Source organism: Rhodococcus ruitaii, assembly GCF_055230935.1.
In genome coordinates this window covers 1-49,180 of sequence record NZ_JBUYWC010000025.1, presented here as the reverse complement: position 1 = coordinate 49,180, position 49,180 = coordinate 1, and the positions used below count along the sequence as shown (strand labels likewise).

The 49,180-nt window shown below is 67.0% G+C and carries 46 protein-coding genes; 20 read left to right on the top strand and 26 right to left on the bottom strand.

From position 1 onward, the window contains the following. Nucleotides 1-116: 116 nt before the first annotated feature. From ACZI8W_RS25110 to nadA, 4 genes are all read right to left on the bottom strand, one after another. Nucleotides 117-1,577, bottom strand: a complete 1,461-nt coding sequence (locus ACZI8W_RS25110; protein WP_463371251.1) for a WS/DGAT/MGAT family O-acyltransferase — start codon at nt 1,575-1,577, stop codon at nt 117-119. A 117-nt stretch (nt 1,578-1,694) separates the two neighbouring features. Beyond that, nucleotides 1,695-2,561 carry a carboxylating nicotinate-nucleotide diphosphorylase gene (gene nadC / locus ACZI8W_RS25105; RefSeq protein ID WP_463371250.1) on the bottom strand — a complete coding sequence of 289 codons (867 nt, stop codon included), beginning with the start codon at nt 2,559-2,561 and terminating at the stop codon, nt 1,695-1,697. 1 nt (nt 2,562) lies between these two features. Next, nucleotides 2,563-4,125, bottom strand: a complete 1,563-nt coding sequence (locus ACZI8W_RS25100; RefSeq protein WP_463371249.1) for an L-aspartate oxidase — start codon at nt 4,123-4,125, stop codon at nt 2,563-2,565. A gap of 8 nt (nt 4,126-4,133) precedes the next feature. Continuing rightward, complete coding sequence (nadA, locus tag ACZI8W_RS25095) at nt 4,134-5,165, bottom strand: quinolinate synthase NadA (RefSeq protein WP_463371248.1); 1,032 nt, start codon at nt 5,163-5,165, stop codon at nt 4,134-4,136. Between the two features lie 83 nt (nt 5,166-5,248). On the opposite strand from nadA, the gene ACZI8W_RS25090 reads away from it, so the two are divergent. The 3 genes from ACZI8W_RS25090 (at nt 5,249) to ACZI8W_RS25080 (ending at nt 7,531) form a co-directional block, all read left to right on the top strand. After that, nucleotides 5,249-5,959 (top strand): NUDIX hydrolase, encoded by a 711-nt coding sequence (locus ACZI8W_RS25090; RefSeq protein ID WP_463371247.1) that lies wholly within the window; start codon nt 5,249-5,251, stop codon nt 5,957-5,959. A gap of 68 nt (nt 5,960-6,027) precedes the next feature. Next, the gene (locus ACZI8W_RS25085) at nt 6,028-6,975 is read left to right on the top strand and encodes an aldo/keto reductase (RefSeq protein WP_463371246.1); all 948 of its coding nucleotides are present in this window, start codon (nt 6,028-6,030) and stop codon (nt 6,973-6,975) included. A 121-nt stretch (nt 6,976-7,096) separates the two neighbouring features. Next, nucleotides 7,097-7,531 (top strand): nuclear transport factor 2 family protein, encoded by a 435-nt coding sequence (locus ACZI8W_RS25080; RefSeq protein WP_463371245.1) that lies wholly within the window; start codon nt 7,097-7,099, stop codon nt 7,529-7,531. A 16-nt stretch (nt 7,532-7,547) separates the two neighbouring features. Here ACZI8W_RS25080 and bsaP read toward each other — a convergent pair whose 3' ends face one another. Together bsaP and bioB are read right to left on the bottom strand one after the other, a co-directional pair. Further along, the gene (bsaP, locus tag ACZI8W_RS25075) at nt 7,548-7,748 is read right to left on the bottom strand and encodes a biotin synthase auxiliary protein BsaP (protein ID WP_463371244.1); all 201 of its coding nucleotides are present in this window, start codon (nt 7,746-7,748) and stop codon (nt 7,548-7,550) included. Nucleotides 7,749-7,750: 2 nt separating this feature from the next. Next, the gene (gene bioB / locus ACZI8W_RS25070) at nt 7,751-8,764 is read right to left on the bottom strand and encodes a biotin synthase BioB (protein WP_463371243.1); all 1,014 of its coding nucleotides are present in this window, start codon (nt 8,762-8,764) and stop codon (nt 7,751-7,753) included. Between the two features lie 112 nt (nt 8,765-8,876). On the opposite strand from bioB, the gene ACZI8W_RS25065 reads away from it, so the two are divergent. The 7 genes from ACZI8W_RS25065 (at nt 8,877) to ACZI8W_RS25035 (ending at nt 17,859) form a co-directional block, all read left to right on the top strand. Beyond that, entirely contained in the window at nt 8,877-9,503 is a 627-nt protein-coding gene (locus ACZI8W_RS25065) for a TetR/AcrR family transcriptional regulator C-terminal domain-containing protein (protein WP_463371242.1), read from the top strand. 43 nt (nt 9,504-9,546) lie between these two features. After that, complete coding sequence (locus tag ACZI8W_RS25060) at nt 9,547-10,887, top strand: SWIM zinc finger family protein (protein ID WP_463371241.1); 1,341 nt, start codon at nt 9,547-9,549, stop codon at nt 10,885-10,887. Continuing rightward, nucleotides 10,884-12,317, top strand: coding sequence for a DUF5691 domain-containing protein (locus ACZI8W_RS25055; protein ID WP_463371240.1), 1,434 nt, complete (start codon nt 10,884-10,886; stop codon nt 12,315-12,317). Before ACZI8W_RS25060 ends, ACZI8W_RS25055 begins: the two co-directional genes overlap by 4 nt. Beyond that, nucleotides 12,314-13,417: an ATP-binding protein gene (locus ACZI8W_RS25050; RefSeq protein WP_463371239.1), complete on the top strand. Its 1,104-nt coding sequence runs from the start codon at nt 12,314-12,316 to the stop codon at nt 13,415-13,417. The genes ACZI8W_RS25055 and ACZI8W_RS25050 overlap by 4 nt, the downstream gene beginning before the upstream one ends. Beyond that, nucleotides 13,396-15,609, top strand: coding sequence for a DUF5682 family protein (locus ACZI8W_RS25045; RefSeq protein WP_463371253.1), 2,214 nt, complete (start codon nt 13,396-13,398; stop codon nt 15,607-15,609). The genes ACZI8W_RS25050 and ACZI8W_RS25045 overlap by 22 nt, the downstream gene beginning before the upstream one ends. Then, on the top strand, nt 15,606-16,796 hold the full coding sequence (locus ACZI8W_RS25040) for a VWA domain-containing protein (protein WP_463371238.1): 1,191 nt from the start codon (nt 15,606-15,608) through the stop codon (nt 16,794-16,796). The genes ACZI8W_RS25045 and ACZI8W_RS25040 overlap by 4 nt, the downstream gene beginning before the upstream one ends. A gap of 79 nt (nt 16,797-16,875) precedes the next feature. Then, nucleotides 16,876-17,859 carry an iron-siderophore ABC transporter substrate-binding protein gene (locus ACZI8W_RS25035; RefSeq protein WP_463371237.1) on the top strand — a complete coding sequence of 328 codons (984 nt, stop codon included), beginning with the start codon at nt 16,876-16,878 and terminating at the stop codon, nt 17,857-17,859. Nucleotides 17,860-17,892: 33 nt separating this feature from the next. On the opposite strand, the gene ACZI8W_RS25030 is transcribed toward ACZI8W_RS25035, so the two are convergent. The 6 genes from ACZI8W_RS25030 to ACZI8W_RS25005 form a co-directional block, all read right to left on the bottom strand. Next, complete coding sequence (locus ACZI8W_RS25030; protein WP_463371236.1) at nt 17,893-18,531, bottom strand: MSMEG_1061 family FMN-dependent PPOX-type flavoprotein; 639 nt, start codon at nt 18,529-18,531, stop codon at nt 17,893-17,895. Nucleotides 18,532-18,591: 60 nt separating this feature from the next. Further along, nucleotides 18,592-19,338 (bottom strand): succinate dehydrogenase/fumarate reductase iron-sulfur subunit, encoded by a 747-nt coding sequence (locus ACZI8W_RS25025; RefSeq protein ID WP_463371235.1) that lies wholly within the window; start codon nt 19,336-19,338, stop codon nt 18,592-18,594. Nucleotide 19,339: 1 nt separating this feature from the next. Continuing rightward, a complete protein-coding gene (locus ACZI8W_RS25020) occupies nt 19,340-21,271 on the bottom strand; it encodes a fumarate reductase/succinate dehydrogenase flavoprotein subunit (RefSeq protein WP_463371234.1) in 1,932 nt (643 codons plus the stop codon). Between the two features lie 50 nt (nt 21,272-21,321). After that, a complete protein-coding gene (locus ACZI8W_RS25015; RefSeq protein WP_463371233.1) occupies nt 21,322-22,131 on the bottom strand; it encodes a hypothetical protein in 810 nt (269 codons plus the stop codon). Further along, nucleotides 22,128-22,415 (bottom strand): hypothetical protein, encoded by a 288-nt coding sequence (locus ACZI8W_RS25010; RefSeq protein ID WP_463371232.1) that lies wholly within the window; start codon nt 22,413-22,415, stop codon nt 22,128-22,130. Before ACZI8W_RS25010 ends, ACZI8W_RS25015 begins: the two co-directional genes overlap by 4 nt. Before the next feature lie 121 nt (nt 22,416-22,536). Then, the gene (locus ACZI8W_RS25005; protein WP_463371231.1) at nt 22,537-23,364 is read right to left on the bottom strand and encodes an acyl-CoA thioesterase; all 828 of its coding nucleotides are present in this window, start codon (nt 23,362-23,364) and stop codon (nt 22,537-22,539) included. Nucleotides 23,365-23,481: 117 nt separating this feature from the next. Between ACZI8W_RS25005 and ACZI8W_RS25000 the strand changes: the two genes are divergently transcribed. Continuing rightward, nucleotides 23,482-24,126, top strand: coding sequence for a class I SAM-dependent methyltransferase (locus tag ACZI8W_RS25000; protein ID WP_463371230.1), 645 nt, complete (start codon nt 23,482-23,484; stop codon nt 24,124-24,126). 60 nt (nt 24,127-24,186) lie between these two features. Here the strand turns inward: ACZI8W_RS25000 and ACZI8W_RS24995 are convergent, their stop codons facing one another. The 4 genes from ACZI8W_RS24995 to ACZI8W_RS24980 all read right to left on the bottom strand — a co-directional run bounded on the left by ACZI8W_RS24995 (nt 24,187) and on the right by ACZI8W_RS24980 (nt 27,932). Beyond that, the gene (locus ACZI8W_RS24995) at nt 24,187-24,672 is read right to left on the bottom strand and encodes a hypothetical protein (RefSeq protein WP_463371229.1); all 486 of its coding nucleotides are present in this window, start codon (nt 24,670-24,672) and stop codon (nt 24,187-24,189) included. 104 nt (nt 24,673-24,776) lie between these two features. Next, nucleotides 24,777-25,463 carry a dethiobiotin synthase gene (bioD, locus tag ACZI8W_RS24990; RefSeq protein WP_463371228.1) on the bottom strand — a complete coding sequence of 229 codons (687 nt, stop codon included), beginning with the start codon at nt 25,461-25,463 and terminating at the stop codon, nt 24,777-24,779. Then, nucleotides 25,460-26,599 (bottom strand): 8-amino-7-oxononanoate synthase, encoded by a 1,140-nt coding sequence (locus ACZI8W_RS24985; RefSeq protein ID WP_463371227.1) that lies wholly within the window; start codon nt 26,597-26,599, stop codon nt 25,460-25,462. Before ACZI8W_RS24985 ends, bioD begins: the two co-directional genes overlap by 4 nt. 49 nt (nt 26,600-26,648) lie before the next feature. Next, nucleotides 26,649-27,932 (bottom strand): glycosyltransferase, encoded by a 1,284-nt coding sequence (locus tag ACZI8W_RS24980; protein WP_463371226.1) that lies wholly within the window; start codon nt 27,930-27,932, stop codon nt 26,649-26,651. A gap of 45 nt (nt 27,933-27,977) precedes the next feature. On the opposite strand from ACZI8W_RS24980, the gene ACZI8W_RS24975 reads away from it, so the two are divergent. After that, complete coding sequence (locus tag ACZI8W_RS24975) at nt 27,978-28,628, top strand: TetR/AcrR family transcriptional regulator (RefSeq protein WP_463371225.1); 651 nt, start codon at nt 27,978-27,980, stop codon at nt 28,626-28,628. Here the strand turns inward: ACZI8W_RS24975 and ACZI8W_RS24970 are convergent. Then, nucleotides 28,588-29,862 carry an adenosylmethionine--8-amino-7-oxononanoate transaminase gene (locus tag ACZI8W_RS24970; protein WP_463371252.1) on the bottom strand — a complete coding sequence of 425 codons (1,275 nt, stop codon included), beginning with the start codon at nt 29,860-29,862 and terminating at the stop codon, nt 28,588-28,590. The two genes, ACZI8W_RS24975 and ACZI8W_RS24970, sit on opposite strands and share 41 nt — an antisense overlap. Before the next feature lie 151 nt (nt 29,863-30,013). Between ACZI8W_RS24970 and ACZI8W_RS24965 the strand changes: the two genes are divergently transcribed. The 3 genes from ACZI8W_RS24965 to treY are packed head-to-tail and all read left to right on the top strand — an operon-like array spanning nt 30,014 to nt 36,839. Next, nucleotides 30,014-32,089 carry an acyltransferase family protein gene (locus ACZI8W_RS24965; RefSeq protein WP_463371224.1) on the top strand — a complete coding sequence of 692 codons (2,076 nt, stop codon included), beginning with the start codon at nt 30,014-30,016 and terminating at the stop codon, nt 32,087-32,089. Between the two features lie 53 nt (nt 32,090-32,142). Then, the gene (gene glgX, locus ACZI8W_RS24960; RefSeq protein WP_463371223.1) at nt 32,143-34,437 is read left to right on the top strand and encodes a glycogen debranching protein GlgX; all 2,295 of its coding nucleotides are present in this window, start codon (nt 32,143-32,145) and stop codon (nt 34,435-34,437) included. Then, nucleotides 34,434-36,839, top strand: coding sequence for a malto-oligosyltrehalose synthase (gene treY / locus ACZI8W_RS24955; protein WP_463371222.1), 2,406 nt, complete (start codon nt 34,434-34,436; stop codon nt 36,837-36,839). Before glgX ends, treY begins: the two co-directional genes overlap by 4 nt. Here treY and ACZI8W_RS24950 read toward each other — a convergent pair. The 3 genes from ACZI8W_RS24950 to ACZI8W_RS24940 all read right to left on the bottom strand — a co-directional run bounded on the left by ACZI8W_RS24950 (nt 36,836) and on the right by ACZI8W_RS24940 (nt 38,152). Beyond that, nucleotides 36,836-37,339, bottom strand: a complete 504-nt coding sequence (locus ACZI8W_RS24950; protein ID WP_463371221.1) for a DUF2029 domain-containing protein — start codon at nt 37,337-37,339, stop codon at nt 36,836-36,838. The two genes, treY and ACZI8W_RS24950, sit on opposite strands and share 4 nt — an antisense overlap. Further along, nucleotides 37,339-37,545 (bottom strand): helix-turn-helix transcriptional regulator, encoded by a 207-nt coding sequence (locus tag ACZI8W_RS24945; RefSeq protein WP_463371220.1) that lies wholly within the window; start codon nt 37,543-37,545, stop codon nt 37,339-37,341. Before ACZI8W_RS24945 ends, ACZI8W_RS24950 begins: the two co-directional genes overlap by 1 nt. 115 nt (nt 37,546-37,660) lie before the next feature. After that, nucleotides 37,661-38,152, bottom strand: coding sequence for a TIGR00725 family protein (locus tag ACZI8W_RS24940; RefSeq protein ID WP_463371219.1), 492 nt, complete (start codon nt 38,150-38,152; stop codon nt 37,661-37,663). 90 nt (nt 38,153-38,242) lie between these two features. On the opposite strand from ACZI8W_RS24940, the gene ACZI8W_RS24935 reads away from it, so the two are divergent. Next, nucleotides 38,243-39,166, top strand: a complete 924-nt coding sequence (locus tag ACZI8W_RS24935) for an alpha/beta fold hydrolase (RefSeq protein ID WP_463371218.1) — start codon at nt 38,243-38,245, stop codon at nt 39,164-39,166. A gap of 58 nt (nt 39,167-39,224) precedes the next feature. On the opposite strand, the gene ACZI8W_RS24930 is transcribed toward ACZI8W_RS24935, so the two are convergent. Continuing rightward, nucleotides 39,225-39,845, bottom strand: coding sequence for an FHA domain-containing protein (locus tag ACZI8W_RS24930; protein WP_463371217.1), 621 nt, complete (start codon nt 39,843-39,845; stop codon nt 39,225-39,227). Nucleotides 39,846-39,940: 95 nt separating this feature from the next. On the opposite strand from ACZI8W_RS24930, the gene ACZI8W_RS24925 reads away from it, so the two are divergent. Further along, nucleotides 39,941-40,351: a YchJ family protein gene (locus ACZI8W_RS24925; RefSeq protein WP_463371216.1), complete on the top strand. Its 411-nt coding sequence runs from the start codon at nt 39,941-39,943 to the stop codon at nt 40,349-40,351. A 58-nt stretch (nt 40,352-40,409) separates the two neighbouring features. Here ACZI8W_RS24925 and ACZI8W_RS24920 read toward each other — a convergent pair whose 3' ends face one another. Beyond that, nucleotides 40,410-41,045 (bottom strand): TetR/AcrR family transcriptional regulator, encoded by a 636-nt coding sequence (locus ACZI8W_RS24920; RefSeq protein ID WP_463371215.1) that lies wholly within the window; start codon nt 41,043-41,045, stop codon nt 40,410-40,412. 86 nt (nt 41,046-41,131) lie between these two features. Between ACZI8W_RS24920 and treZ the strand changes: the two genes are divergently transcribed. Next, entirely contained in the window at nt 41,132-42,871 is a 1,740-nt protein-coding gene (gene treZ, locus ACZI8W_RS24915) for a malto-oligosyltrehalose trehalohydrolase (protein WP_463371214.1), read from the top strand. Nucleotides 42,872-42,982: 111 nt separating this feature from the next. Then, nucleotides 42,983-43,273: a hypothetical protein gene (locus tag ACZI8W_RS24910; protein WP_463371213.1), complete on the top strand. Its 291-nt coding sequence runs from the start codon at nt 42,983-42,985 to the stop codon at nt 43,271-43,273. A 34-nt stretch (nt 43,274-43,307) separates the two neighbouring features. Here ACZI8W_RS24910 and ilvA read toward each other — a convergent pair whose 3' ends face one another. The 3 genes from ilvA to ACZI8W_RS24895 are packed head-to-tail and all read right to left on the bottom strand — an operon-like array spanning nt 43,308 to nt 46,929. Then, on the bottom strand, nt 43,308-44,663 hold the full coding sequence (gene ilvA, locus ACZI8W_RS24905; RefSeq protein ID WP_463371212.1) for a threonine ammonia-lyase IlvA: 1,356 nt from the start codon (nt 44,661-44,663) through the stop codon (nt 43,308-43,310). 56 nt (nt 44,664-44,719) lie between these two features. Further along, on the bottom strand, nt 44,720-46,486 hold the full coding sequence (locus ACZI8W_RS24900; RefSeq protein ID WP_463371211.1) for a pyruvate dehydrogenase: 1,767 nt from the start codon (nt 46,484-46,486) through the stop codon (nt 44,720-44,722). 8 nt (nt 46,487-46,494) lie between these two features. Further along, the gene (locus ACZI8W_RS24895; RefSeq protein ID WP_463371210.1) at nt 46,495-46,929 is read right to left on the bottom strand and encodes a nitroreductase family deazaflavin-dependent oxidoreductase; all 435 of its coding nucleotides are present in this window, start codon (nt 46,927-46,929) and stop codon (nt 46,495-46,497) included. A 116-nt stretch (nt 46,930-47,045) separates the two neighbouring features. Here ACZI8W_RS24895 and ACZI8W_RS24890 point away from each other — a divergent pair, with 116 nt between their 5' ends. Further along, nucleotides 47,046-47,303: a hypothetical protein gene (locus ACZI8W_RS24890; RefSeq protein WP_463371209.1), complete on the top strand. Its 258-nt coding sequence runs from the start codon at nt 47,046-47,048 to the stop codon at nt 47,301-47,303. 43 nt (nt 47,304-47,346) lie between these two features. On the opposite strand, the gene dnaE is transcribed toward ACZI8W_RS24890, so the two are convergent. After that, the coding region (gene dnaE / locus ACZI8W_RS24885; protein ID WP_463371208.1) for a DNA polymerase III subunit alpha at nt 47,347-49,180 on the bottom strand (1,834 nt) is incomplete at its 5' end.

Here is a 49,180-nt window from a genome sequence, read left to right as displayed (position 1 = left end):
AACAATCCAACTTCCGGAGGGGGTCTGCATAACCGGAACCGGCATTTTGCCGTCCTTTGCCCACTGCCAGGCTGTCTGGTAGTGGACTCCCGCCTGCTTCGCCCACTCCGACAGTTTCATACTTCTACTATATTCACAGATAAACGCTGATGTCTACCTATGCCTTGAGGAACAGTTAAGACCCCCTCGACCTCGACCCCGACGGCATGTTCGAGCGCGACGAGTTCGGCATCGAGGTGCTCGAGCAGCGTTCCCAGATCCGGAACGGTACGCCGGCATGCGGTGAGCCCGAACGCGATCCGATCGTCGGTGCTGGTGCACGTGATGTTCAGCGCCTGCCCGTCGAGCGGGACCGAGAGCGGATACACCGAGTCCACACGGGCACCGTTCCAGTAGAGCGAAGTGTCGGGGCCGGGCACATTCGAGATGATGACATTGAACCCCGGCCGTGACAGCACCCGATTCCCGGTCAGGACACCCAACGCCAAGGGAACAACGCCGACGGCGCTCGCGGCAAGTCGGGACACGGTCGACATCCCGCGCATCGACTTCTTTCCATCCGCCATCGAGGCGCGCACCCCGGCAAGCCGCTGCGCCGCCGCCGGCCGGTCGGTCGCGAGTGAGCACATGAGGACACCGAGGTCGTTCCCGGCGTTCTTCTCGTTCCGCAATGCGACCGGCACCATCGCGACCAACGACTCGGCGGGCAGCGAGTCCTGTTCGGCCAGGAACGTGCGCAGCGCTCCCGAGCACATGGCGAGTACCACGTCATTGAGGGTCGAATCGGATGCCTTGGCCACCAACCTGAGTCGTTCGAGTGGCCACGCCCGCGCCGCAAACCGGCGGGACCCCGCAATGGGGACGTTGAGAATGGTCTGCGGCGCCGCGAGCGACAACGACCCGCCCCGGTCATGCACGGCACGGTCGACGGTCCCGACGATTGCGGGCACGAGACCGAACGCCTCCGAGATCACTCCGCGGGCAGCGCGCACCGCGGTGGTCGGCATCTCGATCGCGGTACCGACGACCGAGCGCTGCGGGTCGGAGGCATCGGGGGCTGCCCACGGCGCCGGCATACCGGTCTCCTGGGAGTCCGGGCTCAACGCACGGCGCAGCAACCGCATCGCGCCCACGCCGTCGGCGAGGGCGTGATGGATCTTCATGTAGAGCCCGTACCGGCCGTCGGAGAGTCCTTCGATCAAGTACATCTCCCACAGCGGGCGACTGCGGTCGAGCAACGGGGCATGCAGGCGGGAAACCAGCTCCCGCAATTCGGTTGTGGACCCAGGGTGCGGCAACGCGGTGAATCGCACGTGGTAGTCGAGATCGATACCCGGCGAGTCTTCCCACGCCCACTGACCGAAGGTGGCAAGCGAACGCACGGCTCGCTTGCGCCACAGCGGTGCGGCGTCCTCACCCTCGCTGCGTGCGATCGCGTCGACGAACATCTGCCGCAGATCACTCGCCGTGCCGCCCTCGGGCGGCTCGAACATCACGAGACCACCCACATGCATCGGATGCTCGCGGGTCTCACCGAGCAAGAACATCGAATCCGTCGGCGACATCGGCAGCAGCATGAGCGTCGTCCCTACTTCCCCTACTCGGCAGGCCCCCTGACCCGCCGCCCCCGTGAGCGAAGTCAGTCGGGGTCTCTCGTAGTTCTACGTCATGGACTCCCGCTTCGCTACCGGAACTCACATGTCCAGGCCGAGATCGAGCACCGTGACCGAATGGGTCAACGCACCCACGGCGAGGTAGTCGACACCGGTGCGCGCGTAGTCGGCCGCTACGTCGAGCGTGAGACCGCCCGACGATTCCAGTCGTGTGTGGGGCGCGTGGGTATTGCGGCGTTGCACTGCGATCTGCGTCTGCCACAACGGGAAGTTGTCGAGCAGGATCAGGTCGACGTCTTCGGCCAGGACCTCGTCGAACTGCTCGAGGCTGTCGACCTCGACCTCGCACGCGATATCCGGAGCATGTGCGCGCACCGCGCGAAGCGCAGCGACCACCGATCCGGCGGCCGCCACATGGTTGTCCTTGATGAGGGCTTCGTCGCCGAGCCCCATCCGGTGATTGACGCCACCACCGACACGCACGGCGTACTTCTGCAACGCCCTTAGACCGGGGAGGGTCTTACGGCTGTCTCGAATTCTCGCCTCGGTACCGGCGACCGCGTCGACCCAGTCGGACGTGGTGGTGGCGATCCCCGACAGGTGGCACACGAGGTTGAGCAGGGTGCGTTCTGCGGTGAGCAGCCCGCGGGTAGACGCCTCGAGCGTGAGGACGGGCTCCCCCGCGACCACACGATGTCCGTCCTCGACCCGATTGCGCACCGTGTAGTGGCCCGCGCCCAGGACTTCGTCGAGCACTAGCAATGCCACGTCGAGACCCGCGACCGTTCCGGCCTGTCGCGGCACCAATGTCGCGACGGCGACGGCGTCGGCCGGAACCGTCGCGTCGGTGGTGACGTCCGGTCCGTACCGGAGATCCTCGTCGAGAGCCTGTCGCACGAGAGCGCGGGTCTCATCGACGTCGAGTCCGGCGGGCAGCACGGTGGCCATGTCAGTTCGCTCCTGTGAGTTGGGGTGTGGTCACGACGAGTTCTCCGTCGTCACCCACGTGCTGATCGAGGGAAAACGCCTGGTCGGGATTCGGGGTCGGATGGTCCCCTCGGGTGTGACATCCGCGGGATTCGGTACGTCGAAGCGCCGCACCGATAAGGGCGCGGGCCGCGAGGGTGAGGGCGGCATCCTCGAGGTCGGTGACGCCGGTACACACCTGCGCGCTCGCGCCCGCCAGGATCGCGTGTGCTCCGACGAGACCGGTCTCGTCGCGGACGACCAGCGCGGCGCGGGTCATTGCGCGCTGCAGTTCGGTGCGGTCGAGGCGCGGAAGAACCGGCACCGTCGCCTCGGGCGTATCGACGCGCAGGCCACCGCGCTCCGCAGCCGCGGCCACGCCGGCGCGCTCCCCCACCACGAGACCTTCGAGCAGGCTGTTGGACGCGAGCCGGTTCGCGCCGTGCAATCCGGTGCGTGCGAGCTCACCCGCGGCATACAGACCGGGGATCCCGGTACGGCCGTGCACGTCGGTGACGACGCCGCCGCACGAATAGTGCGCGGCCGGAGCGACCGGAAGCAGGTCCTGTGCGGGATCGAGCCCGGCCTCGGCGCAGGCCCCGGTGATGGTCGGGAATCGCTCCGCGAAGCCCTCGAGGTGACGCGCATCGAGGAACACGTGATCTTCACCGAGCACGGCGAGGCGTTCGGCGATCGCACGGGACACCACGTCGCGCGGGGCGAGATCGCCGAGAGGATGCACACCGTCTGTGACGGACCGGCCGCGTGAATCGACGAGCGTCGCACCCTCCCCGCGGACCGCCTCGCTGATGAGCGGGCGTCGCCCGATGCCGCCGGCCGCGAACAGAACGGTGGGATGAAACTGCACGAACTCGATGTCCGCGACGTGGGCGCCGGCGTGCAAGGCGAGGGCGACGCCGTCGGCGGTGGAGCCGGCCGGGTTGGTACTGCACGCATACAGTTGCCCGAGTCCGCCGGTCGCAAGCAGAACCGCGGGGGCGTGGACGACACCGAAGCCGCGCTCGTCGAGCACGAGCACTCCGGTGACACCGCGCCCGTCGGTGAGCACCCGCGCGACGGCGGCCCCGAAAAGCACCCGGAGGCCGGCACCGCCGAGTGCCCGCTGAACCTCTGCGCCGGTGGCATCCCCGCCGGAGTGGATGATCCGGCGGGTGCTGTGCCCGCCTTCCCTGGTCCGGGAGACGTCGCCGTCGTGCCCACGATCGAAGACCGCCCCCAGATCGATCAGGGCAGCGATCGCGTCGGGGCCTGCAGCCACGATCGATCGGACCGCGTTTTCGTCGCAGACCCCGCCGCCCGCGCCGAGTGTGTCCGCGACGTGGGATTCGACGCTGTCGCCGATCGGCGCAACCACGGCGATGCCCCCCTGCGCATACTGCGTCGCGGTGTCGGTCGGTCCACCCTTGCTCACCGTGAGCACCCGCAGGCCCCGCAGCGAGGCCGCGCGCGCTGCGGTGAGCCCGGCGACGCCCCCTCCGACCACAACGAGGTCGGCGTGCTCCTCCCAGCGCACCCCGGCGCTCACGGTGGGTATCACTCTCCGCTGCCCGGGTTGCCGATCGAGATCATCCGCTGCACCGACAGGCGGGCCCGCTCCGCCACCTGCGGGTCGACGTGGACCTCGTCCTTGCGCTCACGAAGACAGCGGAGCAGCGCGGCCGGGGTGATCATCTTCATGTAGGGGCACGACGCACGATCGTTGACCGGCTGGAAGTCGATACCCGGCGCGGCCTTGCGTAGTTGATGCAGCATGCCGACCTCGGTGGCCACGAGGACCTGCTTGGCTCCGGTCTCACGGGCTGCGTCGATCATTCCGCCGGTCGAAAGGATCTTGACCTTGTCGTCGGGCACGAATCCCTCGCCGGCGAGGTAGAGCGCCGAGGTGGCGCAGCCGCACTCGGGGTGGACGAACAGGTCGGCGTCGGGGTGCGAGCGAGCCTGCGCGGCGAGTTCGTCGCCGTTGATGCCCGCGTGCACGTGGCATTCGCCCGCCCAGATGTGGATGTTGTCCCGTCCCGTCACGCGCTTGACGTGCGCACCGAGGAACTGGTCGGGGAGGAACAGCACCTCGCGGTCGGGATCGATGGACGCCACGACGTCGACGGCGTTCGACGACGTGCAGCAGATGTCCGTCAGGCCCTTGACCTCGGCGGTCGTGTTGACGTATGACACGACGACGGCGTCGGGGTGGTCCGCTTTCCACTCACGCAGTTGATCCGCGTCGATGGAGTCGGCCAGTGAGCACCCGGCGCGTTCGTCGGGGATCAGCACGGTCTTGTCCGGGCTGAGGATCTTGGCGGTCTCCGCCATGAAGTGCACACCGCAGAACACGATCGTGCCTTCTTCTGCCTCCGCGGCGATCCGCGAGAGCGCCAGGGAGTCTCCGACGTGGTCGGCGATGTCCTGGATGGCCGGCAATTGGTAGTTGTGCGCGAGCAGCGTCGCGTTCTGCTCGCGGGCGAGCCGGCGCACCTCGTCGGCCCACTCCGGCGTCGCCTCGATGCCGGAGTAACCACCCGGTCCGTCGACGATTGCGGCGGCTCCCGCCCACTCTGTCGTGGTCATGGCGTTGCTCCTTCGTGGAGTGCAATCCGGGCGGACTGTGCTCGGATTTCCGTTCTCAAGGTTTTCGACTTAGGGTCGAAAACATGCCTCATAGTAACACCGGTCACGAAGTGCTCATCGTGGTGTTCCAGGTTCGCCACTTCTCCGACACCTCGAGCACCCCCCGGTCCGCTCCCGAACTCGGCGTTCTGCTGTGGGAACGCGCACTCGACCCTCAGATGGGCACCTGGTCGCTGCCCGGCGGCCGACTCCACGACGACGAGGACCTCACGTCGTCCGCACGACGTCAACTCGCCGAGAAGGTCGACGTGTGCGAAGTGGCCCATCTCGAGCAACTCTCGGTGTTCTCCGCTCCCGATCGTGTACCCGGCACCCGCACCATCGCCTCGACCTATCTCGCACTGGTGCCGATCACCTCCGACCCCCACCTCCCGGACGACACCTCGTGGCATTCGGTCGCCCATCTCCCCGAAATGTCGTTCGATCATCGGATCATGGTCGCCAATGCACATGCCCGTCTGGCCTCGAAGCTGTCGTACACCAACATCGCCTACGGACTCGCACCCGCCCAGTTCTCGATGTCGACCCTGCGTGAGATCTATTGCGCTGCACTCGGCTACCAAGTCGATGCCACGAATCTTCAGCGTGTGCTCGCCCGCCGGGAGGTCCTCACCCGGACCGGCAGCACCGCGCCGTCGGGCAAGAGCGGGGGCCGACCTCCCGCGCTGTATCGATTCACCGACTCCCGCCTGCGCGTTACAGACGAATTCGCGGCGTTGCGTCCACCGGGATGACCCCCGGGTCGTCGGAGTCTTCCGGGAGTAGGGTGCGCGTGGAACATCACGCCGACGACGGGAGCACAGTGGCAACAATCGGAAACTCCGAGCTCGATATCTACCCGCTTGCCTTGGGCGGTAACACGCTCGGCTGGACAGCAGACGAGGCCACCTCGTTCGAGATCCTCGACGCGTTCATGGCCGCAGGCGGTAACTTCGTCGATACCGCCGACTCGTACACTGCCGCCGCCCCCGGCAATTCCGGCGGCGAATCCGAGACCATCCTCGGAAAGTGGAAAGCCGCTCGCGGCATCGGATCGGAGGTGATGGTGGCGACCAAGGTCGCCCAGCACCCCGAATTCCAGGGCCTGGCGCCGGAGAATGTCGCGGCGGCCGCGGACGCCTCCCTCAAGCGTCTGCAGTCCGACCACATCGACCTCTACTTCGCACACTCGGACGACCCCGAGACACCGCTGCACGAGACCGTGGCCGCGTTCGATGCACTCGTCCGAAGCGGCAAGGTCCGGTACGTCGGCTTGTCGAACTACTCCCCCGCCCGCGTCGCCGAGTGGCTCACCCTCGCCGACGAGGGGGGCTACGCGCGGCCGGTGTCGCTGCAGCCGCACTACAACCTGGTGCATCGCGCAGAATACGAGCAGGGCTACGCCCCACTCGTCGCCGAACACGAGCTGGGGGTCCTGCCGTACTTCGGACTCGCCGCGGGTTTCCTCACGGGCAAGTACCGGACAGCGGAGGATCTCGAGGCCGGGATCCGAGGACGGATGGCGTCGCAGTACTTCTCCGAGGCCGGTCTCGCCGTGATCGACGCTCTCGCCGACATCGCGACTGCCCACGCCGTCGAGATCCCGACGGTCGCGCTCGCATGGCTGTCGAAGCGCCCCGGTATCGTCGCGCCGATCGCGAGTGCCAGCCGTATCGAGCAACTGCCCGCGCTCCTCGAGTCGACACGCCTGGTTCTCACCGACCTCGAAGCCGACCGCCTTACCGCGCTGTCCGCCAAGATCGCCGGATAGCGGCGCGGCATGCCCCCGGGTTCCCGCGACGGGGGCATGCCGTCCGACGGCGGATTCGGTTCCGGTTCCGCTCACCGAGCTCGGCAGCCCCGATCCGGTACGCCGACTGCATACTCGTCGCATGAGCACCCCGTCTGATCTGGCCGGTCGCTACGCACTCGCAGTCGATGACCGCGACCGCGCCGCTCTGGCCTCCCTGTTCACCGCGGACGCCGAATTCGTGCAACCTCCTGCGGTGACCCGTGGGGGCGGCACCGTGGTCACGATCGGATCCGACGCAATCGTCGCGGCCGTGTTCGACGGCACCGCGCACCTGCACGCAACTCATCACGCCGTCCACCAGCAGGTCGTCGACATCGACGGCGACACCGCAGTCGGGTCCGTGTACTGCCTGGCGCATCATCTGTATCGCGGTCGCGACGGCATGCGCGACAACGCGTTCGCCATCCGCTACCGGGACGACTACCGGCGGGTGAACGGGAGCTGGAAGATCGCGCGACGCGAACTCGTCGTCGACTACATCGAGGACCACGCCGTCACCGTGCCCGGAGCCTGACGGATCCGTGTCGACCTCAGCGTTGCTCGTCGCGCCACGAGTCGATCGTCCCGTGCCGGGAACACCGGGCCCACCATCCGTCCGGGGCGATCTGCACGATCATCCGGCGTCCACACCGGGTGCAGTAGCGGGGCGGCTCGAGTCCCAGCCGAGCGGCTTCCGGGCGCTCCGCGATGTCGCCCGCGGTGGCCGCGGCGCCTGTGAAGGGATCGAACACGCTCAGATGCTCTCGCCGAGTGCCTTGATCGGCATCTTCAGTTCGTCGAGCAGATCGAGATCGGTTTCGGCGCGCCGCCCCAACGTCGTCAGATAGTTCCCGACGATCACGGCGTTGATTCCGCCGAGAATGCCCTGCTTCGCGCCGAGGTCCCCGAGCGTGATCTCCCGCCCGCCTGCGAAACGCAGGATCGTGCGCGGCAAGGCGAGGCGAAATGCCGCAACTGCTTTGAGTGCCTCCGGCGCGGGAAGAACCTCGAGATCACCGAACGGCGTCCCTGGCCTCGGATTGAGGAAGTTGAGGGGAACCTCGTCGGGTTCGAGCGCGGCGAGGTCGGCGGCGAATTCCGCGCGCTGTTCGAGGGTTTCGCCCATTCCGAGGATTCCGCCGCAGCACACCTCCATCCCGGCTTCGCGGACCATGCTCAGTGTCTCCCACCGTTCCTCCCACGTGTGCGTCGTGACGACATTGGGAAAGAACGATCTCGCGGTCTCGAGGTTGTGGTTGTAACGATGCACGCCGAGTGCGGCGAGCTGGTCGACCTGGTCCTGGGTGAGCATGCCCAGCGAGCACGCGACCTGGATGTCGACTTCACCGCGAATGGCCTCGACTCCTGCCGCGACCTGCGCCATGAGCCGGGCGTCGGGACCGCGGACCGCGGCGACGATGCAGAATTCCGTCGCTCCGGTCTTCGCGGTCTGCTTGGCCGCCTCGACGAGAGCGGGGATGTCGAGCCATGCCGAGCGGACGGGTGAGGCGAACAGACCGGATTGAGAGCAGAAATGGCAGTCCTCGGGACACCCACCGGTCTTGAGGCTGATGATGCCCTCGACCTCCACCTCGGGCCCGCACCACGTCATCCGTACCTCATGTGCCAGCGAGAGCAGGTCTTCGAGGCGGTCATCAGGCAGACGCAGAATCTCGAGCGTCTGGGCGCGGTCGAGCCCCTGGCCGCGCCGGAGCACTTGGTCACGTGCCTGTTCGAGAATATCCACTCGGGTGGGGGCGTGCGTCACTGGAACTCCTGAGAATCAGAACTTGAACACCGTTCACTTGAACATCGTTCAGGTTAGAGTTGTGGTCCGATAGTGTCAACGCAGACCACACTCGAGACAGGGAGCGACACCGGTGCAGCTGCGACGCGGCGACGTCCTCGACGGCGCCATGGCGATACTCGACGAATACGGACTGGGCGACCTGACCATGCGCAAACTCGCCACCTCGCTCGGCGTGCAGCCCGGCGCCCTGTACTGGCACTTCCCCAACAAACAGACATTGCTCGGCGCCATGGCCGACCGGATCCTCGACGGCGTCGATACGCCCCCGTCCGCCGACACCTGGGACGCCGGACTCACCGAACTCGCCTACCGTTTCCGCGGCGCTCTGCTCTCCCATCGCGACGGCGCCGAATTGGTCGCCGCGACCTACGCCTCACGCCTGACCACCTCGGGAGCGCGTGACGGTTTCGTCTCCGCCGCGCTGCGCGCGGGCCTGTCGCGTGCCCACGCCGAACTCACCGGCTACACGCTGCTGCACTATGTCCTCGGCCACACCGTCGACGAACAGTCGCGGCTTCAACTCGCCGAACTCGGGGCACTCACCCGCTCGCCGATCGCCCCCGATACCGCGACGGAGAACGCCGAGACGTCGGACAACGACCTGCTCGACGGCGATCCCGCCATCCGATTCGAGTTCGGGCTGACCCTGCTCGTCGACGGGATCCGCTGCCGCCTCACCGAACTCACATCGTCTTGATCGTGTACGAATCTGTCGGACCGCTGCCGTACGTTTCTTCACCGTGACAACCCCCTGGACGCTCGAACAGATCACCGCAGCAGCACCGGACCAGGCGTCGATGTCTGCTGCCCGACGACTCTCCTCCACATGGTCCGACACCGGATTCTCCGAGCGATCGATCTGGGGACTGTGCCGCGGCAGCGGAGCGAAGCCCTACGCCACCACAGTGGACCTCACCGGTCCCGCATTCCGCTGCTCGTGCCCGAGCCGTAAATTCCCGTGCAAGCACGGACTCGGCCTCTTGCTGCTGTGGTCCGCGGAGAGCATCCCGGCGGGTACCGAACCCGCGTTCGCCTCCGAGTGGCTCGACAGCCGGGCCGAGAAAGCCACCGTAGCCGCCCGTCCCACAGTGACGACGCCGGACCCGGCAACGGCGCAACGCCGCGCCGACCGTGTCGCGGCAGGTCTCGACGATCTCGCACGCTGGCTCACCGACCGGGTCCGCAGCGGGCTCGGGTCGATCTCGCACGACTACGCCACCTACGACTCGGTCGCCTCACGCATGATCGATGCGCAGGCACCGGGAGTCGCCTCGATGCTGCGTAGCCTCCCGGGCGTGGTCGCCTCCGGGCCGGACTGGCCCGCACGACTCCTGTCCGAGTACGGACGTATCTACCTGCTCATCAGCGCGTACCGCGACGTGACCTCGCTTCCCGAGTCGCTGGCCCGGTCCGTGCACACTCATCTCGGGTTCCCGACGAAGGCAGATGACGTTCGGCGCGAGCCCGCCGTTCGCGATCACTGGCAGGTACTCGCTACCCGCATCACCGAAGACAACCGGGTGTACACCCGGAAGGTGTGGCTGCGCGGACGCACCTCTGGGCGCTGGGCGGTCCTGCTCGACTTCGCGCACGGCACGCAACGGTTCACCGACGTGGCACCGAGGGTCGGCGCCGCCGTCGACGCCGACCTGCATTTCTATCCGGCCGCTGCGCCACTGCGTGCACAACTCGGGACACAGCACGGCCCCCCGACGCCGATCTCGTCGCTGCCGGGGACCGACCTCGACCGGGCCCTGGCCGACTACTCCGATGCGCTCGCCGCCGACCCGTGGATTCGGTCGTGGCCCATGCTTCTCGCCGCGGTAGTCCCCACCCATACCGATGACGGCTGGCATCTCGTCGACGAGCACGGCCGGGCAGTGCCGCTCGGGGGCGACGACCACGACCGGTGGCAACTGCTCGCGGTCGCGGGCGGGCGCCCGCTGACGGTGTGCGGCGACTGGGACGGCCGCGGGGTCACCCCCGCGGCCCTGTTCACGCCCGGCCTGGACACCCCCACCCCGGACAGCGCCACCGATGACCCCGCCCTGCACGCCACTCTCGAACGGCCATCCCTGTGAGCAACTCCGGCATCGACGCACTGACCACTGCGGCTCTCCTCGGAACTGCCCGCACGACAACGAATTTCGACTCACTACACACAGCCCGGTCCGCCGGAGCGACGAGCGGCTCTGCCGAGCACCGACTCCTCGCGGCGGCGGCGTTGGAATCGGCGTTCATCGCAGGTGGCTTCCTGCCAACCCCGCATTCTCTACCCGGTGCCGCTCCCGAGGACCGCCGACCCGAACTGCCTCCCGCCGCAACGGAGAGACTCCGCGCGCTCCTCACTGTCGGTTCCGACCTTCTCGACGAATGGTTCCGAGCTGCAACGCGATTCAAAGCTCCAGCCGAGCTGATCGTCGACCTGCTGGACCGCGCCGCGGCCAACGGCAGTGCGCACCGACCGGCCCTGCTCGAACTCGCCGGTCCGCGCGGTCAATGGGTGGCGGCGCAGAATCCCCGATGGGGCTCGCTCGTCGAACCCGATCCGGCCGACGACGACGTGTGGCTGCACGGCCCGCCATCGGGGCGGCGCACCTGGTTCCAGAACCTACGCGCCGCCGACCCCGCCGCCGCCACGGCCCGACTGGCTGCCGTGTGGAAATCGGAAAACGCAGCGACACGCCTCGCATTGCTCGAGGCACTATCCCCGGGCCTCGGTCCGCACGACGAAGACCTGCTCGAGCAGGCTCTGGACGACCGCAGCGGCCGAGTCCGCGAGGCCGCCATCCGATTCCTGCGCCGGCTCCCCGACTCCGCATTCGGCCGCCGTATGGCGCAGCGGGTACACGACTGGACCCGGGTGGATGGCACGGCCCTTGCCATCGCGCTGCCCGACACGATGGACGCCGCCGCCGTGCGCGACGGCCTCGACCTCCGGGGGCCGAGCAAGCTGGCCACGGTCGGTGCCCACCGCCTGTGGTCGCTCGCGGCCTCCGCGCCGCTCGCCACGTGGTGCGAGCCCGGCCGAACCCCAGCCGACGTACTCGCGTTGCAGGTCACCGATGATCTCGGCGATCCCCTGCGGAAGGGATGGGACACCGCCACGGCCTCCCACCGCAACGAACAGTGGGCGAGCGCCATGCTCCACCGCGACGGGACGGTCGACGAGCACATCGCCGGGGCACTCCCCCACACCGTGCTCGTCGAGCACCTGCGCCGGGCATCGAACGCACAACTGCTCGACACCATCCTGCTGGACGCCCTACCGGCTCCGTGGCCGGCCGACGTCGCCGAGAAAGTTCTCGCGGCGCTGTACACCGCTGCCGCGCCGAAGTCGACCACGTTCCGTTCCCTGACCACCCTCCTCGCGCACCGCGCACCGTACGAGGTGGGCGACCTGTTCGCCGACGCCGCCACCCGCACCGACGATCTCGACCGGCTCGGCCGTTTCACGACCGCCGCCGACATCCTGAACCAACGCCGTACCCTTCATGAGGAGTTGAGTTGACCGACCACGTCATCGACGAGCAGAGCCTGCTGCGCCCCCACGCGGAACAGCAGTACGCCGACGAACTGGCCACCCTTGCGCGGCTCGACGACCGTCCGCGCCCACCGTCGTGGCAGCTGTCCCCGTGGGCTGTCGTGACCTATCTACTCGGCGGCGAAGTGTCCGACGGCACAGTGATCTCACCGAAGTACGTCGGGCCGAGGCGCCTCATGGAAGTTGCCGTGGCGACCCTCGCGACCGATCGCGCGTTGCTGCTACTCGGTGTTCCCGGCACGGCGAAGACGTGGGTCTCGGAGCACCTGGCAGCTGCGGTCTCCGGATCGTCGACCCGCCTCGTGCAAGGCACCGCGGGCACAGCGGAAGAGGCCATCCGGTACGGATGGAACTACGCGCGTCTGCTCGCCGAGGGGCCGTCACCGGCCGCACTCGTGCCGTCACCGATCATGACCGCGATGCGCGACGGCACGGTCGCGCGCGTCGAGGAGCTCACCCGCATCCCGGCCGATGTACAGGATGCGCTCATCACCGTGCTGTCGGAAAAGACGTTGCCGGTGCCCGAGCTCAGCATGGAGGTGCAGGCAGCGAAGGGCTTCAATGTCATCGCGACTGCCAATGACCGCGACCGCGGAGTCAACGATCTGTCGTCTGCCTTGCGTCGGCGCTTCAACACCGTCGTCCTGCCCCTCCCCGCCAGCGAAGAAGACGAGGTCGCGATCGTCGCACGGCGGGTGGAACAACTCGGCACCTCACTCGAGCTCCCTCGTGTACCGGCTACCGCGGAGGAGATACGGCGCGTCGTGACGGTCTTCCGGGAGCTGCGGTCGGGGGCGACCAGCGATGGGCGAACCAAGCTCAAGTCTCCGTCGGGCACGTTGTCCACCGCCGAGGCGATCTCGGTGGTCACCAACGGGCTTGCACTGTCGGCGCATTTCGGCGACGGCGTACTCCGCTCGTCCGATGTCGCGGCGGGGATTCTCGGCGCGGTTGTGAAGGATCCGACCGCCGATCGGCAGGTATGGATCGAATACCTCGAGACCGTGGTCCGTGAGCGCGGGGACTGGGCCGACTTCTACCGCGCCTGCCGCGAGGTCACCGGGTGACGACATCCGCGCAGGTAGAGGTGTTCGGAATCCGGCATCACGGTCCCGGTTCCGCTCGCGCGGTGTTGCGTGCCCTCGCCGAGTTCGAACCCGATACCGTCCTCATCGAGGGGCCGTCCGACGCCGACCCGCTCGCCGCGCTGGCCGCCTCCGACGATCTGCACCCCCCGGTGGCGCTGCTCGCCTATGCCACCGGCGAGCCCGGGACCTCGGCATTCTGGCCGTTCGCCGCATTCTCGCCCGAATGGCAAGCGCTACGCTGGGCGATAGTGCACGACGCCGACGTGCGGTTCTGCGACCTACCTGCGGCGCAGCAACTCGCCGCCGACCGGGGACCGGGGCCCGATGGCGAGGATCCACTCGTCGCGCTGGCCGCCGCCGGTGGCTACGACGACTTCGAGCAGTGGTGGGACACGGTTGTCGAGTCGAGGACACCGGATGACACCCACGACCACCTGGCCGACTTCGGTGCCGTCGCGGAGGCGATGGCCGCGCTCCGCGAGGACACCGAACTCGACGAACACACCGCACGACGCGAAGCACACATGCGCCAAGTGCTGCGCAGCACCGTCAAGGCCGGTGCAGTGAAGATCGCGGTGGTGTGCGGTGCGATGCACGCTCCTGCGCTAACAGGCACACTCGGCCCGGCAGCGCCGGATGCGCGGCTGCTCAAAGGTCTCCCCAAGGTCAGGACGTCGCTGACCTGGGTTCCGTGGACCCATTCACGGTTGGCATCGACCTCGGGGTACGGCGCAGGAATCACCTCCCCCGGCTGGTACCACCATCTGTTCACCCAACCTCAGGACACGACCACGCGGTGGCTCACCCGGGTCGCGCGGACGCTACGAGAACACGACCTTCCCGTGTCGAGCGCTCATGTCATCGAAGCGACCCGGCTCGCCGACTCGCTGGCCTCGCTGCGGAATCGGCCGCTTGCCGGGCTCGCCGAAGTCACCGAGGCCACCCGCGCGGTGCTGTGCGACGGCGACGATACTCTCCTCGAGTTCGTCACTCGCACGCTCGTCGTCGGCGAAGCTCTCGGCCGTGTTCCGGACGACACCCCTACGGTGCCACTCGACGCCGATCTCCAGGCCACGTCGAAGACCCTGCGACTCAAGCGTTCAGCGCAGAACAAGACTCTCGAGCTCGACCTGCGCAAGCAGATCGACCTGGGTCGCTCGCGGCTACTGCATCGCCTCGGAGTCCTCGGGATCTCCTGGGGTGTACCGCGTGCCAGTGATGTGCGGTCGACGGGCACGTTCCGGGAGACCTGGGCTCTGCAGTGGGACCCCGAGTTGTCGGTGTCGATCGTGGAGGCCTCCCACTGGGGAACTACCGTCGAATCGGCTGCCCATGCGCTCGTCCACGACCGCGCCTGCGATCGCGACGCCACCTTGGCGCAGGTGGTGGCGCTCCTCGAGGAGGCACTGCTCGCCGATCTGCGCGGCGTGATCCCCGACCTTCTCCGGTCGATCGACACCGCCGCCGCGCTCGATCACGACGTCGCCCGTTTGATGGCGGCGCTGCCGGCCTTGATCCGCACTCTGCGGTACGGCGATGTGCGCGGCACCGACCTGTCGTCGCTCACGCACGTGGCCGATGCCCTTCTGGTACGGATCTGTGCGGGCCTTCCCGCGGCGGTGACCGCCCTCGACACCGACGCGGCCGACGCGCTCCGCCGCGAGTTCGACGCCGTCCACGCAGCGCTTGCACTGCGCGACGACGTCGCCGCCACACAGCGGTGGCTCGACACCCTCACTGTCCTCGCCGATCGCCACGAGGTGGACGGCATCCTCTCCGGACGGGCAACGCGCCTACTCCGCGACCTGGGTCGCATCGACGAGCAGGACACCGCTGTGCGCGTATCCCGCGCGCTGTCGATCGGCAGCGAACCCGCCGCGAAAGCACGCTGGATCGACGGATTCGTCGGCGACGGCGCACTGTTGCTCATCCATGATCGGGCACTGCTGACGCTGATCGACCGCTGGGTGTCGGGGCTGCGCGGGCAGGACTTCGTCGACGTCCTGCCGGTGCTACGCCGCACGTTCGGCGGCTTCGAAGCCACCGAGCGGGCAACGCTCGGCGCCATCCTCCGTGGTGTCGCCACCGCCCGCACCACCACCCTCGTCGATGTCGAACGTGGCCGGCGGACCACGGCCGCAACGGCTCTGATCCTGGGAGTGCGCGAATGACACCGCCTTCGAATCCCGAAGTATCGACCGACACCGAACCTGCCGATTCGGAGCGTATGCGCCGCTGGCGCCTGCTCCTGGGGGTCGCCGCGCAGGATTCGACCTGCGCCCTCGGGTCCGCGAGCGACGCCGCGATGGACGGCGCCCTCGCTGCGCTCTACGACCGCCCCGGTTCCGCCGAGGGAAGTGGTCCGCGGAGCGCGGGTCTCGGTTCGTCGGCACCGCGTGTCGCGCGGTGGCTCGGCGATATCCGCACCTACTTCCCCACCTCGGTCGTGCAGGTGATGCAGCGTGATGCGATGGATCGGCTCGGGTTGACCCAACTGCTCCTCGAACCTGAACTGCTGGATGCCGTGGAACCGGATGTCCATCTCGTGGGAACGCTACTGAGCCTCAATCGGGTGATGCCCGAGACCACGAAGGCCACGGCGCGGATGGTGGTCGAGAAGGTCGTCCGAGCGGTCGAGGAACGCATCGCGCAGCACACCCGCACCGCAGTGACCGGAGCATTGAACCGCTCGGCGCGCACCTCGAATCCGAAACTGCGCGACATCGACTGGAACCGCACGATCCGCGCGAACCTCGCCCACTATCTGCCGGAGTATCGGACGGTGGTGCCGGAGCGTCTCGTCGGCTACGGACGGCGGTCGCAGAGCGTGCAACGCGACGTGGTGCTGGCGATCGACCAGTCGGGGTCGATGGCGTCGAGCGTGGTGTATGCATCAGTGTTCGGGGCTGTTCTCGCGTCGATGCGCACGCTGCGGACCTCGCTGGTCGTGTTCGACACGGCCGTGGTGGATCTGACCGACAAGCTGGCCGATCCGGTCGATGTACTGTTCGGGACGCAACTCGGCGGCGGTACCGACATCAATCGGGCGATCGCGTACAGCCAGTCGCTGATCACGCGTCCCACCGAGTCGATGTTCGTGCTCATTTCCGACCTGTACGAGGGCGGGATCCGCGCGGAGATGCTCACGCGGATGGCGGCAATGAAGGACGCGGGCGTTCAGGTGGTAGTGCTGCTCGCACTCTCCGACGACGGTGCGCCGTCGTTCGACCGCGACAACGCGGCGGCGCTCGCCGGCCTCGGTATCCCGGCGTTCGCCTGCACACCCGACAAGTTTCCGGAGTTGTTGGCGCTGGCGCTCGAACGTGGCGACATCAGCCGGTGGGCGCAGTCGCTCTGACTCACATAACGAACCCGGCACAGAGTTAGGATGTCCTGACCTGATTCACACTCAAGTGGTCGACGGAACGAGGATATCGGTGAAACTTCGAAGTGCGGCCTTCATCGCCGCCACGGCACTGGTCGTGACGGCGTGCGGCTCCAGCAGCGACGAACCCTCCAGCGATACGGGTGCAACCGGGGACGGCTCCTTCCCCGCTACCGTCGAGACCATGTTCGGGGCGGTCACCGTCGAGTCCGCACCCGAACGGGTTGCGGCGCTCGGGTGGGGCGACGCAGAGACCGCGCTCGCGCTCGGCGTCCAACCGGTGGCGGCGAGCGACTGGCTCGGGTTCGGAGGCGACGGCGTCGGGCCTTGGGCCGAGGGGCTGTACACCGAGTCACCCGAGATCATCGACACCATGGAACCGTCGTTCGAGCAGATCGCGGCGCTCGCGCCGGATCTGATCCTCGACACGGCAAGCTCGGGAGAGCAAGCACGATACGACACCCTCGCGCAGATCGCCCCCACGATCGGCCCGCCGGAAGGTGCCACGGCGTACCTGACACCGCGCGACGACCAGATCACGATGGTCGCGACCGCACTCGGCGTCCCCGAGCAGGGCGAGGATCTCGTGAGCAGCATCGACGCCCAGTTCGTGCAGGCCTCAGCCGACCACCCGGAGTTCGAGGGTAAAACGGTGACGGTCGCGTCGTACACCGCCGACGGATGGGGCGCCTACGTCTCCCGCGACGCCCGCGTGCAGTTCATGCAGGATCTCGGGTTCGTGAACAACCCGGAGGTCGAGTCCACCGCAACCGAGAACTTCTTCATCCCGATCTCGGATGAGAACCTGGGCATGCTCGATGCCGATCTGCTCATCGTGATGCCGATCTACGTCGATTCCGCCGAGGTCACCGACAATCCGCTGTTCCAGCAGATTCCCGCGGTGAGCGATGGGCGAGCGATCGTGCTCGACAGCGGATCCGACATCGCCAACGCCATGTCGGTGAACACTGCGCTGTCGATCCCGTTCGCGCTCGAACAGCTCGTGCCGCAGTTGGCTGAGCGCGTGCCCGCCTGATCCCGGCGACTTTCCCCCGACCCGGCACGGGCGTCAATACAGCACTTCGCGGTACGACTCCTGCCGGGCGGGTTCGAGCTCGTTGATGTCGAGGTGGTGCTGTTCCGCAATCATCTCGCGGATCGCCGGCACGGACTGCTGATCGGGCCACGTCGACGGCTCCCATACCTTCGCGCGGAGCAACGCTCGCGCACAGTGCAGGTAGGCCTCGTCGACGCGCACGATCACGGCGAGCTGTGCCGGTTTACCGGACATCGCCAGCTCGGCGAGCAAGGCGGGATCCGTGGACAGCGACGCCGTCCCGTTGACACGGACCACCTCTTCGTTGCCCGGCACGATGAACAGAATTCCGACGTGGGGGTTCTCGAGGATGTTCCTGTAGGAGTCTGCGCGTCGATTGCCGGGTCGGTCCGGCAGGATCAGCGTCTTCTCGTCGGGGAAGAGCACCGTGCTGACCAGGTCGCCCCGCGGTGAGCTGTCGCAGTTGCCTGCCGCATCGGAGGTAGCGAGGACGAAGAGCCGCGCCTGCGCGATGAAGTCGCGCATCAACGGCGTCGTGAACGGCGTCGTCTTCTCTTTCATCGCCGGGAACGGTTCGCCGACCGCCGCCTCGAGTTGTTCGATCGTGTCGATCCTCTCGCGGACGAGTTCATCGATCCTATTTGCCTGCACGGGCGCCACCTCCGCCCCGGACGATACCCAACGGTTCGGTGCGCAGGTCGCCCAGCACCGTCAGCGGCGGAAGAGTTTGTTGCCCAACCACACGATCGGGTCGTAGCGGCGACCGGCAACGCGTTCCTTCATGGGGATGATCGCGTTGTCGGTGATGTGGATGTTCTCCGGGCACACCTCGGTGCAGCACTTGGTGATGTTGCACAGACCGAGTCCGTCCTCGTCCTGAGCGGTGTCCCTGCGGTCGGCCACATCGAGCGGATGCATCTCGAGTTCAGCGAGCCGGATGAAGAATCGCGGTCCGGCGAACGCGTGTTTGTTCTCCTCGTGGTCCCGCACCACGTGGCACACGTTCTGGCAGAGGAAGCATTCGATGCATTTGCGGAATTCCTGGGATCGTTGCACATCGATCTGCTGCATTCGGTAGTCCCCGGGCGCCAGATCATCGGGCGGAGTGAACGAAGGTATCTGCCTGGCTTTCGCATAGTTGAACGACACGTCGGTCACGAGGTCACGGATGATCGGGAAGGTCCGCATCGGCGTCACAGTCACCGTCTCGTCCGGATCGAACACCGACATGCGGGTCATGCAGGTGAGCCGGGGACGCCCGTTGACCTCGGCCGAACACGATCCGCACTTGCCGGCCTTGCAGTTCCACCGCACCGCGAGATCCGGGGTCTGGGTGGCCTGGAGCCGATGCAGGATGTCGAGCACGACCTCGCCCTCGTTCACCTCGACGGTGTAATCGTGCAGGTCTCCGCCGTCGACGTCCCCGCGCCATATCCTGAACGCCGCGTGATAACCCATGTCAGCCCTTCCGTCCGGGATGGTCCGCGAGTTCCTCGTCGGTGTAGTACTTGCCGAGTTCGTCGATGTCGAACAGTGCGAGCAGGTCGGGGCGCATCGGGTCCTGCCGATGCGCGTTCACCGTGACGTCGGGAATCACCGGATCGCCGCCGGTTGTGCGGCACACCAGCAAGGTGCGACGCCATTGCGCGTCCATCGCCGGATGGTCGTCGCGGGTGTGTCCACCGCGACTCTCGGTGCGCTGCAACGCCGCCTGGGCCACGCATTCGCACACCAGCAACATGTTGCGCAGATCGACGGCGAGATGCCAACCGGGGTTGAACTGCCGGTGGCCCTCCACCGCGACCCGGCGGACCCGAGTACGTAGTGTCTGTAGTTCATCGAGTGCGCGTTCGACTTCGTCGGCGCGGCGGATGATCCCCACGAGGTCGTGCATCGACTGCTGCAGTTCGGTGTGCAGGGTGTACGGATTCTCGACGGCGCTGGAATCGTCGATCATTTCATCGGCCGCGCCGAACGGAGACAATGCGACGCGCGCAGCCGCCTCGACATCAGCGTCGGCGACTGCCGGCCGCGCACTCAGCCCCAGCACGTAGTCTGCTGCCCCGAGGCCGGCTCTGCGGCCGAACACCAGCAGATCGGACAGTGAATTCCCGCCGAGACGGTTCGACCCGTGCATCCCGCCGGAGCATTCCCCGGCGGCGAAGAGGCCGGGTACCGCCGCCGCACCGGTATCGGGATCGACCTCGATCCCGCCCATCACGTAATGGCAGGTGGGCCCGACTTCCATCGCCTCGGCCGTGATGTCGACGTCGGCGAGTTCTTTGAACTGGTGGTGCATGGACGGCAGGCGTCGCATGATCTCGGCCGCGGGCATCCGGGATGCGATGTCGAGGAAGACCCCACCGTGCGGTGTCCCCCGGCCTTCCTTGACCTCGGAGTTGATGGCGCGGGCCACCTCGTCGCGCGGCAGCAGATCGGGGGTACGGCGATTGTTCTCCTGGTCGTCGTACCAGCGGTCGGCTTCCTCTGCTGTCTCGGCGTACTGGCCTTTGAACACCGGCGGGATGTACGAGAACATGAACCGGTCGCCGTCGGTGTTCTTCAGGACCCCGCCGTCGCCGCGGACACCCTCTGTGACGAGGATTCCTTTCACGCTGGGCGGCCAGATCATTCCGGTGGGGTGGAACTGGACGAACTCCATGTTGATCAGTGCCGCGCCCGCCCGAAGCGCAAGAGCGTGCCCGTCGCCGGTGTACTCCCACGAGTTGGACGTCACCTTCCAGGACTTGCCGATACCGCCGGTCGCCACGATGACCGCGGGAGCCTCGAACAGCACGAACCGCCCGGTCTCCCGCCAGTACCCGAACGCCCCGGCGATGCGCCCCTCGGAATCCTTCAGAAGTTCGGTGATCGTGCATTCGGCGTAGACCTTCACGCGCGCCTCGTAGTCGCCGTACTCGGCATGGTCCTCCTGCTGCAGCGACACGATCTTCTGCTGCATGGTGCGGATCAGTTCGAGGCCGGTGCGATCACCGACGTGCGCGAGCCGCGGATAGGTGTGGCCGCCGAAGTTGCGCTGGCTGATGCGCCCGTCGGGCGTGCGGTCGAACAACGCGCCGTAGGTTTCCAATTCCCACACTCTGTCCGGGGCCTCTCGCGCATGCAGTTCCGCCATCCGCCAGTTGTTGAGGAACTTGCCGCCGCGCATGGTGTCCTGGAAATGCACCTGCCACGAGTCGTGCGGGTTGGCGTTGCCCATCGCCGCCGCGCACCCGCCTTCTGCCATGACGGTGTGGGCCTTGCCGAACAGCGACTTGCACACCACGGCAACGGACAGTCCCCGTTGGCGAGCCTCGATGACGGCGCGCAGGCCCGCTCCACCGGCCCCGATCACCACCACGTCGACCGTGTGCCGCTCGACTTCCACCATCCGTACCCCCTTCTCGTCGTGTGCGTCCGTCGTGTGAATTCGGAGGTTCGTCAGCCGATGAACCGCAGATCCGTGATGGTTCCGCTGGCCACGAGCATGATGTAGAAGTCCGTGATCATCAGGGTGCCCAGCGTGATCCACGCGAACTGCATGTGCCTCGTGTTGAGCTTCGAGACAAACGTCCAGACCCTGTACCGGACCGGATGTTTCGAGAAATGTTTGAGCCGCCCGCCGGTGACGTGCCGACACGAGTGGCACGACACGGTATACCCCCACAGGAGGATCACGTTGATCAGCAGTATCACATTGCCGAGGCCGAACCCGAACCCGCTCGGACTCTGGAACGCCGTGACCACGTCGTACGTGTTGATCAGCGAGATGACGACGCCCGCGTAGAAGAAGTAGCGGTGCGCGTTCTGCAGGATCAGCGGCAGCCGGGTCTCGCCCGTGTACCGGGCGTGTGGTTCGGCCACTGCGCACGCGGGCGGCGCCAGCCAGAACGACCGGTAGTAGGCCTTGCGGTAGTAGTAGCAGGTCAGCCGGAAACCGAGCAGGAACGGCAACGACAGGAACGCGAGGGGCATCCACATCGGGAGCTCTCCGACCCACGTACCGAAGTGCCGGGCCCCCTCGACGCACGAGGCGCTCACGCACGGCGAGTAGAACGGCGTCAGATAGTGGTAGTCCTCGACGTAATACGACGAACGGACGAATGATCTGATCGTGGCGTAGACGATGAAGATGAGTAGACCGACAACGGTCAGCAGCGGTGTCTGCCACCATCTGTCGGTGCGCAGGGTGCGGTCCACGATCCGCGCACGGGTCGCGGATCGCACACCGGTCGGCGCGGGGGTGCTCACCGATCTCCGTGGAGACCGCCGAGGCCCTCGTCGTCCATATCCGCCCCGCGGAACAGGGCGTCGTCATACGGTTCGTTGGGAACAGGAATGCGTTCGCCCGAATATGCGTGCACCTCGGCCGGCGGACGCTCGACGAGATCGTGCGCGTCGATGTCGAGCCGTTCGAGGTCGTTCGCCAGCCGCTGTACGGCGGCAGCATCACCGTAACGTGTGCGCAACGATCCGACACAGTGGCGCAAACGGCCTATGGTGCGCTGCAGTTCCTGCATTTCGGTGGTGGACATCCGAACCTCCGAGCGGGACGGGTCGGCACCTCGGGTCGGCCGACACGATGTGATTCCATTCACAGTACGACATATTGCGCACCGGATCGGCGGGTTCCCCGCAATCGTTCCTACCCGCCCGTCAGGTCCCGAACACGCGGATGAAGCATTCATAGGCCGTGGTCGCGATCGCGGCACCCGACCGGTCGAAGAAGTGTCCGGCCACCGACGCCCGATCGCCGGACTGGGCGCCGACGGCGGTGCTGTAGAGCAGCCAGTCGTCGAGGTCGACGTCGGCGTGGAACGAAACGTTCGCCTCGACGGCTGCCACGACCATGCGGCCTCGGCCCCAGCACAGTCCGCGGCTGGTCAGCACCGAGTCGAAGACCGTCATATCGGACGCGTAGGCGAGTGCGGCTCGCTGCCGGTTGTCCGTGCCCCCAACGGGACGGGATGCGCGGAACCAGACGTTCGCGCGGTCAGCGGTAGCGCCGCACGCCGCCAGCTCCCACGGCGACGGGCAGGCATAACGAGCATCGAATACCCTTGCAGCAGAGCCGAATTCCGGGGGAATCCGTTCGACCTGCGTGAACGCATCGTTGCAGTGCTCGGGTGCCGGAACGTCCGGCATCGCCGGTCCGGACAGGTACGGCCCGGCCGGGCGTTGCGTGGACACGGTCGCCGCGAAGAACACGTTGTCGGGCGCCCGTGCGGTCACGGTGTACACACTGATGCGCGAGTCGGTGCGCAGCGGCGCGACGGTGTAGTCCACGTCGTGCCCGGACCGGCCCTGGCCGAGGAACGCTGCGCGGATGCTGCGGATCTCCTGCCCGTCCTCGGCGTCGACCGCGACCATTGACTGCGCGAGCAGTTGGCCCCCGAACAGGCGCATGCCTCCCTCGTGCGATCCGGCGCGCCACCGGCCGTCTCCTGTCGCGGTGAGCTCGAGCAGGTCGTTCAGCTCCGACACGATCGGTCCCCCATTCCTTGGTGTCCGGAGCATCGTACGTTCGCGCCGCTCGACGTGCCCCGACGTCGGTACAGTCGAGAGACATCGATCTTCGGCGCAGCAGATAGCGGGGGCGGCATGCAGCAACCGGACAACGAGGCGGTGGGACGGATCTTCGACACGATGTCGAGCCGGTACGACAAGCAGATCGACTGGTGGGAACGTCGTGTGATGGGCCGGCCCCGACAGTGGGCGATCCCGCACGCGGAAGGTCGCGTGCTCGAGCTCGCCGTGGGTACAGGCCTGAATCTGCCCTTGTACGGCCCGCAGGTCACGAGCATTCTCGGCATCGACCTGTCCGACAAGATGCTCGACATCGCCCGCGCCCGCATCACCGAGCAGCAGCTGACCCGCGCAGCCGTGCGCCGCGGCGACGCCCAGGCCCTCGACCTGCCGGACAACAGCATCGACACGGTGGTCTCGACGCTGACGTTCTGCACCATCCCCGACCCGCTGGCGGCCAGCCGCGAGGCGTTCCGGGTGCTCGTGCCCGGCGGGCGTGTCGTCCTCGCCGAGCACGGACCGTCCACCAGCAGGATCGGTGCCGCGCTCATGCGCGCGGTCGAACCGATCACCGTCCGGTTCGGTGCGGATCACCTCACCCGCGACCCGGTCCCCTACCTCGAGGACGCCGGTTTCGTCGTCGACCAGGTGCACCGGGTCGGCACGGGTGGTGTCGGGTTCCGGGTGACCGCCCACAAACCTGCGGACACGTCGAGGTAGGACGTCGGTGCGCATCGCCCGTCGGCCACCGAGTGTCACGAGAACGAATGCAGCGCCGACCTACACGCCGACCAGGAAATACCGATGCAACCTGCGGTGCCGGTGCCGGAAGAACGCCCGCAGGACGAACCCGAGGACAGCCGCAACTCCGGGGACGGGCAGGCGCGGCACGAAGGTGATGCGGTCGTGAACGAGAGTGCCGTCGTCGACCGCGGTCACGGTTCGCTCGTGTTCCCAGCGGCGCATGCTGAGCATGGTGGACACTTCGTGGAATCGTCGGCCCGGATCCAGTTCAGCGATGGTCAGGAAGTCGAAGTCGAACGGGACGAGCCCGAACAGCCGCAGCCAAGACCTACCGATCGGTTCCCCGACCGTGACGGTGTCGATGGTGATGTCGCCGGCCCCACGGGGAATGCTCATCGTCATCCACGGCCGCATTTCATCGTTGATTCCCGCCGGTGTCACCACCCGACGCCACACCTCGTCGGCGGCGGCGGGAATAATCGATTCCAGTTCGAATACGTTTTCTGTCAACGTGTCCCCCATCCATGCCACGGTACGACGACCACAATAGGTCGTCCGCCGAGCGCGTGGGTGTGCCACGTACGACGGTCAGCCCCGGGCTGTGAACCGGAGATTCCGCGTGCCGGTCACCGGCACCGCGCCGCGGCGACATCCAGCCACTGCCCGGCACCCGCCGTGAACGCGGCCGCATCGAGCGTGCCGCTGCCTGCCGGGATTCGCCCGAGCAGCGGGACACCGGTCACTGCAGGAAGGTCCTCGAGGTTGCACCGCTGCGCGAGATCCGGTTGCTCGGGCCAGGATCCGATGACGATCCCGACACAGTCGACTCCCGCCGAGCGCAGCGCCCCGACCGTCAACGCACTGTGGTTCAGGGTGCCCAGATCCGGTCCGGCCACCACCACCGTGGGCGCGCCTAGCGCCGCGGCGACGTCGCCGAGGGTAAGGCCGTCAGCGCCGATCCGCACGAGAATTCCGCCGGCGCCCTCGACGAGGGTCAGGTCGTGGGTCGCGGCGAGGGCGCGGATCGCATCGACGACCTCGGCGAGGTGCAGCAACGGCCGTCCACTGCGGCGCGCCGCGGTGTCCGGCGCCAGTGGTTCCGGATAGCGGGCAAGTTCGAGGGTGTCGATGCCCGGGCCGGCGAGCCGCGTGATCTCGGCGAGGTCGCCGGGTTCGTCGTCGGCGACGCCGCTCTGCGCGGGTTTGCACACCGCGACGCGAAGACCGGCTGCTGCCGCGACCGCCGCGACCGCCGCGGTCATCACGGTCTTGCCGACGTCGGTCGAGGTGCCGGTGACACAGAGAATGCTCATACCCGAGCCTCCGCGAGGACGTCGCCGAGCACCGACTCGATCAGTTCCAGATCGTCGGCGTCCAGGTTCGCACGAGCGGTCAGGCGCAGCCGGGACGTGCCCGCGGGAACGGACGGCGGGCGGAAGCAACCGACGTGCAGGCCACGGTCGCGGCATGCCGCGGAGGCACCGACCGCGACCATCGGGTCGCCCAGAATGACCGACACCACCGCAGATTCCGGTGTGTCGACGCCGGAGATGCGGGCGAGGTCGGCGGCGCGCTCCAGTACCGCGGTGGCACGCTCCGGCTGCTCACGGAGGATGCGCAGTGCACTGCGGGCGGCGCCGACTGCGGCGGGCGCGAGACCTGTGTCGAAGATGAAGGTGCGCGCGGTGTCGATGAGGTGTTCCCGCACGCGGGCATCGGCGAGCACGATGCCGCCCTGCGCAGCGAGGGATTTGGACAGTGTCGCGGTGACGACGACATCGGGCTGGCCGGCGAGGCCCACCTCGTGGACGAGTCCGCGACCCCCTACACCGCGCACCCCCACTCCGTGAGCCTCGTCGACGAGCAACAACGCACCGTGCGCGCGGCACACCCGATGCAGCGCTCGCAGCGGGGCGAGATCACCGTCGGCGCTGAATACCGAGTCGGTGAGAACGAGAGCACGCGACTCGGCGCGCGCGGCAAGAACCTCCTCGACGAGGTCGACGTCGCCGTGTGGCGCGACGTGCACCCTCGACCGCGACAACCGGCACGCATCGACGAGCGAGGCGTGACAACCCGCGTCGGAGACGATCAAGGTGTCGGGGCCTCCGAGCGCGGTGACCGCGCCCAGGTTCGCCGCGTAGCCACTGGCGAAGACGAGCCCCGCTTCGGCGCCGACGAATTCGGCGAGTTCACGTTCGAGCAGTTCGTGTTCGGCGGTGGTCCCGGTGACGAGCCGTGAACCGGTCGAGCCCGCGCCCCACCGGCGCAGTGCGGCGGTGGCACCGGCGAGGACGTCGGGATGCCGGACCAGGCCGAGATAGTCGTTGGACGCCAGGTCGACGAGGCGGGATACGGACGTGCGCGGGAGCAGGGTGCGATGCAGGCCCGCTACCCGGCGCGCCTCGGCGGCATCGTCGAGCCAGGACAGACTGGGGAGTACGGGCATGGAACAACACCCTACTTGAACAGCGTTCAAGTAGCCACACGTCGGGCGTCTACGCGTCTCTACCGGCGATCGCCGCCTCCAGCTCGGCGGCGATCGTGTCGTGAGGCCGATAGCGCGTGCACGCCTGGGCGAGGGTGCGCGCGGTCTCCGCGTATGTGGGCTCGTCCAGGACCCGATGGACGGAATCTGCGATCTGGGCCGGGGTGGGGCGCTCCCGCCGCAGGTCGATCCCAGCACCGAAGTAGCGGACGTGTGCGGCGACCTCGCGTTTGTCCTCGCCGCCGGGGGCGACGACGAGCGGGACACCGTGACCGAGCGCCTTGGTCACGGCGCCGTACCCACCGTTCGTGACGAACGCGTCGACATGAGGGAACAGCGCACCGTGCGGAACGAACTCGGCGGCGCGCACATTCGACGGCAGCGTCCCCAGGTGCTCGACCGGTTCACCACCGGTACCGACCACGACGAGCAGATCCGAATCGGCGAGCGCATCGATTGTCGGGCGGAGCAGCGTGGTGGGATCGGCGTTCGCGGCGGTTCCCTGTGTCACATGCACGACGCGATGGCCGTCCAGGTCGGGCCACCAGCCCGGTAAGCCGGCCGGAGGCACCTCGCCATCGAGACCGAGCGCCCCGACATACCGGAAGTTCGACGGCAGGTCGCGACGCGGGTACTCGAACTCGGCGGGTCCGAGCTGCAGATACCGGTCGTAGTGCCGCGCGACGCCGAACAATCCGCCGCCGAGATCGCGTCCGCCCACCGATTGCACAAGGCGGTCGGCTTCCCGGTCGAGCGAACCGAACGCGAGACGCATCGCTGTGTTCAACGCCCGGTTACGCACCCGGCCGACGCTGCCGGACATCGGCAGGAGCCCCGAATTGTACGGCGGCACGTCAGGACCCGGGATCGACACCGGGGAGACCCCCAGCGCGGCGACGGGCGGTCGGTCAGTGTCGCCGAGCACCGGAAGCGCGCCGAGGAACATCGAGTCGACGATCACGGCGTCTGCGCCGGTCTCCGCAATCGAGTCCGCGACGTTCCGTGCCTGCGCCGGGATCGGTGCGACGAACATCCGGAGCAATTGGTACCGGGCGAGCCCGAGGCCGCGGAGCCGGTGGCGGTCGGGCAAAAAGGAATCCGGGTCGCGGTCGTCGATGTCCGCTTCGCCGCCGAGCGGCCGGAAGGCGATGCCGGCGGATTCGACGGCTGCCCGGAATCGGGAACCGGTGAGCACAGTGACGTCGTGGCCGCGATCCCGCAGACCCGATGCGGCGTCCAGTACGGGGTGCACGTGTCCCCCGGCGGGTGTGGCACACAGCAGGTAGCGGGCCATCTCGTCCTCCTTTGGATATAGTCGACTATATCCAAAGGAGGTCGCATGCCACGCCCCTACGATTCGACCCGCCGCTCCGCACGAGCCGCCGACACCCGAAATCGCATCCTCGATGCCGCACGCGAGCAGTTCCTCGCACACGGTTTCGTAGCCACGACCGTCGCCGACATCGCCGCACACGCCGGTGTCGCCGCGCCGACGGTGCACGCCGTAGGCACGAAGGGGGCACTGCTCCTCGACGTCGTGATGCGCGAGTTCACTGGTGATGACTCCGTACTCGACACCTCCGATCTGAGATCCGCGTTCGCGGAACCGGACACCGCCCACGCACTCGACGCAGCGGCCGCGTTCCTGACCGCGGCGCACGCGAGGTCCGCAGGACTGTGGGAGGTCTCGCACACCGCGGCGGCGATCGACGACACCGTGGCTCAGCGCCTCGGCGAACTGGAGCGGCAACGTCGCTCGGAACTCGAGGTGGCCGTCGAATGGTTCGTCGCGCGCGGTCTCGCCGGAGGCCGGCACACAGCAAAGGTCGCGGATGTGCTCGCCTTCATCACCGACTCGGCGGCCTACCGCCATTTCGCCGTCAGGTGCGGCTGGTCCGACGACGACTACCGGCGGTGGCTGACCGTCCAGCTCGCGTCGGTGGGTGCGATCAGCTCTGCGACCGAGCCGCCGCAACCATCCCGTCGGTGATCGAGGCGACGTCGTCGGCTGTACACACATACGGTGGCATCGCGTAGATGAGGTTGCGGAACGGCCGCAGCCACACCCCGGCACCGACCGCCGCGTCGGTCGCAGCACGCATGTCCACGGGCTCCGCGAGTTCCAGTACGCCGATGCCCCCGAGAACCCGGACGTCGACAACCCCGGGAAGATGCCGTGCCGGCGCGAGGCCGCCTTCGAGCCCTGAGGTAAGCGCGGCGACTTCGCCGCGCCAGTCACGCGAGAGCAACAATTCGGTGGATGCGACGGCCACAGCGCACGCGAGTGGGTTGCCCATGAACGTCGGGCCGTGCATCACACCGCCACCCTCGCCCGCACTGATGCTCTCGGCGATCGCCGACGTGCACAGGACCGCAGCAAGGGTCAGATACCCGCCGGTGAGTGCCTTGCCGACGCACATGATGTCCGGTGCCACACCCGCGTGATCAGCCGCGAACAGTTCCCCGGTGCGGCCGAATCCGGTGGCGATCTCGTCGAAGATGAGCAGCAGACCGTGCTCGTCGCACATGCGGCGCAGTTCGGGTAGGTAGGCGGGATCGTGGAAGCGCATACCGCCGGCGCCCTGCACGACCGGCTCGATGATCACTGCGGCGAGCTCGTCGGTGTGCTGGGCGAGGATCTCTTCGAAGGTCTCCAGATAGGTCGCGTCGAACTCGGCCGGGGGCGCGGGGGCGAAGACCTGCTGCGCGAGCACGTCCGTCCACATCGAATGCATCCCGCCGTCGGGGTCGCACACGCTCATCGGTGCGAAAGTGTCGCCGTGGTAGCCGCCGCGCCACGTGAGCAGGCGGTGCCGCTGTGGTTTCCCGACTGCGCGCTGATACTGCAACGCGATCTTGATTGCGACTTCGACCGAGACCGAGCCCGAGTCGGCGAGGAACACCTTGTCGAGCCCATCGGGCGTGATCTCCACCAGCAGTTCCGCCAGACGCGCCGCGGGCGCGTGGGTGAGCCCACCGAACATCACGTGGCTCATCCTGGACAGTTGCTCGGTGACGGCGCGGTCGAGCACCGGATTCCGATAGCCGTGCACCGCCGCCCACCAGGAGCTCATGCCGTCGACGAGCTCACGTCCGTCGGCCAACACGAGCCGCGTACCATGAGCACGGTCGACTACGAGCGGTTCGGTGGACGGAGGGAACGCACCGTACGGATGCCACAGGTGCGCTGCGTCGAGAGACGCGATACGGGCAGCGGAAGACATGGTGGATGACACGCATCGACTGTAAGCGGTTGGTGATCACCGAGCGCCACCCCGTAGTCTGCCTAGGTCACGTGAAGCTTGCTCACACGACCAGCTCGACGGATGCCGGCCGCCGAGCCCGAACGCACGCACCAGGGGTATCGCCAGCTTCATGTCCGTCCATACGTCGCATTCAGCCGTAAGCACCGCTGCAGTCCCGGCGTCGGCCCGCCCCGGCTATCGCGCCGATCTCGACGGAGTCCGCGGACTCGCCATCGCCTTGGTGGTGGTCTTCCACGTGTGGTTCGGACGGGTGTCCGGCGGTGTCGATGTGTTCCTCGCCCTGTCGGGCTTCTTCTTCGTCGGCTCCTTGCTCCGGGTCGCGGAATCCGGTGCACCACTCGATCCCGTTCCGGTACTCAAACGCGTCGGACGACGTCTGATCGCGCCGCTCGTCCTCGTCCTCGCGGGCACGACGATCGCCGCGTTGATCCTGCTCCCGTTCCCCGGGTGGAATCGGGTGGCCGAACAGACACGCGCGTCTCTGCTGTTCGTGCAGAACTGGGAGCTGGCACGGACCGAGAGCGACTATCTCGCCGCCGATCCCATGGTCAGCCCTCTCCAACACCTGTGGTCGATCGCAGTACAGGGGCAGTTCTATCTCGCAGCACTGATCGTGGTCTTCGCCACGGCATGGCTGCTGCGTCGGGTACATATCCCCGTCCGTGTACCGCTGACCGTGCTGCTCGTCCTCATCACCCTCGCATCACTGGCGTACGCCTCGTTCTCCCCCGAGCCGCAGTCGTGGCTGTACTACGACAGCGCGGCCCGGGTGTGGGAGCTGACGCTCGGCGCGGTACTGATGTGCGTCCTACCGTGGCTGCGGGTCCCGCGGCCCGTACGGGTAGCACTGGGTATCGCGGGCCTGGCAGTTCTCCTCATGTGCGGGTTCGCGCTCGACGGTGGAACGCTCTTCCCCGGTCCGTGGGCACTGGTCCCGGTGGGAGCCGCGATGACACTGGTCGTCGCCGGAGCCACCACCGGCACCTCCGGTCCCGATACCCCCACGGCACGATTCCTGTCGTCGCCACCGCTGATCCGACTGGGATCGATTGCGTACGCGCTGTACCTGTGGCACTGGCCCGTGCTCATCGGCTACCTGCTTCTGTGGGAACACCCTTCCGCGGGAATCGCCGGCGGCTTCCTCGTGATCGGTATCTCGCTCGTACTCGCCGAGGCCACCACCCGGTTCATCGAGACCCCGATCCGACGGTCCACCCCGGGGCGATGGCGCACCACCCTCGTCGCAGGCATTGCCGTGGTCGGTGTGACGCTCGTCGCAGTCTCCACGGCATGGATCGCCCACGTCGATCGCACGGTCGGCAACTTCTCCCACTCGGCCCTGCCTGCCGCAGATCTCTACCCGGGCGCAGCCGCGTTCGAGCTGCCCGAGGTCGAGCCCCAGCCCGTGTATCCTCCGCTGCTCGTGGCCGCCGACGACCTCCCGCCGGCGTTCCTCGACGGTTGCATTGCGGAGCACACCAACCGCGAGCCGCTGACCTGCATCTACGGCGACCCGATGTCGACGCGTCGGTTGGTGCTCGCAGGTGGTTCGCACTCCGAGCACTGGATCGCGGCACTCGATGCGCTCGGCCGCGAGCACGGCTTCCGCGTCGACACCTACCTCAAGGTCGGGTGCCCATTGTCCGATCCCGCCGCGCCGCTGACCGACGAGTCGCCGACCGTCGAGTGTGACAGCTGGTCGACGAAGGTCTTGGTCGAACTCGCGGCGTATCCGCCCGACGTGCTGTTCACCACCTCCACCAGAACGAAAGACCCGGGTGAGGGTCCGGGCGACTTCACGCCGTTCTGGTATGTCGAGTTGTGGGAGACACTCGCCGACTACGGCATCCCGGTGGTCGCGATCCGCGACAATCCGTGGCTCATCGAGAACGAGGTCGCGTACAACGCGCCGGACTGCCTGGCATCAGGTGGTACGGCGGTGTCGTGCGGTGTCGAGCGCGCCGCGGCCTTGGACCCTGTGGATCCGGCGGTGGCTGCGTCCGAGCACCTACCCTCAGTGAGCCTGATAGACCTGAGCGATTCGCTGTGCCGCGGCGACGTGTGCCGCGTCGTGGAGGGCAATGTGCTCATCTATCGTGACGCCGACCACCTCACGACAAGCTACGTACGGACACTCATCCCCGCGCTGGGTCGCCAACTCGGTCCCGCGACCGGATGGTGGTGAGGGGGCTCGCTCCGGCGAGAGAGCCGCATCCTGTGCCGTTACGCTGATCTTCCATGGAGCCCAGCGACAGCAGCACGACCAGGGATACGGCAGAGCCCCTTCCCGTGTGGCCCGGCAATCCCTACCCGCTGGGGGCCACCTACGACGGCGCCGGCACCAACTTCTCCTTGTTCTCGGAGGTAGCGGAGAAGGTGGAACTGTGCCTGATCGACCGCGACGGACACGAGACACGGGTCGCGCTAGACGAGGTGGACGGACACGTGTGGCACGCGTACCTCCCGACGGTCTCACCGGGTCAGCGCTACGGATACCGCGTGTACGGCCCGTTCGACCCGGCCGAAGGACACCGGTGCGACCCGAGCAAGTTGCTTCTCGACCCCTACGGCAAGGCGTTCGACGGTGGTTTCGACGGCGACCCATCGTTGCACTCGTACGCGCTACCCGATCCGGATACCGGCAGCCGCGACCGTGCTGCCGACTCCGAACCGGCATCCCCGCCCGACATGTCGGCGAATCCGTCCCCTCGCCCCGACGACGTGACGGCGACAGACGAGCCCGAGGACAGTGGACACGAGCAGGAGTTGCGCGACGCGCTCCCGCAGCTCGATTCGCTCGGGCACACGATGACCACCGTGGTGATCAACCCGTTCTTCGACTGGGCATCCGACCGCCACCCGCGGCGCCCCTACCACCAGACGGTCCTTTACGAAGCCCACGTCAAAGGCATGACCGCCACCCACCCCGATGTACCCGACTACCTGCGCGGCACCTACGCCGGCCTCGCGCATCCGGCAGTCCTCGAGCACCTGCTGCTGCTCGGGGTCACTGCAATCGAACTGATGCCGGTACATCAGTTCATGCACGACCAGACGCTGCGAGATCAAGGGCTCAGCAATTACTGGGGTTACAACACGGTCGGGTTCTTCGCTCCGCACGCGGCGTACTCGTCGGCGTCGAAACCGAGCGGGGTGGTCTCCGAGTTCAAGGCGATGGTGCGCGCGTTCCACGAAGCGGGGATCGAGGTCATCCTCGACGTCGTCTACAACCACACCGCCGAAGGCAACCATCTCGGCCCGACCATCTCGTTCCGAGGGATCGACAATGCCGCCTACTACCGGCTGGTCGACGACGACAAGGCCCACTACATGGACTACACGGGCACCGGCAACAGTCTCAATGCACGGAACCCCCACACGCTCCAGCTGATCATGGACTCCCTCCGGTACTGGGTCACCGAAATGCACGTCGACGGATTCCGGTTCGATCTCGCATCGACCCTCGCCCGCGAACTGCACGACGTCGACCGGCTGTCCGCATTCTTCGATCTGGTCCAGCAGGATCCGGTGGTCTCGCAGGTCAAGCTCATCGCCGAACCGTGGGACGTCGGCGAAGGCGGCTATCAGGTCGGCAATTTCCCCGGGTTGTGGACCGAGTGGAACGGCAAGTATCGCGACACGGTCCGCGACTACTGGCGCGGTGAGCCCGCCACACTCGGCGAATTCGCGTCGCGCCTCACCGGTTCCTCCGATCTCTACGAGGACACCGGACGACGACCGAGCGCGTCGATCAACTTCGTCACCGCGCACGACGGATTCACACTCGCGGATCTCGTGTCCTACAACGAGAAACACAACGAGGCGAACGGCGAAGACAACCGCGACGGTGAGTCGCACAACCGCTCGTGGAACTGCGGCGTGGAAGGATCGACCGACGACCCCGACATCCTCGCTCTACGGGCACGGCAGCAGCGCAACATCCTCGCGACGTTGCTGCTGTCGCAGGGTACCCCGATGATCACGCACGGCGACGAACTCGGCCGCACCCAGAGCGGAAACAACAACGTGTACTGCCAGGACAACGAATTGTCCTGGATGGACTGGACACTCGCCGAGACGAATGCGGATCTGCTGGAGTTCACGCGCAACGTCATCGCGTTGCGCACCGAACATCCGGTGTTCCGGCGTCGTCGGTTCTTCGAAGGTCGCCCGATCCGCAGCGGGGATCAATCCCGCGACATCGCCTGGCTCACCCCGCGCGGTGACGAGATGACACCGGAAGACTGGGACAGCGGATTCGGTAGGTCATTGTCGGTGCTCCTCAACGGCGAGGGCATCCCCGAACCCGATCAGCGCGGTCAGCGGGTCGTCGACGACTCATTCCTTCTGTGCTTCAACGCCCATGACGAATCGATCGACTTCGTCACCCCGGACGGTCCGCACGCTCAGGAATGGATGCTCACCCTCGACACCTCCATCGCGGACGGTCGATGCGATCCGAACATGGTCTCGGCCGGAGAGTCGGTGACCGTGCAGGCCCGCTCGGTACTCGTGCTGAGGAAGACGGCATGAACGCGGCCCCGACGGATTCCGGTGCGGTGGATCCCGTCGCCGTGACAGCGACCTACCGACTGCAGATGCGCCCCGATGCATTCACCTTCGCCGATGCAGTGGATCTGGTCGACTACCTCGACGCACTCGGCATCTCTCATCTGTACCTGTCGCCCGTGCTCACCGCGATGGCCGGGTCCACGCACGGATACGACGTGGCGGACCCGCGCACGGTCTCGGCCGGGCTCGGCGGTCGTTCCGGGCTGGAAGCATTGGCCGATGCCGCACGCGCACGCGGGATGGGATTGATCGTCGACATCGTCCCCAATCATGTCGGGGTCGCCGATCCACGGCAGAATCCGTGGTGGTGGGATGCCCTTCGCCGCGGCCGCGAGTCCGGGTACGCGGACTTCTTCGACTTCGATACCGCGGCCGACAACGGCGCGAACGGAAAGATTGCGCTTCCCGTCCTGGCTTCGGGCGACGATTCGGGCGAGTTGACGGTCGACCGATCCGACGTAGAGCCGATGATCGCCTACTACGACAAGCGGTTTCCCATCGCACCGGGCACCGATTCCGGTGCTGCGGCCGAGATCCACGATCGGCAGACGTATCGGCTGGTGCCGTGGGATTCGGGCCTGATCGGGTACCGGAGGTTCTTCACCGTCAACGACCTTGCGGCCGTCCGGGTGGAGGATCCTCACGTGTTCGATGCGGCGCATGCCCAGGTCGCGTCGTGGATCACGGACGATCTGGTCGACGGCATTCGAGTCGACCATCCCGACGGTCTGGCCGATCCTTCTCACTATCTCCGGCAACTGCGCGATCTGGTCGGCCCCGGCCGGTGGCTCGTGGTGGAGAAGGTCCTTGCCGACGGCGAACCGCTCGACGCGACGCTTCCCGTGGACGGAACCACCGGCTACGACACCCTCAACGAACTTTCCGCGGTGTTCCTCGATCCGCGTGGCGAGGACGAGCTGACCGCGCTCTCACGCCGATTCACCGGCGCCGACGGCGACGCGGAATGGCTGCACGCGCAGGAACATCTGCTCGGACGGCAGGTGCTCGAGACGGGTCTCGCGGCGGAGATTCGGCGGCTCGTACGCACCATTCGGCACTCGACCGACAAGACCATGGACACCGATCCTGCACTCACCGACGCTGCGGTGCGCGACGCAGTAGTCGCGATCGTCACGCAGATACCGGTGTACCGAGCCGACTACGCGCCGCTGAGCACGATGCTGCCGCGCATCGTCGGTCAGGTGCGGCGCAGCGAACCAGCGCTGGCGCCTGCTCTCGCGGTGGTGGTACGGGCGCTGGCCACGGACTCCGAGACCGTCGCGCGGTTCGGGCAGGTGTGCGGCGCCGCGACCGCGAAAGCGGTGGAGGACTGTCTGTTCTATCGCGCGGCACGCCTGATCTCCCTGCAGGAGGTCGGCGGGAATCCCGGACGCTTCGGCCTCGATCCGAGTGAGTTCCACCTGGCGTGGGCGGAGCGTGCGCGCTCGTGGCCACGGACGATGACCACCTTGTCCACGCACGACACCAAGCGCAGCGAGGATGTCCGCGCGCGCATCGGAGTGCTGTCGCAGGTGTCGCGGCTGTGGGCCGACTGCGTGACGGAGTGGGAGATGGCGGCGCCGAGTCCCGATCCGGCGGTCGGGGCGTTCCTTTGGCAGACGCTGTTCGGAGTGTGGCCGGTCGACGGCGCCGTCACCGGCGCACTGCGAAGTCGCCTGCGTGAGTATGTCCGGAAGGCGGTGCGGGAAAACGGCACCCGGACATCGTGGACCGACGTGGACGCCGAGTTCGAAGGTTCTGTCCTGACCTGGCTCGACGCCGTGTGCGACGGCCCGTGCGCTGCAGGGATGTCCGAGTTCGTTGCCGGCCTCGAACCACACTTCTCATCGGATGCGCTGGGCCAGAAGCTTCTCCAGCTTCTCGGCCCGGGTATCCCGGACGTCTATCAGGGCACCGAACTGTGGGACGACTCGCTCGTCGACCCCGACAACCGCCGACCCGTCGACTACGCGGTACGGCGACGACTCGTGCGTGCCGCCGAGGTGCCGGCGAAGTTCGCGGTGGTCCGCGCCGCATTGCACCTGCGTCGCGAGCGGCCGGCCAGTTTCGTCGGTGGCGCCTACGTGCCGATGCGAGCGGCCGGACCGGCGGCACATCATGCGCTCGCGTACGGTCGGGGCCCGCATGTCGACGAGGTCGATGTCGTGGCGGTGGCGTCGCGACACACGGTCGCGCTGGGCGCGGACGGTTGGGCCGATACGGTTCTTGTTCTCCCCCCGGGAGACTGGGTCGACCGGCTGACGGGACGGACGGCCTCGGGGCAGGTCCGTCTCGACGGACTGCTCACGGAGTTTCCGGTCGCTGCGCTGAGCCGGCTCGGACCGCCGGCTACGATCGCCTAGAGATCCGCCAGATCACGAGCATCCTCGTCTTCCCTGCGACGACGCTCGCGGCGTTGATACCACACGACGCCGGCTATCGCGGCGCCTCCACCGATGAGCCCGCCGACGATCAATCCCGCCCACGTCGAGGCATCCTGATCGACGGGAGTGGCCAGTTGGGCGTAGATGCCGACGATGCCGGCGAGGTAGGCGACACCGGCCAGGATGACCCGTGGGCGCCACGTCTTCGCAGTCGAGTACAGATCGACATGTGCGGCGCGTGCATACGCAATTGTCACCATCGAGATGACGAACCACACGGCGAGAACGCCGATCGAGATCTGCGCACCGATCCGTCCAGCGATCCAGGGCAGAAGGGCTGCACCGACGAGGGCGGACCATTGGGCGAGTTGGAATCCCACTGCCGATGCTTCATTCCACACATCGCGCTGCCGTTCGTCATGATAGAACTCGTCGTCCAGATCGCCGATGAAGCGAGCAGCTTTCATGAACACGGCCATTACCGACCCTCCTCGGTCAGGGGGAACAATTCTTCGACGGTGGAGCCAAGACTCCGCGCGAGCCGCAATGCGAGGTAGACGCTGGGCGCATAGTCGCCCTTCTCAGTCGACACGATGCTCTGTCGACTGACGCCTACTTGCGCGCCGAGTTCGGCCTGAGTGAGCCTCGCCCGCTTACGAAATTCGCGGACCCGGTTGTCCCTCACAGTGCTCGCCACCCTGAGAAGACAAGCATTCTTGACATCAGATGTCAAGAGAACTTGTCTTTTCAGGGGCGTAGATGCCTGTCTGCTGTGGAACGACTCGTGCGGTACGTCAGGATCAGGCGTCCTTGCGCCAGAGCAACGCGTGCAGGCATTCGACCGCTTCCTCCGGCGATTCGACGTCGAGCACTCCACCGGCGGGCATCCTCCAGCCCCCGATCGACACGACCGGGACGCCGGTGCGTACTGCCAACGCGACCTCGCTCATCGTTCCCCAGCTCCCGCCGACCACGACGAGCGCGTCGCTGCTGCGCACAAGCAGGGCATTGCGCATCTCCCCCAGGCCGGTCGGGATCGCCACCGTCAAGTACGGATTGCCTGCCACCCGGTCATCGCCGGGAAGCAGCCCGAGCGTGGTTCCGCCCGCTTCGATTGCTCCCCGTGACGCGGCGGCCATGACCCCACCGAGACCGCCCGTGACGACGACTGCCCTGCGACCGGCAAGCAGACCACCGACCTGGCGAGCAACCCGCCGTTGCTCGGGTGTCGCCTCCCCCGGTCCGACGACCCCGACATAGCGCTGCGAATGCATACCGGGATTGTCCACCACCCCAAGGGTGGAGGGGTGGCCATCCCCGGTTTTCGGGTTCCACCGTCAGGGGATCTCGTACCGCCCCGCTCCGGCGCGGACCCTCGATACATGTTCGCTACCCACCACTCGACGCGCCTACGGCACACCACCGTATATGCCGACGACGGGGTATCCCTCGCCGTCACCGAGACCGGCCCCGACACGGCGGAAATGACGTTCGTGTTCGTACACGGACACTGCCACGACACCGGCACCTGGTCTCGGCTCCGTCAGGCGCTGCTCCTCACGCTGGACCGGCCGGTACGCATGGTGTTCTTCGATCACCGTGGTCATGGCCGGTCGGGTGGAGCACCCGCCGAGACGTACACCCTCGATCAGCTCGGGCGGGATCTAGGCGCGGTGCTCGATGCCGCCACCTCCGGCGCCGTCGTCCTGGTGGGTCATTCGATGGGCGGCATGGCAATCCTGTCGTACGCGCGTCAACATCCGACCGACATCGGCACTCGTGTCGCGGGGGTCGCGTTGATCTCCACCGCAGCCGACGATCTCGCACATTCCGGGCTCGGGCGGTACCTGCACAGCCCGGCGGTGGGGTTGTTCCGCCGGGCTGTGTCCCGGGCACCCCGCATCACGCAGCGGGTGGCGCGGTGGGGTGGCCGAGTAGGCCTGCCCGTGGCCGGTGCGCTACATCGTCGCGGCGCCGCACCGCGTCCGGGAGCCTGGCTGGTCACGCTCCTCACGTTACTGTGCAGCGACACATCGGTTGTCACGATGGCAGGCTTCCTCCGCAGCTTTGCGGTACTGGACGAGGCCGACGCCCTCGCCGTGCTGGCCGACCTTCCCTCGCTGGTGTTGTGCGGATCCCGCGACGAGTGGACACCGTTCGAACTCTCTGCCGGTGTGGCCTCGCGGCTACCCCACTCGGAGCTCGTGTGCGTCGCGGGTGCCGGTCATTCGGTCACCGTCGAGCACCCCGCCGCAGTGGCCGCTGCCCTCCGGTGCCTGGCCGAGCGCGTCACCCCGGCGTGGTGAACCGTCGGATCCCAGAGGGGGCATCGCCTTCGGCGTCACGGGGGCACCGCCTTCGGCGTCACAGCTCGCGTTCGCTGACCACACCGGTGTGCATCGCAAGTTCGGCGAGGCGCACCCGTTTGCGGTTCTGCGGTAGGTCCTCGACTCCGAACTTCGCGAACAGTGTCCGCAGATGGGTTTTCACGGCGTCGACGCTGAGATAGAGCTCGGAGGCGATGGTCTGGTTGGATGCCGGCGACGCGAAGGCGACACCGTGCTTGTACGGGCGGCACAGCGCACGCAGCACCCCGCGCTGGGTGTCGGTCAACGAGTGCACCGTGGGTAGCTCTGCGGCCATCCGGGTCGCCTCGTCGTGTTCCGCTCCGACCTCCTGGAATCGCAGCCGGTGCGAACCGATGCGAATGCTGTCGCCCTCGCGCAACCGGCGGCGGCCGGCGATCCGCTCGCCGTTGACGAAGGTTCCGTTGCGCGACAGCCCGTCATCGAGGATCGTCCAATGGGTGCCGAGCCACTCGACCACGGCGTGCAGGCGCGACACCTCCTCGTCGCCCGAGAACGCCACATCGGATTCCGGCGCTCGGCCGACCGTCACCCGTGGGGTCGCCGACGTCAGCACCACGTAGTGCTGGTGTCCGTGTTCGTCGAGATAGACCAAGCGCGGGTCGAGCGCGTCGCTCACCGAAGTCTCCTGCACACAGGTCAATCCTGCGCCCGCGCGGTGTGTTCGGCAAGGACACGTCGCGGCGCGCCTCCACGGTCGGCGACAATGGTCCGATGAGCCGACATCGCGACCGGAAGCCCACTGCCGACACGCCGTGCCCGTGTGGGCGCGGACTCCGATTCTCCGACTGCTGCGGACGGCTTCTCGATGGTGGCGTCGCCACGACACCTGAAGAACTCATGCGGTCGCGGTACACGGCATTCACGCTCGGCGACACCGCCTACCTGCTACGGACCTGGCATCCGACTGCCAGGCCGGCAACGCTCGATGTGGACCCAGAAATCAGCTGGACCGGTCTCGACGTCCTGCGGACCACGGGCGGCGGGTTCCTGCACACCGAGGGCACGGTCGAGTTCCGCGCGCACTACATCGAGCGCGGGAGCGCCGACACCGTGCACGAGCACAGCCGATTCATCCGGGAGGACGGCGCATGGCTGTATCTCGACGCGGCGGGCCAACGATAGTCGCGCGGGGATCTCAGCACTACAGGTCTCAGCACTACGGGTCTCAGCACTACGGGCATCAGCGCAGCAGCGTCGTCCGGAGGGTGTCGGCGAGCCAGGTTCGATACCGGTCGACGTCCCATTCGCAATCGCGGCGCAGCAACGCATGTACCTGCGGGGAGCTGAGGGTGTAGAGCACGTCCGCGGCGTGGTCGACGGTGACATCGGCGCGGAGCCATCCGCTGCGGTACAGACCTTCCGCGAGAGTTCGCGCATTCTCGGCGGTGGCGCGAGCGTCGTCGTCTGCGAATCGTTTCATGTCCGGGTCGGCGCCCGACGACTCGATCGAGGTGATCAGCAGGCCACCGGCCCGCTCGAGCATCGCCGCGCCGTACTCCACCACCTGGTCGACGACTGCGGCTGCGGCGCCGAGCGCACGCGGTGACCGGGCCAGGGGCGTTCCGGTGGCGGCGGGTTCGTCGGCGGCGACCGCGACGTCGAGGGCTTCGCGGAACAACTGGGCCTTGCCGTCGGGGAATGCGGTGAAGACCGTCCGCACTGCGACGCCCGCTTCGTCGGCGATCTGTTTGACGGTGGTACTCACATACCCGTTCCGCTCGAACAGTGTCGCGGCTGCGTCTCTGATCGTGATGCGGGTGCGACGCGCAGCTTCGTCCCGCAACGGCGACCGGTACGTTCTTCTGTCTGCGGACATCCACGCCAGCCTAACAGCATCGACTGCAGCATCGGTGCACCGAAAATGTGCTGCGCGCGACGCGCGAACAGTGCATGCTGGGCCACGTGCACACCTTCGAGGTCTGGGCTCCGACTCCCTCGTCCGTCCGCCTCCATGCCGACGGCGAACTCCATCCGATGCACCGGGAGAACGACGGGTGGTGGCGCGCCGAGGTCGAGGCCTCCCCCGGGTCCCGCTACGGCTACGTATTCGATGACGATGACACCGTTCTGCCCGATCCCCGCTCCCCACGCCAACCGGACGGCGTCCACGAACTGTCGCAGTTGCACCGGATCGACCCCGACCGCTGGACCGACCACGCCTGGACCGGACGCCAACTTGCCGGAAGTGTGCTGTACGAACTGCACATCGGCACGTTCACCGAGGGAGGCACCCTCGACTCCGCGATCGAGCGCCTCGACGATCTCGCAGCTCTCGGCATCGACTTCGTCGAGTTGATGCCCGTCAACGCATTCAACGGAACCCGTGGATGGGGCTACGACGGTGTGCTCTGGTACGCGGTTCACGAGGCATACGGCGGTCCCGACGCATTGCAACGATTCGTCGACACCGCCCACGACCGGGGCATCGCCGTAGCACTCGATGTGGTCTACAACCACCTCGGCCCGTCCGGAAACTACCTGGGACGGTTCGGCCCCTACCTCGCCGGGAATCCGGGACTATGGGGTGAACGCATCAATCTCGACGGTCCCGGGTCCGGGGAGGTGCGCCGCTACATCGTCGACAATGCCCTCCGCTGGTTCAGCGAGTTCCACGTCGATGCACTCCGCCTCGATGCCACTCACGCGCTGACCGATCACACCGCGGTGCACGTGCTCGAGGAGCTGTCGGTCGAAACTCTGCGCCTGTCCGCTCATCTCCGTCGCCCCCTGAGCCTGATCGCCGAGAGCGACCTGAACGATCCCCGAACGGTCACGCCCCGGTCCGCGGGCGGATACGGACTCGACGCGCAATGGGACGACGACGTCCATCATGCGATCCACGCTGCAGTGTCCGGCGAAAGGCAAGGCTACTACGGCGATTTCGGTTCACTCGAGTGCCTGGCACACACCCTCGGGCACGGATTCTTCCACGCCGGCACCTTCTCGTCGTTTCGTGGTCGCGTGCACGGTCGCCCGCTCGATGTGCGCAGGGTACCGGCCAGTGCCTTGCTCGCCTACACGTGCACTCATGACCAGGTCGGCAACCGGGCCCGCGGCGACCGTCCGGGCGGCTACCTCGATCGTGGCCAGCTCGCTGTCAAGGCAGCACTCGTTCTGACCTCGCCGTATACCCCGATGCTGTTCATGGGCGAGGAGTGGGGCGCGAGTACCCCGTTCCAGTACTTCACATCCCACCCGGAACCGGAACTTGCCACGGCCGTCGTCCGGGGACGCCGACGGGAGTTCGGTGACCACGGCTGGAGCGCCGACGATGTTCCGGACCCCCAGGATGCAGAGACGTTCCGCCGGTCCACTCTTCGCTGGGACGAGCGCATCGAGCCGGACCACGCTCGACTACTCGAATGCTACCGGCAGCTGCTCGCGCTGCGACGCAACCGCCCCGAACTCACCGATCCGTGGCTCGAACACCTCCAGACGACCTACGACGAGGACGAACGCTGGATTGTGGTGCATCGCGGCGCGATTCGCGTGGTGTGCAATCTCGGCAACGAACCGGTGACCGTTCCCGTCGGTGGTCACCCGATCCTCTGGTGGGACGATCCCGTCGTCAATCGCACCCGCTCCGCGGTGCTCGTTCCCGGACACTCGTTCGTCATCGTCGAATCCCGAACGGCCGCTTGACCGAGCGGTCAACATTCGTTGTCGTTCTGTGCACACCGTCGCTCTTGATGCGGCCTCGAGAACGCGAGTACCGTCGTCGATACCGCCGAACTCTTTTCGAGGTGAATCATCATGGAACCCAAGAAAGTGCTGGCGAGCGCGTTCCTCACCGCTGCACTTGTCCTCACCCCCATGGGCGTGGCCACCGCAGCCCCGGCGACCGATTCCACTCCGGGGGTCGTCGACGTCAGGCACAACGACCGTGGGTGGGATCGCGATCGAGGTGGGCACCACGACAACTGGAACAAAGACCGCAACCATCACGATAGGGATCGCGGACACCACAACGACTGGAATCGTGGAAACCACTGGCGCCCGAATTGTTTCTGGTTCGGCCCCTGGCTGGTGTGCATGCCGTGGTGAGACCCGGGACGGACCGGCCGACCATGTCGATCAGCTAGGTGAGGTAGCGGTAGGCCGGTGATCCGGGTTCGAGTCGACTCGCCTCGAGTGGCGATGCCTCCATGCGACGCAGGAGTGCTGAAAGATCCTCCGCTGCACCAAGTTCGATACCGACCAACGCGGCTCCCGTTTCACGGTTGTTGCGCTTGACGTACTCGAACAACGTGATGTCGTCATCGGGGCCGAGTACCTCGTCGAGGAACCGTCGCAGCGCTCCGGGCTCCTGGGGGAAGTTCACGAGGAAGTAGTGTTTGAGACCCCGGTGTACGAGAGAACGCTCGATGATCTCCCCGTACCGGGACACATCGTTGTTTCCGCCGGACACCAGGCACACCACCGTCGCACCCGGCTCGATCGACAGGCCGTCGAGAGCTGCGACCGACAGGGCACCGGCGGGTTCTGCGATGATGCCCTCGCTCTGGTAGAGCTCGAGCATCGACGTGCAGATCGCGCCTTCGTCGACCTGGGTCATGCCGAAAGGCGAGTGGCCCAGGCCCTCCGCGCGCAGACTCGCGACAAGGGGCAGGCTCGAGTGGGAGACCACCTCGGCGCCGAGTTGCGACACCACCGCATACGGGACGTCGCCGATCCGCTTGACGGCGGCACCATCGACGAACGGTTCCACCTCGGGCAGAGTCACGGGGCCACCGGCGACGAGCGCGGCCGTCATCGACGCCGCACCCTTGGGTTCGACACCGACGATCGCGGTCTGCGGAGAGCGCTCACGCAGGTAGGCCGCGATGCCCGCAATCAGGCCACCACCACCGACCGGTACGACGAGCACATCCAGGTCGCCCGGGATCTGCTCGAGGATCTCGCGGGCGATGGTCCCTTGTCCGGCGGCAGTGCGGGCATCGTCGAACGGCGGGATCATGGTCGCGCCGGTGCGCTCCGCGTCGTCGGCAGCGGCAGCAGCAGCAGCGTCGAAGGTGTCGCCTACGGCGATCAGTTCGACGAATCCCCCTCCGTGCACTTCGATGCGGTCACGCTTCTGTTTCGGGGTGCGCGCGGGTACATAGATGCGGCCATCGATTCTCATCGTCCGACAGGCATAGGCAACGCCTTGCGCGTGGTTTCCCGCACTGGCCGTCACAACGCCGGCGGCACGCTCCCGGGCGTCGAGCTGGGCCATCGCATTGTAGGCGCCCCGCAGCTTGAAGGAACGTACCCGTGTGAGGTCCTCGCGCTTGAGGTAGACCTGCGCGCCGGTCAAGGCCGACAGCCGGGGGCTGAGGTCGATCGGGGTGGGCGAGACCGCCTCCGCAATTCGCTCTGCCGCCATATCGATATCGGCCGCGGTCGGTACGGCGATCGTATCGGTCGGTTCGGCGGTTCGCGAGGTGGAGGTCACCGTTCAATGCTGCCACTTGCCGCTCACACCGCCCACGCGGCCCCCTCCACTCACGGTCAGGACCGGAACTGGGAAGGTCTCGGCAGGTTACGAATGTTCGACTTCGCCATTTTCACCGCTTCGCCCACCCCCTCGTTCATCACGAGCCTCGACATGGCCAGGGCGAATCCCTTCACCTGCTCCCCGGTGATGGTCGGCGGGAGCGAGAGCGCAAGCGGGTCGGTCACGACGTCGATCAGTGCGGGGCCGGGATGCGCGAATGCGTCCCGCAGCGTCTGCTCCACGTCTGCCGGGTCGTCGACTCGGCGCGCGAAGAACCCGAGCGCCTCGGCTACCCGCGCATAGTCGACCGCCGGGACGTCCACCCCGAAGTCGGCGAGTCCGTCGACGAGCATCTCGAGTTTGACCATTCCCAGGGTCGCATTGTCGAACAGGACGATCTTGACCGGTAATCGATGCATGACCACGGTGATCAGTTCCCCGAGCAACATCGACAGTCCGCCGTCGCCGCTGACCGAGACCACTTGCCGACCGGGCGCTGCGAATTGGGCCCCGATCGCGTGGGGCAGCGCGTTGGCCATGGATCCGTGCAGCGCCGACGACAGGAAGCGGCGTCGCCCGTTCGGGGTGAGGTACCGTGCGGACCACACATTGCACATGCCGGTGTCGGCAGTGAACACGGCGTCGTCTGCCGCGACATCGTCGAGGATCGACGCGACGTACTCGGGATGAATCGGCTTCCGCTGCTTGACGGGGGTCGTGTAGGCGCCGACCACCTTGTCCATCAGACCACGATGCCGCTCGAGGGTGCGCTCGAGAAACTTCTGATCGGTCTTGCGTCGGATCAACGGCTTCAACGCCCGCAGGGTGGCGGCGGTGTCGCCGTGCACCGCGAGGTCCAACTCGGTGCGACGGCCGAGCCGGCCCGCGTCGATATCGATCTGCGCGGTGCGCACGTCGGGGAGGAATTGGTCGTACGGAAAGTCGGTGCCGATGAGCAGCAGCAGGTCGGCACCGTGCATACCGTCGTGGGCGGCACCGTAGCCGAGCAGACCCGTCATCCCGACGTCGAACGGGTTGTCGTACTGGATCCATTCCTTACCACGCAGGCTGTGCCCGATCGGCGCGGCAACGGTATCGGCGAGATCCAGTAGCTCCTCGCGTGCGCCGCGAACTCCCGCACCGGCGAAGATTGCGATCTTGCCGGCGGCGTCGACAGCCTCGGCCAGGGCTCGGACATCCGAATCGGCGGGTACGACGGTCGGGGCACCGGTGCGGACGAGACGCGGCGAACGCCCCTCAGCGGGCAGTGCTGCGATGTCGCCGGGCAGTGTGACGACGGCGACGCCCGGTCCGGCGAGGGCGTGCGTCATGGCACTGTGCAGCACTCGCGGAGCCTGCGCAGCGGCACTGATCAGCTCGGCGTAGCCGGAGCATTCGACGAACAGCCGATCAGGATGGGTTTCCTGGAAGTATCCGGACCCGATCTGGGTGGACGGGATGTGGGAGGCAATGGCCAGTACGGGGGCTCCGGATCGGTGCGCGTCGTAGAGTCCGTTGATCAGATGCAGGTTGCCCGGCCCGCACGATCCTGCGCACACCGCCAGCTCCCCGGTGAGCTGCGCGTCCGCCGCGGCCGCGAATGCCGCAGCCTCCTCGTGACGCACGTGGATCCAGTCGATGCCGCCGGATGCGGTTCCGCCGGTGCGGCGGACGGCATCCACGACGGGGTTCAAGCTGTCGCCGACGATCCCGTAGATCCGCCGCACACCCGCATCGACGAGCTGACCGACCAGCTGATCTGCGACGGTGCGCGCAGCCATCGGCCGACCTACTTCCGTTCGAGGACGAAGACCGGGATCTGGCGATCGGTCTTCGTCTGGTAGTCGGCGTAGTCGGGGAAGGCAGCCACCGCTCGGTCCCACCACTGCGTCTTCTCGTCGCCGTGCACCTCGCGTGCCACCATGTCGTGAACCTCGGTGCCGTCCCGCAGTTCCACCTGGGGGTTCGCAGTGACGTTGTAGTACCAGACGGGATGTTTCGGTGCGCCGCCGAGCGAGGCCACAACCGCGTACTCACCATCGTGTTCGACGCGCATCAAGGGTGTCTTTCGCAGCTTGCCGGTCTTGGCGCCACGGGTGGTGAGGACGACGACGGGCTTCCCATTGAGGGTGGTGCCCTCGATTCCTCCCGACGACTCGTAGGCCTCGACCTGGTCGGCGGCCCACTTCGACGGACTGGGTTCGTATTCTCCGGTGAGAGGCATGCACCCAGTGAACACCGTGACGTGATCCGCCACACCCCGGATCAAAAGTTCGTTGACCCGAAATCTTCGATGCGAGTACCCTCGAGGAAGACTTTCCTCGACCGGAGGCGCTATCGATGACGATCCTCGACCTACCGAACCACAGGCCCCCTCGCACGGTCGGTGTCGACATCGCCGGTACCGAGTGGCCCCTCTACAAGCTCGAGGCACTTGCCCTCGGCGCCCTGACACTGCTGGTTCTGTTCGTCGTCACCACCGATCCTCAGGTGGCAGTGCTCGGATCTGCATGTGCTGCGACCGTTACCTGGTTCACACGCGGGCTGTACTACCGTCGCCTTCGCCGAGAAAACGTGGTGTCTCCGACCGCCCTATAGGCAGTCGGAAACACCACACCGACGTCTTTGCGTCATCGCGCGCTCAGGTCGCGAGGCAACCCGGGCCGAGCAACGCCTTGAGGTCGCCCATGAGCGCCGACGACGGCTCCACACGCAGACTGTCATCGACCCTGAGCAGGTGCACTTTGCTGCCCGTGATCAGCCGCACGTGGACGTCTGCAGTACCGGGATGTCTGGTGAGCACATTCTTCAGCGCACCGACCTTGTCGGGGGTGCACAACCGGGTCGGCATCGCTACCGACACCGGCTTGGCCACCCCTACCTGGGACAGATCCGGTACCGCGAGATCGTTGGCGATCAGGGAGATCCGATCGTCACGGATCGACACGCGCGCCTTGACGAGGACCACCGAGTCCTCGACGACGTCCATGCCGTACACAGCGTACGACTGTGGGAAAAAAAGCACCTCGATCCCGCCGGTGAGGTCCTCGAGCTGCGCCGACGCCCACGCGAGACCGTTCTTGTTGATACGGCGGTTCACGGACGCGAGGATTCCGCCCACCGTGACCTGAGCGCCGTCTTTGAGGCCGCCCTCGAGAATCGCCGGGATCTGAGTGTCGGCCTGGGCGGCAAGCACGTGCTCGACGCCGTTGAGCGGGTGGCCGGAGACGTACAAACCGAGCATTTCTCGTTCGAGCGCAAGGAGATGCTTGCTGTCCCATTCCTCGTCGGGGACTTTGACGTTGAACACCGCGGTCACGGATTCGTCGGCGTCGGCTCCACCGAAGAGGTCGAACTGCCCGATGGCCTCGGCCTTCTTGGTGCTCATCACCGCGTCGATGGCATCGGCATGCACCAGCATGAGCCCCTTACGCGGGTGCTCGAGTGAGTCGAATCCTCCTGCCTTGATGAGCGATTCGGTGACTTTCTTGGTACACGCGACCGTATCGATCTTGCCGAGGTAGTCGGAGAAGTCGGTGTACCGCCCCTTCTCTTCACGTGCCTTGGCGATCGACGCCACCACGTTGGTACCGACGTTGCGGACGGCGCCGAGCCCGAATCGGATGTCCTCACCTACCGAGGTGAAGTTGGTGTGCGACTCGTTGACATCCGGCGGCAGCACCGTGATGCCCATCTTGCGGCAGTCGGACAGGTAGACGGCGGCCTTGTCCTTGTCGTCACCGACCGAGGTGAGCAGACCGGCCATGTACTCGCCGGGATAGTTCGCTTTGAGGTAGGCCGTCCAGAACGACACGAGACCGTAGCCCGCAGCGTGCGACTTGTTGAACGCGTAGCCGGCGAACGGGAGAATGGTGTCCCACAGCGCCTTGATCGCATCCTTGCCGTAGCCGTTGGCGAGCATGCCCGCTTCGAAACCCTCGAACTCGGCGGCGAGCACCTCGGCCTTCTTCTTGCCCATCGCGCGACGCAGGATGTCTGCGCGACCGAGGGAATAACCGGCCACCTTCTGAGCGATCTGCATGATCTGCTCCTGGTAGACGATCAGACCGTACGTATCCGCGAGGATCTCCTTGAGCGGCTCCTCGAGTTCCGGATGGATCGGCTTGACCTCTTGCCGGTCGTTCTTACGGTCGGCGTAATCGTTGTGCGCGTTCATGCCCATAGGGCCGGGCCGATACAGCGCCAGCACCGCGACGATGTCCTCGAATCCCGTCGGCTGCATACGACGCAGCAGGTCGCGCATCGCGCTGCCGTCGAGCTGGAACACGCCGAGGGTGTCCCCTCGGGCGAGTAGTTCGTAGGTCGCTGGATCCTCGAGCGGCAGCGTGTCGAGGTCGAGTTCGATCCCCCGATTGTCCCGGATATTGTCGATCGCATCACCAATGACCGTGAGATTGCGCAAACCCAGAAAATCCATCTTCAACAGGCCAATGGCCTCACACGACGGATAATCC

What these genes read in the sequence shown, in the direction of transcription:
- ACZI8W_RS25010 (WP_463371232.1), bottom strand. Translation starts at nt 22,415, where the DNA reads ATGTCCACCACCGAAATGCAGGAACTGCAGCGCACCATAGGCCGTTTG.
- ACZI8W_RS24975 (WP_463371225.1), top strand. Translation starts at nt 27,978, where the DNA reads ATGCCACGCCCCTACGATTCGACCCGCCGCTCCGCACGAGCCGCCGAC.
- ACZI8W_RS24910 (WP_463371213.1), top strand. Translation starts at nt 42,983, where the DNA reads ATGGAACCCAAGAAAGTGCTGGCGAGCGCGTTCCTCACCGCTGCACTT.
- glgX (WP_463371223.1), top strand. Translation starts at nt 32,143, where the DNA reads ATGGAGCCCAGCGACAGCAGCACGACCAGGGATACGGCAGAGCCCCTT.
- ACZI8W_RS24985 (WP_463371227.1), bottom strand. Translation starts at nt 26,599, where the DNA reads ATGCCCGTACTCCCCAGTCTGTCCTGGCTCGACGATGCCGCCGAGGCG.
- ACZI8W_RS24935 (WP_463371218.1), top strand. Translation starts at nt 38,243, where the DNA reads ATGTTCGCTACCCACCACTCGACGCGCCTACGGCACACCACCGTATAT.
- ACZI8W_RS24980 (WP_463371226.1), bottom strand. Translation starts at nt 27,932, where the DNA reads ATGGCCCGCTACCTGCTGTGTGCCACACCCGCCGGGGGACACGTGCAC.
- ACZI8W_RS24995 (WP_463371229.1), bottom strand. Translation starts at nt 24,672, where the DNA reads ATGGGGGACACGTTGACAGAAAACGTATTCGAACTGGAATCGATTATT.
- ACZI8W_RS25020 (WP_463371234.1), bottom strand. Translation starts at nt 21,271, where the DNA reads ATGGTGGAAGTCGAGCGGCACACGGTCGACGTGGTGGTGATCGGGGCC.
- ACZI8W_RS24895 (WP_463371210.1), bottom strand. Translation starts at nt 46,929, where the DNA reads ATGCCTCTCACCGGAGAATACGAACCCAGTCCGTCGAAGTGGGCCGCC.
- ACZI8W_RS25090 (WP_463371247.1), top strand. Translation starts at nt 5,249, where the DNA reads ATGCCTCATAGTAACACCGGTCACGAAGTGCTCATCGTGGTGTTCCAG.
- bioD (WP_463371228.1), bottom strand. Translation starts at nt 25,463, where the DNA reads ATGAGCATTCTCTGTGTCACCGGCACCTCGACCGACGTCGGCAAGACC.
- ACZI8W_RS24925 (WP_463371216.1), top strand. Translation starts at nt 39,941, where the DNA reads ATGAGCCGACATCGCGACCGGAAGCCCACTGCCGACACGCCGTGCCCG.
- ACZI8W_RS24900 (WP_463371211.1), bottom strand. Translation starts at nt 46,486, where the DNA reads ATGGCTGCGCGCACCGTCGCAGATCAGCTGGTCGGTCAGCTCGTCGAT.
- ACZI8W_RS25000 (WP_463371230.1), top strand. Translation starts at nt 23,482, where the DNA reads ATGCAGCAACCGGACAACGAGGCGGTGGGACGGATCTTCGACACGATG.
- treY (WP_463371222.1), top strand. Translation starts at nt 34,434, where the DNA reads ATGAACGCGGCCCCGACGGATTCCGGTGCGGTGGATCCCGTCGCCGTG.
- ACZI8W_RS24950 (WP_463371221.1), bottom strand. Translation starts at nt 37,339, where the DNA reads ATGGCCGTGTTCATGAAAGCTGCTCGCTTCATCGGCGATCTGGACGAC.
- ACZI8W_RS25080 (WP_463371245.1), top strand. Translation starts at nt 7,097, where the DNA reads ATGAGCACCCCGTCTGATCTGGCCGGTCGCTACGCACTCGCAGTCGAT.
- nadC (WP_463371250.1), bottom strand. Translation starts at nt 2,561, where the DNA reads ATGGCCACCGTGCTGCCCGCCGGACTCGACGTCGATGAGACCCGCGCT.
- ACZI8W_RS25110 (WP_463371251.1), bottom strand. Translation starts at nt 1,577, where the DNA reads ATGCTGCTGCCGATGTCGCCGACGGATTCGATGTTCTTGCTCGGTGAG.
- ACZI8W_RS24965 (WP_463371224.1), top strand. Translation starts at nt 30,014, where the DNA reads ATGTCCGTCCATACGTCGCATTCAGCCGTAAGCACCGCTGCAGTCCCG.
- ACZI8W_RS24970 (WP_463371252.1), bottom strand. Translation starts at nt 29,862, where the DNA reads ATGTCTTCCGCTGCCCGTATCGCGTCTCTCGACGCAGCGCACCTGTGG.
- nadA (WP_463371248.1), bottom strand. Translation starts at nt 5,165, where the DNA reads ATGACCACGACAGAGTGGGCGGGAGCCGCCGCAATCGTCGACGGACCG.
- ACZI8W_RS24890 (WP_463371209.1), top strand. Translation starts at nt 47,046, where the DNA reads ATGACGATCCTCGACCTACCGAACCACAGGCCCCCTCGCACGGTCGGT.
- ACZI8W_RS25040 (WP_463371238.1), top strand. Translation starts at nt 15,606, where the DNA reads ATGACACCGCCTTCGAATCCCGAAGTATCGACCGACACCGAACCTGCC.
- ACZI8W_RS25025 (WP_463371235.1), bottom strand. Translation starts at nt 19,338, where the DNA reads ATGGGTTATCACGCGGCGTTCAGGATATGGCGCGGGGACGTCGACGGC.
- ACZI8W_RS24920 (WP_463371215.1), bottom strand. Translation starts at nt 41,045, where the DNA reads ATGTCCGCAGACAGAAGAACGTACCGGTCGCCGTTGCGGGACGAAGCT.